Source organism: Aeromonas sp., assembly GCF_050633025.1.
Lineage (GTDB): Bacteria > Pseudomonadota > Gammaproteobacteria > Enterobacterales > Aeromonadaceae > Aeromonas.
In genome coordinates this window covers 1-55,099 of the sequence record NZ_JBODRQ010000008.1, presented here as the reverse complement: position 1 = coordinate 55,099, position 55,099 = coordinate 1, and the positions used below count along the sequence as shown (strand labels likewise).

General features: G+C 57.1%; 55 protein-coding genes, 4 tRNA genes and 1 pseudogene. 42 read left to right on the top strand and 18 right to left on the bottom strand.

Annotated elements, in window-relative coordinates; all coding sequences use genetic code 11:
• On the top strand, positions 1-504 hold a 504-nt coding region (locus ACRAUW_RS02330; RefSeq protein ID WP_431361005.1), incomplete at its 5' end, for a serine aminopeptidase domain-containing protein.
• A gap of 93 nt (positions 505-597) precedes the next feature.
• A complete protein-coding gene (locus ACRAUW_RS02325; protein WP_431361004.1) occupies positions 598-1,410 on the top strand; it encodes a Cof-type HAD-IIB family hydrolase in 813 nt (270 codons plus the stop codon).
• Between the two features lie 34 nt (positions 1,411-1,444).
• On the opposite strand, the gene ACRAUW_RS02320 is transcribed toward ACRAUW_RS02325, so the two are convergent.
• From ACRAUW_RS02320 to ACRAUW_RS02300, 5 genes are all read right to left on the bottom strand, one after another.
• Positions 1,445-1,960, bottom strand: a complete 516-nt coding sequence (locus ACRAUW_RS02320) for a ricin-type beta-trefoil lectin domain protein (protein WP_431361003.1) — start codon at positions 1,958-1,960, stop codon at positions 1,445-1,447.
• A gap of 178 nt (positions 1,961-2,138) precedes the next feature.
• A tRNA-Pro gene (locus tag ACRAUW_RS02315) sits at positions 2,139-2,215 on the bottom strand.
• Between the two features lie 75 nt (positions 2,216-2,290).
• A tRNA-Leu gene (locus ACRAUW_RS02310) sits at positions 2,291-2,376 on the bottom strand.
• A 20-nt stretch (positions 2,377-2,396) separates the two neighbouring features.
• Positions 2,397-2,472: transfer RNA gene (locus tag ACRAUW_RS02305), tRNA-His, on the bottom strand.
• 51 nt (positions 2,473-2,523) lie between these two features.
• A tRNA-Arg gene (locus tag ACRAUW_RS02300) sits at positions 2,524-2,600 on the bottom strand.
• Positions 2,601-2,832: 232 nt separating this feature from the next.
• Between ACRAUW_RS02300 and ACRAUW_RS02295 the strand changes: the two genes are divergently transcribed.
• From ACRAUW_RS02295 to ACRAUW_RS02265, 7 genes and pseudogenes are all read left to right on the top strand, one after another.
• Complete coding sequence (locus ACRAUW_RS02295) at positions 2,833-3,429, top strand: TetR/AcrR family transcriptional regulator (protein WP_431361002.1); 597 nt, start codon at positions 2,833-2,835, stop codon at positions 3,427-3,429.
• A complete protein-coding gene (locus tag ACRAUW_RS02290) occupies positions 3,426-4,559 on the top strand; it encodes an efflux RND transporter periplasmic adaptor subunit (protein WP_005355753.1) in 1,134 nt (377 codons plus the stop codon). Before ACRAUW_RS02295 ends, ACRAUW_RS02290 begins: the two co-directional genes overlap by 4 nt.
• A gap of 15 nt (positions 4,560-4,574) precedes the next feature.
• Positions 4,575-7,655 carry a multidrug efflux RND transporter permease subunit gene (locus ACRAUW_RS02285; RefSeq protein ID WP_431361001.1) on the top strand — a complete coding sequence of 1,027 codons (3,081 nt, stop codon included), beginning with the start codon at positions 4,575-4,577 and terminating at the stop codon, positions 7,653-7,655.
• Positions 7,656-7,772: 117 nt separating this feature from the next.
• The gene (locus ACRAUW_RS02280; protein ID WP_431361000.1) at positions 7,773-9,740 is read left to right on the top strand and encodes an ATP-binding protein; all 1,968 of its coding nucleotides are present in this window, start codon (positions 7,773-7,775) and stop codon (positions 9,738-9,740) included.
• A gap of 76 nt (positions 9,741-9,816) precedes the next feature.
• The gene (gene gorA, locus ACRAUW_RS02275) at positions 9,817-11,166 is read left to right on the top strand and encodes a glutathione-disulfide reductase (protein ID WP_431360999.1); all 1,350 of its coding nucleotides are present in this window, start codon (positions 9,817-9,819) and stop codon (positions 11,164-11,166) included.
• A gap of 202 nt (positions 11,167-11,368) precedes the next feature.
• Positions 11,369-12,571 (top strand): annotated as a pseudogene (locus ACRAUW_RS02270) (ISL3 family transposase).
• Positions 12,568-12,732 carry a hypothetical protein gene (locus tag ACRAUW_RS02265; protein WP_431360998.1) on the top strand — a complete coding sequence of 55 codons (165 nt, stop codon included), beginning with the start codon at positions 12,568-12,570 and terminating at the stop codon, positions 12,730-12,732. Before ACRAUW_RS02270 ends, ACRAUW_RS02265 begins: the two are co-directional and overlap by 4 nt.
• 4 nt (positions 12,733-12,736) lie before the next feature.
• Here ACRAUW_RS02265 and ACRAUW_RS02260 read toward each other — a convergent pair whose 3' ends face one another.
• Entirely contained in the window at positions 12,737-13,864 is a 1,128-nt protein-coding gene (locus ACRAUW_RS02260; RefSeq protein WP_431360997.1) for a multidrug effflux MFS transporter, read from the bottom strand.
• A gap of 92 nt (positions 13,865-13,956) precedes the next feature.
• Between ACRAUW_RS02260 and ACRAUW_RS02255 the strand changes: the two genes are divergently transcribed.
• Positions 13,957-14,727 carry an AraC family transcriptional regulator gene (locus ACRAUW_RS02255; protein WP_431360996.1) on the top strand — a complete coding sequence of 257 codons (771 nt, stop codon included), beginning with the start codon at positions 13,957-13,959 and terminating at the stop codon, positions 14,725-14,727.
• Between the two features lie 132 nt (positions 14,728-14,859).
• Positions 14,860-16,110, top strand: a complete 1,251-nt coding sequence (locus tag ACRAUW_RS02250) for a valine--pyruvate transaminase (protein ID WP_103251832.1) — start codon at positions 14,860-14,862, stop codon at positions 16,108-16,110.
• A gap of 72 nt (positions 16,111-16,182) precedes the next feature.
• Here ACRAUW_RS02250 and ACRAUW_RS02245 read toward each other — a convergent pair whose 3' ends face one another.
• The gene (locus ACRAUW_RS02245) at positions 16,183-16,623 is read right to left on the bottom strand and encodes an Hsp20 family protein (RefSeq protein ID WP_005339297.1); all 441 of its coding nucleotides are present in this window, start codon (positions 16,621-16,623) and stop codon (positions 16,183-16,185) included.
• 92 nt (positions 16,624-16,715) lie between these two features.
• Positions 16,716-17,129 carry an Hsp20 family protein gene (locus tag ACRAUW_RS02240; RefSeq protein ID WP_346197589.1) on the bottom strand — a complete coding sequence of 138 codons (414 nt, stop codon included), beginning with the start codon at positions 17,127-17,129 and terminating at the stop codon, positions 16,716-16,718.
• A gap of 280 nt (positions 17,130-17,409) precedes the next feature.
• Between ACRAUW_RS02240 and ACRAUW_RS02235 the strand changes: the two genes are divergently transcribed.
• Both ACRAUW_RS02235 and ACRAUW_RS02230 read left to right on the top strand, forming a co-directional pair.
• On the top strand, positions 17,410-18,180 hold the full coding sequence (locus ACRAUW_RS02235; protein WP_431360995.1) for an MBL fold metallo-hydrolase: 771 nt from the start codon (positions 17,410-17,412) through the stop codon (positions 18,178-18,180).
• A gap of 91 nt (positions 18,181-18,271) precedes the next feature.
• Complete coding sequence (locus ACRAUW_RS02230) at positions 18,272-19,231, top strand: helix-turn-helix domain-containing protein (protein WP_431360994.1); 960 nt, start codon at positions 18,272-18,274, stop codon at positions 19,229-19,231.
• A gap of 104 nt (positions 19,232-19,335) precedes the next feature.
• Here the strand turns inward: ACRAUW_RS02230 and gyrB are convergent, their stop codons facing one another.
• The 4 genes from gyrB to dnaA form a co-directional block, all read right to left on the bottom strand.
• Entirely contained in the window at positions 19,336-21,747 is a 2,412-nt protein-coding gene (gene gyrB, locus ACRAUW_RS02225; RefSeq protein WP_431360993.1) for a DNA topoisomerase (ATP-hydrolyzing) subunit B, read from the bottom strand.
• Positions 21,744-22,847, bottom strand: a complete 1,104-nt coding sequence (recF, locus tag ACRAUW_RS02220) for a DNA replication/repair protein RecF (protein WP_431360992.1) — start codon at positions 22,845-22,847, stop codon at positions 21,744-21,746. Before recF ends, gyrB begins: the two co-directional genes overlap by 4 nt.
• A gap of 2 nt (positions 22,848-22,849) precedes the next feature.
• Positions 22,850-23,953: a DNA polymerase III subunit beta gene (gene dnaN, locus ACRAUW_RS02215; RefSeq protein ID WP_431360991.1), complete on the bottom strand. Its 1,104-nt coding sequence runs from the start codon at positions 23,951-23,953 to the stop codon at positions 22,850-22,852.
• A gap of 83 nt (positions 23,954-24,036) precedes the next feature.
• A complete protein-coding gene (gene dnaA / locus ACRAUW_RS02210) occupies positions 24,037-25,407 on the bottom strand; it encodes a chromosomal replication initiator protein DnaA (RefSeq protein ID WP_005339307.1) in 1,371 nt (456 codons plus the stop codon).
• 311 nt (positions 25,408-25,718) lie between these two features.
• Here dnaA and ACRAUW_RS02205 point away from each other — a divergent pair, with 311 nt between their 5' ends.
• The 10 genes from ACRAUW_RS02205 (at position 25,719) to ACRAUW_RS02160 (ending at position 33,159) form a co-directional block, all read left to right on the top strand.
• Positions 25,719-26,477, top strand: a complete 759-nt coding sequence (locus ACRAUW_RS02205) for an amino acid ABC transporter substrate-binding protein (RefSeq protein ID WP_431360990.1) — start codon at positions 25,719-25,721, stop codon at positions 26,475-26,477.
• Positions 26,478-27,146, top strand: a complete 669-nt coding sequence (locus tag ACRAUW_RS02200) for an amino acid ABC transporter permease (RefSeq protein ID WP_431360989.1) — start codon at positions 26,478-26,480, stop codon at positions 27,144-27,146.
• 12 nt (positions 27,147-27,158) lie between these two features.
• Positions 27,159-27,893 carry an amino acid ABC transporter ATP-binding protein gene (locus ACRAUW_RS02195; protein ID WP_431360988.1) on the top strand — a complete coding sequence of 245 codons (735 nt, stop codon included), beginning with the start codon at positions 27,159-27,161 and terminating at the stop codon, positions 27,891-27,893.
• A gap of 270 nt (positions 27,894-28,163) precedes the next feature.
• Positions 28,164-28,298: a 50S ribosomal protein L34 gene (gene rpmH, locus ACRAUW_RS02190; protein WP_005307156.1), complete on the top strand. Its 135-nt coding sequence runs from the start codon at positions 28,164-28,166 to the stop codon at positions 28,296-28,298.
• Positions 28,298-28,657 carry a ribonuclease P protein component gene (gene rnpA, locus ACRAUW_RS02185; protein ID WP_005339313.1) on the top strand — a complete coding sequence of 120 codons (360 nt, stop codon included), beginning with the start codon at positions 28,298-28,300 and terminating at the stop codon, positions 28,655-28,657. Before rpmH ends, rnpA begins: the two co-directional genes overlap by 1 nt.
• Positions 28,624-28,872: a membrane protein insertion efficiency factor YidD gene (yidD, locus tag ACRAUW_RS02180; RefSeq protein WP_431360987.1), complete on the top strand. Its 249-nt coding sequence runs from the start codon at positions 28,624-28,626 to the stop codon at positions 28,870-28,872. The genes rnpA and yidD overlap by 34 nt, the downstream gene beginning before the upstream one ends.
• 5 nt (positions 28,873-28,877) lie before the next feature.
• The gene (yidC, locus tag ACRAUW_RS02175; RefSeq protein ID WP_431360986.1) at positions 28,878-30,524 is read left to right on the top strand and encodes a membrane protein insertase YidC; all 1,647 of its coding nucleotides are present in this window, start codon (positions 28,878-28,880) and stop codon (positions 30,522-30,524) included.
• Positions 30,525-30,622: 98 nt separating this feature from the next.
• On the top strand, positions 30,623-31,984 hold the full coding sequence (gene mnmE / locus ACRAUW_RS02170) for a tRNA uridine-5-carboxymethylaminomethyl(34) synthesis GTPase MnmE (RefSeq protein ID WP_431360985.1): 1,362 nt from the start codon (positions 30,623-30,625) through the stop codon (positions 31,982-31,984).
• A gap of 164 nt (positions 31,985-32,148) precedes the next feature.
• Positions 32,149-32,484 (top strand): hypothetical protein, encoded by a 336-nt coding sequence (locus tag ACRAUW_RS02165; protein ID WP_431360984.1) that lies wholly within the window; start codon positions 32,149-32,151, stop codon positions 32,482-32,484.
• Positions 32,485-32,613: 129 nt separating this feature from the next.
• Positions 32,614-33,159 (top strand): site-specific integrase, encoded by a 546-nt coding sequence (locus tag ACRAUW_RS02160; RefSeq protein WP_431361006.1) that lies wholly within the window; start codon positions 32,614-32,616, stop codon positions 33,157-33,159.
• A gap of 158 nt (positions 33,160-33,317) precedes the next feature.
• On the opposite strand, the gene repC is transcribed toward ACRAUW_RS02160, so the two are convergent.
• Both repC and ACRAUW_RS02150 read right to left on the bottom strand, forming a co-directional pair.
• Positions 33,318-34,157, bottom strand: coding sequence for a replication protein C, IncQ-type (gene repC / locus ACRAUW_RS02155; RefSeq protein ID WP_431360983.1), 840 nt, complete (start codon positions 34,155-34,157; stop codon positions 33,318-33,320).
• Positions 34,144-34,542, bottom strand: a complete 399-nt coding sequence (locus ACRAUW_RS02150; RefSeq protein WP_431360982.1) for a hypothetical protein — start codon at positions 34,540-34,542, stop codon at positions 34,144-34,146. The genes repC and ACRAUW_RS02150 overlap by 14 nt, the downstream gene beginning before the upstream one ends.
• Positions 34,543-34,675: 133 nt before the next feature.
• Here ACRAUW_RS02150 and mntA point away from each other — a divergent pair, with 133 nt between their 5' ends.
• Positions 34,676-35,125: a type VII toxin-antitoxin system MntA family adenylyltransferase antitoxin gene (gene mntA, locus ACRAUW_RS02145; RefSeq protein ID WP_408784862.1), complete on the top strand. Its 450-nt coding sequence runs from the start codon at positions 34,676-34,678 to the stop codon at positions 35,123-35,125.
• On the top strand, positions 35,118-35,546 hold the full coding sequence (gene hepT / locus ACRAUW_RS02140) for a type VII toxin-antitoxin system HepT family RNase toxin (protein ID WP_431360981.1): 429 nt from the start codon (positions 35,118-35,120) through the stop codon (positions 35,544-35,546). The genes mntA and hepT overlap by 8 nt, the downstream gene beginning before the upstream one ends.
• 447 nt (positions 35,547-35,993) lie before the next feature.
• Here hepT and ACRAUW_RS02135 read toward each other — a convergent pair whose 3' ends face one another.
• From ACRAUW_RS02135 to ACRAUW_RS02125, 3 genes are read right to left on the bottom strand one after another with little or no spacing between them, the layout of a single operon-like run.
• Positions 35,994-37,025, bottom strand: a complete 1,032-nt coding sequence (locus tag ACRAUW_RS02135) for a DUF2955 domain-containing protein (protein ID WP_431360980.1) — start codon at positions 37,023-37,025, stop codon at positions 35,994-35,996.
• Positions 37,015-38,139 carry an HlyD family secretion protein gene (locus tag ACRAUW_RS02130; RefSeq protein ID WP_431360979.1) on the bottom strand — a complete coding sequence of 375 codons (1,125 nt, stop codon included), beginning with the start codon at positions 38,137-38,139 and terminating at the stop codon, positions 37,015-37,017. Before ACRAUW_RS02130 ends, ACRAUW_RS02135 begins: the two co-directional genes overlap by 11 nt.
• A 39-nt stretch (positions 38,140-38,178) precedes the next feature.
• On the bottom strand, positions 38,179-38,673 hold the full coding sequence (locus ACRAUW_RS02125) for a permease (RefSeq protein ID WP_136501637.1): 495 nt from the start codon (positions 38,671-38,673) through the stop codon (positions 38,179-38,181).
• A 319-nt stretch (positions 38,674-38,992) separates the two neighbouring features.
• On the opposite strand from ACRAUW_RS02125, the gene ACRAUW_RS02120 reads away from it, so the two are divergent.
• From ACRAUW_RS02120 to glmU, 17 genes are all read left to right on the top strand, one after another.
• Positions 38,993-39,247: a helix-turn-helix domain-containing protein gene (locus tag ACRAUW_RS02120; RefSeq protein WP_042047685.1), complete on the top strand. Its 255-nt coding sequence runs from the start codon at positions 38,993-38,995 to the stop codon at positions 39,245-39,247.
• Entirely contained in the window at positions 39,247-39,756 is a 510-nt protein-coding gene (locus ACRAUW_RS02115) for a HipA N-terminal domain-containing protein (protein WP_431360978.1), read from the top strand. The genes ACRAUW_RS02120 and ACRAUW_RS02115 overlap by 1 nt, the downstream gene beginning before the upstream one ends.
• Before the next feature lie 226 nt (positions 39,757-39,982).
• Positions 39,983-40,432: an FMN-binding protein MioC gene (gene mioC, locus ACRAUW_RS02110; protein WP_180343045.1), complete on the top strand. Its 450-nt coding sequence runs from the start codon at positions 39,983-39,985 to the stop codon at positions 40,430-40,432.
• A 508-nt stretch (positions 40,433-40,940) separates the two neighbouring features.
• Complete coding sequence (gene mnmG / locus ACRAUW_RS02105; protein ID WP_005357220.1) at positions 40,941-42,830, top strand: tRNA uridine-5-carboxymethylaminomethyl(34) synthesis enzyme MnmG; 1,890 nt, start codon at positions 40,941-40,943, stop codon at positions 42,828-42,830.
• 8 nt (positions 42,831-42,838) lie between these two features.
• Entirely contained in the window at positions 42,839-43,465 is a 627-nt protein-coding gene (rsmG, locus tag ACRAUW_RS02100) for a 16S rRNA (guanine(527)-N(7))-methyltransferase RsmG (protein ID WP_005339331.1), read from the top strand.
• A gap of 26 nt (positions 43,466-43,491) precedes the next feature.
• The gene (locus tag ACRAUW_RS02095; protein WP_431360977.1) at positions 43,492-44,295 is read left to right on the top strand and encodes a ParA family protein; all 804 of its coding nucleotides are present in this window, start codon (positions 43,492-43,494) and stop codon (positions 44,293-44,295) included.
• On the top strand, positions 44,292-45,200 hold the full coding sequence (locus ACRAUW_RS02090; RefSeq protein ID WP_431360976.1) for a ParB/RepB/Spo0J family partition protein: 909 nt from the start codon (positions 44,292-44,294) through the stop codon (positions 45,198-45,200). Before ACRAUW_RS02095 ends, ACRAUW_RS02090 begins: the two co-directional genes overlap by 4 nt.
• Before the next feature lie 190 nt (positions 45,201-45,390).
• Positions 45,391-45,801, top strand: coding sequence for an ATP synthase subunit I (locus ACRAUW_RS02085; protein ID WP_019445506.1), 411 nt, complete (start codon positions 45,391-45,393; stop codon positions 45,799-45,801).
• Positions 45,802-45,809: 8 nt separating this feature from the next.
• Complete coding sequence (gene atpB, locus ACRAUW_RS02080; protein WP_431360975.1) at positions 45,810-46,592, top strand: F0F1 ATP synthase subunit A; 783 nt, start codon at positions 45,810-45,812, stop codon at positions 46,590-46,592.
• 58 nt (positions 46,593-46,650) lie between these two features.
• Positions 46,651-46,893, top strand: a complete 243-nt coding sequence (gene atpE, locus ACRAUW_RS02075) for a F0F1 ATP synthase subunit C (protein WP_005307205.1) — start codon at positions 46,651-46,653, stop codon at positions 46,891-46,893.
• Positions 46,894-46,947: 54 nt separating this feature from the next.
• Positions 46,948-47,418: a F0F1 ATP synthase subunit B gene (gene atpF / locus ACRAUW_RS02070; RefSeq protein WP_005339336.1), complete on the top strand. Its 471-nt coding sequence runs from the start codon at positions 46,948-46,950 to the stop codon at positions 47,416-47,418.
• 13 nt (positions 47,419-47,431) lie between these two features.
• The gene (atpH, locus tag ACRAUW_RS02065; protein WP_005339341.1) at positions 47,432-47,965 is read left to right on the top strand and encodes a F0F1 ATP synthase subunit delta; all 534 of its coding nucleotides are present in this window, start codon (positions 47,432-47,434) and stop codon (positions 47,963-47,965) included.
• Positions 47,966-47,980: 15 nt separating this feature from the next.
• Positions 47,981-49,522, top strand: coding sequence for a F0F1 ATP synthase subunit alpha (gene atpA / locus ACRAUW_RS02060; protein ID WP_431360974.1), 1,542 nt, complete (start codon positions 47,981-47,983; stop codon positions 49,520-49,522).
• Positions 49,523-49,565: 43 nt separating this feature from the next.
• Entirely contained in the window at positions 49,566-50,432 is an 867-nt protein-coding gene (gene atpG, locus ACRAUW_RS02055; protein ID WP_431360973.1) for a F0F1 ATP synthase subunit gamma, read from the top strand.
• Positions 50,433-50,465: 33 nt separating this feature from the next.
• On the top strand, positions 50,466-51,854 hold the full coding sequence (atpD, locus tag ACRAUW_RS02050; protein WP_005339344.1) for a F0F1 ATP synthase subunit beta: 1,389 nt from the start codon (positions 50,466-50,468) through the stop codon (positions 51,852-51,854).
• A gap of 18 nt (positions 51,855-51,872) precedes the next feature.
• Positions 51,873-52,301: a F0F1 ATP synthase subunit epsilon gene (locus ACRAUW_RS02045; protein WP_005342354.1), complete on the top strand. Its 429-nt coding sequence runs from the start codon at positions 51,873-51,875 to the stop codon at positions 52,299-52,301.
• A 95-nt stretch (positions 52,302-52,396) separates the two neighbouring features.
• Positions 52,397-53,758 carry a bifunctional UDP-N-acetylglucosamine diphosphorylase/glucosamine-1-phosphate N-acetyltransferase GlmU gene (gene glmU / locus ACRAUW_RS02040; RefSeq protein WP_431360972.1) on the top strand — a complete coding sequence of 454 codons (1,362 nt, stop codon included), beginning with the start codon at positions 52,397-52,399 and terminating at the stop codon, positions 53,756-53,758.
• Positions 53,759-53,808: 50 nt separating this feature from the next.
• Here the strand turns inward: glmU and creD are convergent, their stop codons facing one another.
• Positions 53,809-55,098 (bottom strand): cell envelope integrity protein CreD, encoded by a 1,290-nt coding sequence (gene creD, locus ACRAUW_RS02035; RefSeq protein WP_431360971.1) that lies wholly within the window; start codon positions 55,096-55,098, stop codon positions 53,809-53,811.
• Position 55,099: the final 1 nt, after the last annotated feature.

Sequence of the window (55,099 nt, the reverse complement as noted above, 5' to 3'; positions counted from 1 at the left end):
CTCTCCTCCCCCATGCTGGGTATCAATCTGGGCAGTCTGCCCAAGTGGCTGGCCATGGGACTGGCCACTACCATAGGTACGGTCGGCGGCTGGCTTGGCGAACCACCCTATGGGCCGGGTCAGGGCCCGTACGAAAGCCGCGACTTTACCGACAACGGTCTGAGCCATAGCACAGCCCGCTATCAGGCATTTCGCGACCTCTACGAACAGCACCCGCAGATCAAGCTGGGTGGCGCGACCGCCCACTGGATTTATCAGGGGATCACAGGTGCCGATGTCGCCATCGCCGGTGCGGGCGCCATCAAGACCCCGCTGTTGGTGCTGCAGGCTGGCGACGACAAGATTGTGGACAATACCGCCCAGGATCGCTTCTGCTCTCTGGCAAAATGCGAAGGGGGCAAGCCGCTGCGTATCGAGGGGGCCTGGCACGAGCTGTTCATGGAGGCCGATCTCCAGCGCCAGAGCGCACTCAACGCGACCCTGAACTTCTTCACACGCTACTAGCTTCTGGTTATTTTTTGTACCCCTAAATAAATGGGGTCGCGGGAACGGTTGCTGTACACTGCTCCCGCTTTCATTCGTAACCCTGAGGTGATGATGTATAAGATCGTTGTATCCGATCTCGATGGTACCCTACTCAACGGGCAGCACCAGATTTCCCCCCGCACCCGCGATACCCTGCACCACCTGGTGGATCAGGGTGTCAAATTCGTGGTCGCCACCGGCCGTCACCATGTGGATGTACGCAGCATCCGCGACACGCTCGGGCTCGATATCTATCTCATCACCTCCAATGGCGCCGTGGTTCATGACAAGCAGGATCAGCTGATTTTCAACCAGACCCTGCCTGACAGCATGGCAGCGGAGTTGATCGCACTGGAACGCGATCCCTCCATCCACCTCAACCTCTACTACGGCGATGAGTGGCTGGTGGAAGAAGAACTCCCCAGGTTACTGCAGTTCCATAATGAATCCGGTTTCAGATACCGCCTGACCGATTTCGCCAGCCATCCACTGGACAAGGTCAACAAGGTGTTTTACATCGGCGAGCACGAAAAACTTGTGCAGATTGAAGAACAACTGAACCAGCGTTATGGCGATCGGCTTAACGTCACCTTCTCCCTGCCGGACTGCCTCGAAGTGATGCATGCCGGGGTGCACAAGGGCAATGCAGTGCGGGCCGTGCTGGAGCAGAACGGTTTCGATATGTCGGAGGCGATCGCCTTCGGCGATGGCATGAACGACTTCGAGATGCTGACCATGGTGGGACGCGGCATCGTGATGGGCAACGCCCACGACCGCCTGAAAATGGCGCTACCGGAGCATGAACAGACCCTCACCTCCGATGAAGATGGCGTCGCCGTCTATCTGGAAAAGCTGTTCGAGCTGGAGAGCGTCAGCGTAGCCTGATCCTCTTCAGCCCACCATCCGATTCAGCAGAGCCTCACCATGTGAGGCTTTGCTTTTTCAGGGTCTCCAACCAAGGATTGGGCGGCTGCCAGCTGAAGCTCTGGTTCGCCCCACCGTAACATTCGGCCAACCGCAGCGGTGTGCCAGGCCTATGGCGTCGCCCGGCCACATCGAGGCAACGGGAGACCTTGCTGTTGAACAACTTATCCTCCTGCCACTCCCACTGTGCCTCGCCGTCACAGGAAGCCAGCATCAGTTCGTTGTCGCTCTTGGCTTGCAGACAGAGACCCTGCAGGCGCAGCTCACCCAGATCCCACTCGAACAGTTGATCCTCTTGTCCGCTGCAGGACTGTGTCAGCACCTTCTGCCGGGACACCGCAACGCAAAAATCACCGCTGGTCAGCAAGGGAGAGCGGGCTCGCTCCTCCTGTGGCCGTGAAGCTATGGAGCCCATCATCTCATCGGTTGATGGCTGCGTGATGGCACAGCCCCCCAGCAGCAAGGTGGCCAGCATGGCGGGATAGCAAGCAAAGGAAATTTTGTTATTCATGGAAAAACGCCTGAAATGGGCCGATGACATCCGCTTGTCAATGACTCGATATGGCAGCATAACCTAAAGACGGGGGCTCTGCCCGGATAGAGTGTAAACAGACGTAACAGAGAACGTGCACAGACGTGGCAAAGGCCAGAAAGCAAAAAACCCCGCCGAAGCGGGGTTTTTCTAAATGTGGTCGGTGATAAAGGATTCGAACCTTTGACCCTCTGGTCCCAAACCAGATGCGCTACCGGACTGCGCTAATCACCGAGGCTACTTCTTTCAAAATAGTTTACTTCAAAAAAACAAAGACGACCGATGGTCATCCTCGTCATACAGCAAGTATGGTGCGAAGAGAGGGACTCGAACCCTCACACCCGGGGGGCACTAACACCTGAAGCTAGCGCGTCTACCAATTCCGCCACCTTCGCGTACCTGACAAGCTGTAAAATGGGGTGGCTGATGGGGCTCGAACCCACGACAACCGGAATCACAATCCGGGACTCTACCAACTGAGCTACAGCCACCACAGCTGCTTTCGTTCCACAACAACGCCCGTTTAACCGGCGCACTTTGGATGGTGCGCCCGACAGGATTCGAACCTGTGACCTCTGCCTCCGGAGGGCAGCGCTCTATCCAGCTGAGCTACGGGCGCTACGCTGTCGAACGGGGCGCATTATTAATGATGCTTGCCGGTTTGTCTACTTTTTTCTGTCACAGAAATATCGTTCGTTGTTTTTTTCAGCACACCGCGCACTTTTCTTCCACTATTCCCCTGCGGACAGCCCAAAAGGGGCAGATCTCAGTCGCAAATCGCCTTGCTGCCTTGACTTGATTTGATGCCCACCTAGAATGAATGAACGTTCATTCAATCGAAAGTCACACTGATGATTCTGGATAAAAAAGAGAGCATCTTCAACGCGGCCCATGAAGTTCTGGGTGAACGGGGTTTTCATGGTCTGTCGATCGCAGAAGTCGCCAAAAAGGCCAATGTTGCCACCGGTACCATCTATCGCTACTTCGGTGACAAGGATGATCTGATCCGGCAACTGCATCAGCACACTATCTTGCAGTGTGTGCCCATGGTCATGGCCAATGTAGAAATAGATACAGTTTCATTTCAACAATTTCGCCAATTATGGCTCAATATTCACGCCATTTTTGTTAATGAACCCAACGCTATCCGGTGCAAATTACAGTACGAAAGCTCTCCACTAGGGGCAGAACTGGAGACAAATCCTGTTGTTCTGGCCGCCTGGGAGCCTCTGGACCAATTTTTTGAACAGGGCGTTGCTCAAGGACTGTTTATTGATTTACCGATACTGGCACTCCAGGTGTTGAGCCTGGACAGTGTCATGCATCTGGCCCTGCAGTGCAGGGTTCACAACATCATGCTGACCGAATCGCAGTTGGAAACCGCGATCCGGGCCAGCTGGAATGCCATTTTATCCCCCAATCTTTCCACCTCAGGAGCCTGTTCATGAAAAAGTGGATGGCCATTATGTTGCTGATAGCGATTGCCCTGTTTGGCAGCGTCATCGGCTTCAATTTGTTCAAACAGAAGATGATTGCCCAATACATGGCCAACCGGCCGGAACCCGAGTTCCCCGTCACCGCCATGGTGACCAAGGCTCAGGATTGGGTACCGACCATCGAAGCGATCGGTTTCATCGAGCCGAATCAGGGGGTAACCCTCTCCACCGAACTGGCAGGTACCATTGACGCCATCACCTTCGAGTCAGGCAAACCGGTCAAGGCAGACCAGCTGCTGCTGAGCCTGGACTCCACAGTGGAGCGGGCCAATCTGCGCGCCTCCCAGGCCAAGCTGCCGGCTGCAAAAGCCAAGTTCGATCGTTTCCAGAACCTCTACAAGACCAGCTCCATCTCCAAAGAGCAGCTGGATGAGGCGGAAGCGGCCTATCGCTCGCTGGAAGCAGATATCGAGAGTCTGAAGGCGACCATTGCCCGTCGTGAAGTGCGTGCGCCCTTTAGCGGCGTGGTCGGCCTGCGTAATGTGTTCCTCGGTCAGTATCTGCAGCCGGGCACAGATATCGTGCGCCTGGAAGATACCAGCGTGATGCGCTTGCGCTTCACCGTACCCCAGACCGATATCTCCAAAATCAAGCTGGGCCAGACCATCAAGATCAATGTGGATGCCTATCCGCAAACCCAGTTTGACGGTCACATCACCGCCATCGAGCCTGCGGTCAACTTCCAGAGCGGCCTGATCCAGGTACAGGCAGACATTCCGAACAACGACGGTCAGCTGCGTTCCGGTATGTTCGCCCGCGCCAGCATCATTCTGCCGACGGTGAAAGATCAGATTGTGATCCCGCAAACCGCTATCTCCTTCACCCTTTACGGTCAGAACGTCTACGTGCTCAAAGAGGGCGAAGAGACGGACAAAGAGGGTAACAAGGTGAAAGTGCTGCGAGCCAAGCAGGTGGTGGTCAAGGCGGGTGAGCGCCGTGGCAACGATGTGCATGTGCTCTCCGGCATCCAGGCCGGTGACCAGATCGTACTGTCGGGTCAGGTTCGCCTGAGCAACGACACCAAGGTGCATGTGGTCGAAAACGATGCCCTGGCCGTTCCGGCACAAACCCCGATGCTGTAAGCGCGGAGATCTGCGATGCGATTTACTGACATATTTATAAAACGGCCTGTGCTGGCGATCTCGCTCAGCTTCCTGATCGCCTTGCTGGGTTTTCAGGCCATCTTCAAGATGCAGGTACGGGAATACCCCGAGGTGACCAACACGGTGATCACCGTCAGCACTGGCTACTATGGCGCCAGTTCTGATCTGATCCAGGGGTTCATCACCCAGCCGCTGGAACAGGCGGTCGCGCAAGCCGACAACATCGACTTTATGACCTCCTCCAGCCAGCTGGGTAGCTCCACCATCACCGCGTACATGAAGCTCAACACCGACCCCAACGCCGCGCTGTCCGACATCCTGGCGAAGGTGAACTCGGTGCGCTCCCAGTTGCCGAAAGAGGCGGAAGACCCCTCGGTCACCTCCTCCACCGGTTCCACCACGGCTGTGCTCTACCTCGGCTTTACCAGCCCGGAGCTCAACTCCAGCCAGATCACCGACTATCTGGAGCGGGTTATCAAGCCGCAGCTCTTTACTGTCGGCGGGGTCTCCAAGGTTGACCTCTACGGCGGTGTCGAGTTTGCCCTGCGTGTATGGCTGGATCCGGCCAAGATGGCAGCCTTCAACCTGACTGCCAGCGACGTGATGACGGTGCTCAACAGCAACAACTATCAGTCCGCGACAGGTCAGGCGACCGGTTACTTCACCCTGTTCAATGGCAATGCCGAGACCCAGGTCAAAGATGTCGATGAGCTGAAGCGACTGGTGGTGGCTACCCGCGACGGCAAGGTGATCCGTCTGGCGGACATCGCCAAGGTAACCCTCGAGAAGAGCCATGATGTCTATCGAGCCAGCGCCAACGGCCGCGAAGCGGTGGTCATGGCGGTCAACGCCGCCCCGACAGCCAACCCCATCAACATTGCCCACGATGTGCTGGCGTTGTTGCCGAGCCTTGAGCGCAATATGCCGAGCACCATGCGTCTCAACGTGATGTATGACTCTACCGTGGCGATCAACGAGTCCATCCACGAGGTTATCAAGACCATCCTGGAGGCAGCCGCCATCGTTCTGGTGGTCATCACCCTGTTCCTCGGTTCGTTTCGCGCGGTCATCATCCCGATCATCACCATTCCGCTCAGTCTTATCGGCGTAGTGATGATGATGGATATGTTCGGCTTCTCGATAAACCTGATGACCCTGCTGGCCATGGTGCTGGCGATCGGTCTGGTGGTGGATGACGCCATCGTGGTGCTGGAGAACGTGGACCGCCATATCAAGGAGGGGGAAGAGCCGTTCCGGGCAGCCATTATTGGTACTCGCGAAATCGCCGTGCCGGTTATCGCCATGACGGTTACCCTGGCCGCGGTTTATGCCCCTATCGCCCTGATGGGGGGTATCACCGGCTCCCTGTTCAAGGAGTTTGCCCTGACGCTGGCTGGCGCCGTGTTCGTCTCGGGCATCATCGCCCTGACTCTGTCACCGATGATGTGTTCCAAGATGCTCAAGGCCAACGAGCAACCGGGCAAGTTCGAGAGCACAGTCCATCACCTGCTGGAGCGGATGACCGATCGCTACGACAGCATGCTGCACGCCGTGATGAAAAAGCGCCCCGTCATCGTGGTGTTCGCCGTCATCGTCTTCGCCAGCCTGCCGTTGCTGTTCAAGTTCATCCCGAGCGAACTGGCACCGTCAGAAGACAAGGGGGTAATGGCCGTGCTGGGTACCGCACCGTCCAACGCCAACCTGGACTACATCGAAAACACCATGGCGGATGTGAACAAGATCCTGGACGACCAGCCCGAGATCGCCTTCTCCCAGGTTTTCTCCGGGGTGTTCAACGCCAACCAGGCGTTCGGTATCGCCTCCATGGTGCCCTGGAGCCAGCGTGAAGCGAGCCAGAAAGAGGTGCTGGACCGGGTCGCCAATCTGGTGAAAGACATCCCGGGTATGGCCATCACCACCTTCCAGTTCCCGGAACTGCCGGGTGCATCGAGTGGTCTACCTATCCAGTTCGTCATCACCACCCCGAACAGCTTCGAAAGCCTGTTCCTGGTGGCCGGTGAAATTCTGGCAGCGGCGCAGAGTAACGGTCAGTTCGTCTATTCGGATCTCGATCTGAACTACGACTCCGCCACCATGAAGATCCGCATCGACAAGGACAAGGCGGGTGCCTACGGCATCACCATGCAGGATATCGGTATCACCATGGGCACCATGATGGCGGACGGTTACGTCAACCGTATCGACCTAGATGGCCGCTCCTACGAGGTGATCCCGCAGGTCGAGCGCAAATACCGTCTCAATCCGGAGTCCATCAAGGGCTACTACGTGCGGGCCGCAGATGGCAAGTCGATCCCGCTCGGCAGCCTGATCACCATTGAAGTGGTTGGCGAGCCCCGCGCCCTGCCCCACTTCAACCAGCTGAACTCCGCCACCATCGGCGCCGTTCCGGCTCCGGGCGTGGCCATGGGTGATGCGATCAACTGGTTCCAGACCACCGCCGACGAGAAGCTGCCGCAAGGCTATCGTTACGACTTCATGGGTGAAGCCCGTCAGTTCGTCACCGAAGGCAATGCGCTCTATGCCACCTTCGCGCTGGCACTGGCCATCATCTTCCTGGTGCTGGCAATCCAGTTCGAGTCGGTGCGTGACCCGCTGGTCATCATGGTCTCTGTACCGCTCGCCATCAGCGGGGCCTTGATTGCCCTGGCATGGGGTATGGCGACCATGAACATCTACTCCCAGGTGGGCCTCATCACCCTGGTGGGTCTGATTACCAAGCACGGTATCCTGATCTGTGAAGTAGCGAAGGAAGAGCAGCTGCTGCGCGGCATGAACCGGATGGAAGCCGTGATGCAAGCCGCCAAGGTGCGTCTGCGTCCGATCCTGATGACCACTGCCGCCATGATTGCCGGTCTGATCCCGCTGCTCTATGCAGCTGGCGCAGGGGCCGCTCAGCGTTTCAGTATCGGTATCGTCATCGTGGCAGGTCTGGCCATCGGTACCCTGTTCACCCTGTTCGTGCTACCTGTGATCTACACCTATCTGGCTTCCGAGCACAAACCCTTGCCGGTTTTCGATGAAACCATTCCGCCCAAAGCAAACGGCGGACATTAATCATCAATCACATGCGAAGGCCCCGATAAGGGGCCTTTTTCAGCTTCGCAGGAAAGACGACATAAGTGCATGAAGCAGTTAAACTAAACAGCACAACATCCAGACTGCAAGGACGCCATGCCAGGATTCTTCTCCAAGACCGCCAGGGCCATAGGACGCAACGGGCTCTCATATCGTCTACTCTCCTACATTCTGGTGTGCAGTACCGTATTGGCGATGATCATTACGGCGCTGCAACTCGCGTGGGATTACCGCAAGGATGTCGCAGTCATCGAAGACAGCATCGGTCAGATCGAGGCCTCGTTCCTGCAACCCATCGCAGCCAGCTTGTGGAACCTGGATGAAGAGCAGGTCAAAGTGCAAATTGAAGGGATCATGAACCTGCCCAACATGCAGTTCGTGATGGTCAAGGAGATGCTCGGCCACTCCGAAGTACCGCTGCTGACCCAGGGGATCGAGCGGGAAAGCTACGATATCTCCAGCGAATTTAACCTCACCTATCAGGGCGAAGTGGTAGGCAAGCTATTCGTTGCCGCCTCTCTCGAACAGATCTACCAGCGCCTCATCGAAAAATCGGTGCTCATCATGGTCAGCCAGACCATCAAGACGCTGGTGGTCTCATTTTGCATCCTGATCATCATTTACTATCTGGTGGTCAGACACATCAACCGCATCGCCATCTATGCCCAGAAATTCAATCTGGATAGGCTAGATATGACGCTGGAGCTGGAAGGTCGCCCCCTACCACGTAAAAAGCCCGATGAGCTGGATACCCTGGTCGCCACCCTCAACCAGATGCGCACCCGACTGCGCGATGAGCTGCAGGCTCGCCATCAGGCGGCCGAACAGCTGCAACATGAGCGGGACTTCTCCGCAACCCTGATCAACTCCGCCAACATGGTCATCTGCTGCATGGAACCGGACTTGACCATCGCCAGCATCAACCCGGCAGCCATACTGCTGACTGGCTACCATCAGCAGGAGCTGTTGCAACACAACTGGCTGGATATCTTTGTCAGCCCGGCCCAGCGCGGCGAACTGAATAATATTCTGGCAGCGGAAGGCTCACTGGCCGACAAAGAGGTCATAATGCATGACCAGGAAGCCCACGAGCTGGTGCTGCAGTGGACCTTTGTCCCCTTCTACGATGGCCTCAACCTCAAGTACCAGATCGGCTTCGGCTACGACATCACCCAACTGAAAAAGGTCGAGCGGGAGATAATCCAGCTCAACGAGCAGCTGGAAGGCAAGGTGGTGGAGCGAACTCGCAGCCTGAGCGAAGCCAACAACCAGCTCGGCAAGGCGTACGACGACCTGAAACAGGCCCAGCAGACCCTGGTGGAGTCGGAGAAGATGGCCTCCCTCGGCTCGTTGGTGGCCGGGGTGGCACACGAGATCAATACCCCCATCGGCATCAGCGTGACCGCCTCCTCCTACCTGCAGGAGCGGGTCGCCGATTTCAAGTCCCATATCGACTCCAAGCAGCTGTCGCGCTCCTATCTCAACGAGTTCACCGTCAACCTCGACGAGTCGATGCAACTGCTGCAGAGCAACCTGCGCCGCGCCTCGGAGCTGATCGCCAGCTTCAAGCAGGTGGCTGTCGACCAATCATCGGAAGCACGCTACAACTTCAGCCTCGCCGACAACCTCCATCAGGTAGTGGTCTCGCTTGGCCACAAGCTGAAAAAGGCCCAGTGCGAAGTGGATATCCAGTGCGATCCCAAGTTGTCGATCTTCTCCTTCCCCGGCAGCTTTACCCAGATCTACTCAAACCTGATCCTCAACTCCATCAACCACGGGTTCGATAACTGGGACAAACCGAAGAAGATCACTATCAAGGTGGAGCAGCAGGGAGAGGAGCTGTTTATCGACTATTCGGACAACGGTCGTGGCATTCCGCCCGACATCTTGCCACGGATCTTCGATCCCTTCGTCACCTCCAAGCGGGGCCATGGCGGTAGCGGCCTTGGGACCCACATCATCTACAACCTGGTGGTGCAACTGCTGCGCGGTCGCATCCACTGTGCCAGCGAGCCGGGCCAGGGCGCCCAGTTCCATATTCGCCTGCCGACCCAACATAAGTGAGCGCTGGCTCTTGTGAGCCAGCCGCTTTATCCCCATCATGCTGTGATTGCATTCTTAATGAGCGGAGAACCTCGCAATGGCACAGCATTTTGACTATATCGCCATCGGCGGCGGCAGCGGCGGTATTGCGTCTGCCAACCGGGCTGCCATGTACGGTAAGAAAGTTGCCCTGATTGAAGCCAAAGAGTTGGGTGGAACCTGCGTCAACGTAGGCTGCGTCCCGAAGAAAGCCATGTGGTATGCAGGCCAAATCGCCGATGCTCTGAAATATGGCGCCGATTACGGCTTTGACACTACCCTCAACCACTTCAACTGGGCCAAGCTGATCGAGTCCCGCCAGGCCTATATCGGCCGTATCCACCAGTCCTATCAGAATGTGCTGGGCAAGAACCAGATCACCGTCATCAAGGGGTTTGCCCGCTTCATCAGCAGCAACACCATCGAGGTTAATGGCGAGCACTACACGGCCGATCACATCCTGATCGCTACCGGTGGCCGCCCGGAAATTCCGGCGATCCCGGGAGCCGAGCTGGGTATCGACTCCGATGGTTTCTTTGAACTGCAAAGCCAACCCAAGCGGGTTGCAGTAGTTGGCGCTGGCTACATCGCAGTCGAGATCGCTGGGGTAATGCAGGCGCTCGGCTCAGAGACCCATCTGGTGGTGCGCAAGCACGCGCCGCTGCGCAACTTCGACCCCATGATCCACGAAACACTGGTCGAAATCATGGCACAGGAAGGGCCCAAGCTGCACACCCACGCCATTCCCAAAGCCGTGCTCAAGAACGCTGACAACAGCCTGACCCTGCAACTGGAAGATGGTCGCCACCTCACCGTCGACTGCCTGATCTGGGCCATCGGCCGGGTACCGGCTACCGACAAACTCAATCTTGCCGCCACAGGCATCGCGCTGGACGAGAAGGGCTTTATCCCGACCGACAAGTACCAGAACACTTCAGTCGCCAACATCTATGCTGTGGGTGACAACACGGGTCGCATCCAGCTCACCCCGGTGGCCATCGCTGCGGGCCGTCGCCTCTCCGAGCGGCTGTTCAACAACAAGCCGAACGAGCACCTCAACTACGATCTGGTGCCGACCGTGGTGTTCAGCCACCCGCCAGTAGGCACCATAGGCCTGACCGAACCGGAGGCCATCGCCGAATACGGCGAAGATCAGGTGAAGGTCTACCGCAGCCAGTTCACCGCCATGTACTCGGCGCTGACCCAGCATCGCCAGCCCACCCGGATGAAGCTGGTCTGTGTCGGCCCGGAAGAGAAGGTGGTCGGTCTGCACGGCATCGGCTTTGCGATGGACGAGATCCTGCAAGGTTTCGGCGTTGCCATGAAGATGGGGGCCACCAAAGCCGACTTCGACAACTGCGTGGCGATTCATCCCACCAGTGCGGAAGAGTTTGTAACCATGCGCTAAGCTCTGACAAGACTTGCTGATTTATAAGCGATAGCGGCGAAGTAATCACAAACTATCACTGATAGAATCCTGCATCTCAAACCCGGCCAAGGCCGGGTTTTTTCAGGTTATTCGCATTATCGCGGGGAAGAGAGGATTGACAGTCAGGAACTCAGGTAAATTGGCAGTCGCCAAACAACCCCCCTTGAGTCCTACTGTCATCATGCATCCTATCGATCTTGCCGCTTTCTGGCCAGGCTACGCCATCGTAGCCAGCCACCAACACGTCAAAGACACCCTCACGCTGACTCTCGAGCCGCTCACTATCGAGCTGCCGCGCTGTGGTCGCTGTCTTAAACCAAGCCCTCTAATCCATGATCGGCGTATCCGCCATGTACGGGAGCGCGATCTGTTCGAGCAGCATGTCCAACTGCAGGTGCCTGTCCGCCGCGTGGACTGCCTGAACTGTGGCCGCGTATCCGAACACATCGACTGGCTTGAACCCTTATCATGCCTGACCCAGAGGCTGTGTGCATGGGTCGAAACCTTGCTGCAGATGCTGCCGATCAGCCATATCAGTCGACTCACCGGGCTGCACTGGCACACGATCAAGGCCATCGACAAGCGTCGCCTGCAAGCCAGCGTGGGCGACTTCAATCCCGGTGATGTGCGCCGCCTGGTCATGGACAAGTTCGCCCTGCACAAGGGGCATCGCTATGCCACCGTCATCATGGATGCCGAGCGCACTCGCGTACTGTGGGTGGGCAAAGACAACAGCCGTGAGGCCATACGCCCCTTCTTCGAGCAACTCGGCGAGCAGTGCAAGCAGATCGAGGCGGTGGCGATGGATATGAACACGGCCTTCGATCGGGAGGTAAAGCAGCACTGCCCTCAGGCCGAGGTGGTGTACGACCTGTTCCATATCGTGGTCCGTTATGGTCGCGATGTGATAGACCGCATCCGGGTCGATCAGGCCAACGCACTGCGCCATGACAAGCCTGCCCGCAAACTGGTCAAGCAGAGTCGTTGGCTGCTGCTGCGTAACCGGGACAAGCTCAGCGCTGAGCAGGCGGTGCAGTTGCAGGAGCTACTGGCCGCCAATCAACCACTGGCCACGGTTTACGTGCTCAAGGATGCCCTGAAAGAGATCCGGTATGCCTCGAGTGTGCGTGAAGGGTGGCGACGTTGGAGGAGCTGGTTACGGCATGCACAGGAGAGCGGGCTGGCCCCGCTACAGCGCTTTGCCCGAAACCTTAAACGCTACGCCCGAGGTGTCCTCACCAGTGCTCGCTTCCATATGCATACCAGCCTGCTGGAGGGGGTGAACAACCACATCAAGGTGATCAAGCGGATGGCCTAAGGCTTCAGGGGCTCGGACTACTTCTTCCTGAAAATCAAGGCGGCCTTCCCCGGAAAGCCGCGATGAACCTTTTTTCATCCTCCTATCCTTCCAACACCCTCGCTTTTACCCCGATACAGCCGCAGTGCAGGTTCTGGTACGCCTCCGGCAAGCTGGTGCTGCAAACCCAGCAGCCAACCCTCATCGAAACCAAGCCCGGCATCAGCTACCGCTTTATCGGCAACTGATGTTTCACGTGGAACGACGCCCACTGCAAATCAGCGCCAATAGACCGCAGCCACTCAGCAACAGGCCGAGATCCTGCAATCCGGCCGCCACCGCCAATCCCAGACTGAGCAGCAGGTAGTAACCAAGCCCGAACAGGGCGCCTGCACTGCCTGCTACCTCGCGATAAGCCAACAGTGCCTGACTCAGCACGTTGGGGATCGCCAGTCCGAAGGCCACCACCACACCCATCATGGGCAACAGGAACCAGAGGCTGGCCTGACTCGCCCAGACCAGCAGCCCGGCGACCAGCGCCAGAGCGCAAGCCAGTCTGATCAGAGAGGACGGCAGCCACCCCCTCCCCAGCAGATGCTTGTTGAGCAGGCTGCCAAGCAGGGTCGCCAGCGCCAGCAAGATTCCCGAATAACCAAACTCGCTGGTGCTCAATCCCAATCCGGCAAACAGGAACGGCGCCAGACTGTAGTAACCAAACAGCATGGTGTTGAACAGGGCGACCAGCATGGCACTGCGCCAGAGCCCGCCATCTTTCGTCATCCGGCACGCCAGCGGCCCGAGTGCGACTCGCTCAGTAGTGGCCGGACGGGTTTCCGGCAGTTGCCAACAGGTCACCAGTAGCAAGCCTACCGCCAGTATCAGCAAACCACTGAACACCCCGAGATAGCCGAACCCGCTCGCCAGCTGGCCGCCACTGAGCAGCCCCAACACTGGGCTGAGGGAGAGCGCAATGCCCATCACCGAGAAGACCCGCGCCAGATCGCTACCCTGATAGCTATCGCGCAGCATGGTCTGGGTCACCACGGAGCCCACCGCAGCGCCAAAGGCCGAGATAACCCGGGCCAGCAGCAGGGTTTCAAACTGATTAGCCAGCAGCGCCAGCAAGGTGCCGACACCATAGGTGATCAGACCGGCCAGCATGGCGGGACGGCGCCCGACCAGATCGCAGAGCCGTCCCCAGCAGACCACGCCCACCGCAAACGCCAGAAAATAGACCGACAGGGTCTGGGATGCCTGCCCTTCGCTCACCTGAAACTGGGTAGCGATGTGGGTCAGGACCGGGCTGTAGATGGTCTCCACAATTTGGGGAAACATCATCAATCCCACCACCAGCCAGAGCGGTGGCAACTTGTTGTTCATGACAAACCTCCTTCACAAGAGGTCGCCATTCTAGAGAGATGCCGATTGTCTGATTACAATAAGCAGGACTATAAACATCAAAAATCGGACATATGGCCTTTATTCTTCCCGATCACCCTTTTGACCCCGACCAGCTGACGGGCAGCGTGATCGGCATTGCCTCCGCCCTCGGCTGGCACGACTCGGGCCTGCATCAGCATCAGCGCCACCAGCTGCTGTTCGCCCAATCCGGCTGCATGACCATGGAGCTGGAAGGCCGGGTCTGCCTGCTGCCGCCCACCCGCGCCGCCTGGCTGCCTGCAGGCACTGCCCACCGGGTATTGATGCGTGGTGTGGTGGCCTATCGCTCACTCTACTTCCAGCCGCACCCCGAGTTACCCGGCACGGTGGAGGTGCTGGCGGTCAATCCGCTGCTGCACGAACTGATCGAACGGATGGCGCTCTGGCCGTGGGACAAACCGCAAGAGCAGCAGCAACGGACGGTAGCGCTGTTTATGGAAGAGTTGGGGCAGGCGCCGCGGGAGTCGTGGCAGTTACCGCTGCCGACCGATCCCAGACTGGGCGACTGGCTACAGCAGTTGAAGCGGGGGGATGCCCTGCCCGATCGGCTCAACCGGCTGGCCGAACAGGTAGGTGCCAGTGACAAGACCATTGGCCGCATCTTTATGCGGGAGACCGGCATGAGCTATCAGGCCTGGCGTCAGCAGTGGCGGCTGTTGCGCGCCATGGAGCTGCTAGCAGTAAGCGAGTCCATCAGCCGGATTGCCGCTACGCTGGAGTTCTCCAGCGACAGCGCCTTCATCAGCTTCTTCAAACAACAAACCGGTCAAACTCCGCTACGTTACCAGCGGGGAGATACCTGATAAAACACAGCCAATCCTGATGAACCCCTCTGCCATGTTCCACGTGGAACGTCACATCTTTTTGATCGACACCCGCTTTTAAACTGAGCTATGGTGCTACATCTTCGTAACTGACTCTGGATCTGTCACCGAATGGAATTTTCCTTGTTCGGCGAGAAGTTCACTCGCCACGCCGGTATTACCCAACTCATGGATGACCTCAATCAGGGGCTGACCAATCCGGACGCCATCATGCTGGGTGGCGGCAATCCGGCCCCTATCCCCGCCATGCTGGAGCGCTTTCAGGCCGAGGCCAAGAGCCTGCTCGACAACGGCGAGCTGGTCAAAGCGATGGCCAACTACGACGGCCCACAGGGCAAAGACAGGTTCACCAAAGCGTTGGCAGCCCTGCTCAGCAAGGAGCTGGGATGGGATATCTCGGCCCGCAATATCGCCCTGACCAACGGCAGCCAGAATGCCTTCTTCTACCTGTTCAACCTGCTGGCCGGTGAATTTGCCGATGGCCGCAAGAAAAAGGTGCTGTTCCCGCTCGCCCCCGAATACATCGGCTATGCCGACTCGGCGCTGGCCGACGACTACTTCGTGGCCTACAAGCCCACCATCGAGAAGCTGCCCGATGGCCAGTTCAAATACCACGTGGATTTCGAGAGCCTGCAGGTAGGTGACGATATCGGGGTGATCTGCGTCTCCCGCCCGACCAACCCCACCGGCAATGTGCTGACCGATGAAGAGATCGAACACCTCGACCAGATTGCCCGCGACAAGGGCATTCCGCTGCTGATCGACAACGCCTACGGCGTCCCCTTCCCGGGCATCATCTTCAGCGAAGCCAAGCCGTTCTGGAACGCCAATACCATCCTCTGCATGAGCCTCTCCAAGCTCGGCCTGCCGGGCACCCGCTGCGGCATCGTCATCGCCGACGAGAAGATCATTCAGGCCATCACCAACCTGAGCGGCATCATCAATCTGGCGCCGGGCAGTCTGGGGCCCGCCATCACCATCCCGATGATCGAGAGCGGCGAGATCATCGCCCTCAGCGAACAGGTGGTGAAGCCCTTCTATCAGCAGAAGGCGGAGCTGGCGGTGCAGCTGCTGCGCGAAGCGATCCCCGACCCGCGCTTCCATATTCACAAACCGGAAGGGGCCCTCTTCCTCTGGCTCTGGTTTGAAGGCTTGCCGATCCACTGTCAGGAGCTGTACGAGCGACTGAAGGCGAAGAACCTGCTGATCGTGCCGGGTCACTACTTCTTCCCCGGCATTGATGACCCCGAGTGGCGCCACAGCCAGGAGTGCATCCGCCTCAACTACTCCCAGAGCGAGGAGCTGGTGCGTCGCGGCATCGCCATTCTGGCCGACGAGATCAACGCCCTCTACGCTGGTTAATCCAATCCAGCGATACAAAAACAGAAAGGCCTGCAGATGCAGGCCTTTATTGTTTATCGCGATCCGGTTTGCTTAGCCGGGCAGCGCCAGCTGCTCGGGTTTGCCGATGGGGATGGCGCGGGGCTTGAGCGCCTCCGGCAGTTCGCGCGCCAGATCGATGGTCAGCAGACCATGCTCCAGCTTGGCCCCCTGCACTTCCACGTGCTGGCTCAGCTTGAAGGCGAGTTCGAAGTCGCGCTCGGCAATCCCCTGATGGAGGAACTGACGCTCACCGGCCGCAGCCCCTTTGCGCCCCTTCACCTTGAGGGTGCCGTTTTCGGTCTCCAGCTCCAGCTCTTCGCGCTCGAAGCCAGCCACGGCGACCGTGATGCGATAGCCATCCTGATCGCGCTTTTCAATGTTGTACGGGGGGTAAGCGGCGGTCTTCTGCTCGAACAGACCTTCCAGCTCACGGGCCATCCGCTCGAAGCCGACGGCGTTGGAATAGAGATGAGAAAAATCGAGGTTACGCATAATCCTATCCTTCTAATAAGCAACAGGTTCAACTCTCCACAGGCCCGTCATCGGCACCCGGGAAATTTTAAAATTTCAGTGAATTCAGGCTATCAGCCGTTGATCTCTATCTTGCGCGGCTTCATCGCCTCGGGCACTTCACGCACCAGCTCGATGTGCAGCAAGCCGTTTTTCAGGTCGGCCCCTTTCACCCGCACATAGTCGGCCAGCTGGAAGCGGCGCTCGAAACCACGTTCGGCGATCCCCTGATAGAGATAGTTGCGCCCGGTGTCGGCCTGCTTGTTGCCCTTCACCATCAGCAGATTTTCCTGGAAGCTCAGCTCCAGCTCTTCCTGGGTAAAGCCAGCCACCGCCATGCTGATGCGGTAGTCGTTGTCACCCAGTTGCTCGATGTTGTAGGGGGGATAACCGGCATTGCCATTGCTGGCCGCAGATTCGATGAGATTGGCCAGACGATCGAAACCGATGGCAGAACGATAGAGCGGAGAAAAGTCGATAGAACGCATAGTATTACCCTCTTATGAGCGATAACGGATTGTTTGCCCTCCTGATGGACGGGCGCCTGGTCGAAACCTCTGTCGAGCGTTCCGGCCTTGTTACCTATATAGGGGCTCACTTTTTCCTTTCAAGGGGATTTTTTCAAATTTTTTAAATGGCCGCACCGACCTGTAGAACATCAACCTGTTGGCCCGATAGTGATGATAATCGACCCGTGGGCCACTGATGGCAACTCGCTCCGTCTCCCATAATTGGTTGCATATCCACCAGCCAACATGGAGCCATCCCATGAAGATTACCCAGGTTCGCAACGCCACCTTGCTGCTCGACTATGCCGGCACCCGCTTTCTGATCGACCCCATGCTATCCGCCAAAGGTGCCTTCCCCGGCTTTGAGGGCACCGCCAACAGCCAGCTGCGCAATCCGCTGGTCGAGCTGCCGCTACCGATCGATGAGCTGGTCGATGTGGATGCCGTTATCGTCACCCACGACCATCCCGACCACTGGGATGATGCCGCCAGAGCCCGAATCCCCAAGCATCTGCCGCTCTTGGTGCAACATCAGAAAGATGCCGATGCCATTCGTGCCAGTGGCTTTGAGGATGTGCGCCTGCTGAGCGACCAGCCCGAGTTTGCCGGCATTCGCCTGCAGCAGACCGGTGGCCAGCACGGCAACGACCAGTTGATGGCGGTACTGGGCGAGCGCATGGGAGAAGTGTGCGGCGTGGTCTTCTCCCACCCCGATGAACAGTGCCTCTATCTGGCCGGTGATACCATCTGGCATCCCACGGTCGAGCAAGCCCTGCAACAGCATCAACCCGAGGTCATCATCCTCAACTGCGGCGATGCACAGGTGCCCGGACTCGGTTCCATCATCATGGGCAAGGAGGATGTCGCCGCCGTTTATCAGGCCGCACCGCAAGCCACGCTGATCGCCAGCCATATGGAGGCGGTCAACCACGCCGTGCTGTCACGCCAGGAGCTGCGCGACTATCTGGCGGAACGGGGCATGTCGGATCGGGTACGGGTGCCGCAAGATGGCGAGGCGATATCGCTATGATCCACAAGAGGGCCATGTCAGACATGGCCCTTCGGCTTTCACTGCCAGACGCTTATGATGAGTGGTCTGCGCACAGAGAGGAGCCAACATAATGCCCACCCCGATCGTTGCCGTGGTGACCTTCGATCACTTCAGCCCTTTTCACTGCGCCGTTCCCTGCCTCATCTTCGGCGATATCCTGCCGGGCCAGCCACTGTTCGAGCTCAAGATCTGCTGCGGTGATGGCAACCGCCACGCACACTCGGCGCAAGGCTTCACCATTCAGGCGCCTCATGGGCTGGAGGTGCTGGCCGAGGCGGAGATCATCGTCATCCCCTTCTGGCACGACCCGGCAGCACGGCCACCCGCAGCGCTGCTCGATGCCCTGATTGCCGCCAGAGCCAGAGGTGCCCGACTGGTCGGACTCTGCCTCGGCACCTATGTGCTCGCCTACGCCGGACTGCTTAATGGTCGCAAGGCATCGACCCACTGGGAGTACGAACAGGATTTCTGCCGCCGCTTCCCCTGCGTGCAGCTCGATACCAATGCCCTCTATGTGGATGACGAAGGGCTGGTCACCTCGGCAGGCACCGCCGCCGGACTGGACTGCTGCCTCTATCTGGTACGCCAGTACCACGGCTCGGCCATCGCCAACAAGGTGGCGCGGCGGCTGGTGATCCCACCCCACCGGGAAGGGGGTCAGGCCCAGTTTATCGAGCAGCCGGTGCCCGCCTCCACTCGCGATGTCCGGATGAACCAGTTGCTCGATCACCTGCGTGCCCATCTGGCTGACCCCCATACCCTGGATTCTCTGGCAGATCTCACCCTGATGAGTCGACGCACCTTTACCCGCCGTTTTCATCAGGCAACCGGCCTCTCGGTGGGTGAATGGCTGCTGGCGGAACGGCTCAGGCGCAGTCAGGAGCTGCTGGAGGTAAGCGGCCATTCCATCGATCGCATTGCCGAGCTGGTCGGCTTCAAGAGTGCCACCTCCCTGCGCAATCACTTCCGCTCTCGCTTTGCCATCTCCCCCAGCGAGTGGCGACGATCTTTTCGCAGCCACAACCCCTGATACACAGACTCGATGTTTCACGTGGAACGTGCAACTTCTTCCGCCCAAAAACAAAAAGCCGCTCACAGGGAGCGGCTTTTTTTATATCGAGCTGACAGCGTCGATTAGACGTCGAGGTTGGCTACGCGCAGGGCGTTGGTCTCGATAAAGTCACGACGGGGCTCAACGGCATCACCCATCAGGGTGGAGAAGAGCTGGTCGGCACCGACAGCGTCGTCGATGGTGACGCGCAGCATGCGGCGGGCTTCCGGATCCATGGTGGTTTCCCACAGCTGGTCCGGGTTCATCTCACCCAGCCCTTTATAGCGCTGGATGTAGATGCCGCGTTTGCCTTCGCCCATCAGCCACTCGACCGCTTCGACGAAGCTGGAGACCGGCTTCACCTTCTCGCCACGCTTGATGAAACCACCTTCCTCGATCAGGTTGGCGATCTCCTTGCCCAGCGAGACCAGCTGACGGTACTCGGAGGATTGCAGGAAGTCGTAGCTGATCGGATATTCGCGGTCGACACCGTGCTGACGCACCACGGCATGCGGCACGAACAGGCGGCGCTCTTCATCGCGGCGAACCTGGATCTGGTACTGGATACCGTGGTTGCTCTCGTTGAGCACGGCTTCCATACCCTGACACCAGGCCAGCAGATCGCTCTCGCTGTTCAGCAGCGCTTCGTTCAGCTCAGGCTGATAGATCAGCTGGGTCAGCACGGCTTCCGGCGCACGACGAGACATGCGGGTGATCAGGTGAGTCACCGAGCGGTGCTGGTTGACCAGACGCTCCAGCGCCTCGCCACCGATGGCCGGGGCAGACTCGTTAACGTGCAGGGTGGCACCATCCAGCGCCATGGTGGTCTGGTACTGCAGCAGCGCGTCTTCGTCTTTCAGATATTGCTCCTGCTTGCCCTTCTTCACCTTGTAGAGCGGTGGCTGGGCGATGTAGACGTAGCCACGTTCGATGATTTCCGGCATCTGACGATAGAAGAAGGTCAGCAGCAGGGTTCGGATGTGTGCACCATCGACGTCCGCATCGGTCATGATGATGATGTTGTGATAACGCAGCTTGTCCGGGTTGTACTCGTCGCGACCGATACCGCAACCCAGTGCGGTGATCAGGGTGCCCACCTCTTGCGAGGAGATCATCTTGTCGAAACGGGCCTTCTCCACGTTCAGGATTTTACCCTTGAGCGGCAGGATGGCCTGGTTCTTACGGTTGCGACCCTGCTTGGCTGAACCGCCAGCAGAGTCCCCTTCCACTATGTAGAGTTCGGAGAGAGCCGGGTCTTTTTCCTGACAGTCAGCCAGCTTGCCGGGTAGACCGGCGATATCCAGCGCGCCTTTGCGGCGAGTCAGTTCGCGAGCTTTGCGGGCCGCTTCACGGGCACGGGCCGCATCGATGATCTTGTTGACCACGATCTTGGCATCGCCCGGGTTTTCCAGCAGGAAGTCGGCCAGCTTCTCACCCATCGCCTGTTCAACGGCGGTCTTCACTTCGGAAGAGACCAGCTTGTCTTTGGTCTGGGAGGAGAATTTGGGATCCGGCACCTTGACGGAGATAACGGCAATCAGACCTTCACGCACGTCGTCGCCACTGGCGGCAGACTTGGCCTTCTTGCTGTAGTCCTCTTTGTCCATATAGGAGTTCAGAGTACGGGTCAGCGCAGTACGGAAACCAACGAGGTGAGTACCACCATCCCGCTGCGGGATGTTGTTGGTGAAGCAGTAGACCCCTTCCTGATAGGCGTCGTTCCACTGCATCGCCACTTCAACGCCGATGCCATCCTGCTCGGTGGTGAAATGGAACACCTTCGGGTGGATCGGGGTCTTGTTCTGGTTCAGGTATTCAACGAATGCCTTGATGCCACCCTCGTAGCAGAAATGCGCCTCGCGGCCATCACGCTCGTCTTGCAGACGGATGGAGACACCGGAGTTGAGGAAGGAGAGCTCGCGCAGGCGCTTAGCCAGGATCTCGTAGTGGAACAGGGTATCGCTGAAGATGGTCGGGCTCGGCCAGAAGCGCACTTCAGTACCGGTGCCGGTGCTGTCACCGATCTGCTTGAGCGGCGCCTGCGGCTCACCCAGATGATAGGTCTGCTCGTAGACGTGGCCGTTACGACGAATGGTCAGCAACAGCTTGTCAGAGAGGGCGTTAACGACGGAGACACCCACGCCGTGCAGGCCGCCGGATACCTTGTAGGAGTTATCATCGAACTTACCGCCTGCGTGCAGCACGGTCATGATGACCTCTGCGGCGGAGCGGCCCTCCTCCTCGTGCATGTCTACCGGGATACCCCGGCCATTGTCACGCACAGAGACAGAACCGTCGGAATGGATCTTGACCAGAATATCGGAGCAGTAGCCAGCGAGCGCCTCGTCAATGGAGTTATCGACGACCTCGAACACCATGTGGTGCAGACCCGAGCCATCATCCGTATCGCCGATATACATCCCCGGGCGCTTGCGGACCGCATCCAGGCCCTTCAGCACCTTGATATTCGAGGAGTCGTAAGTATTTTCACTCATAGCTTACTCTCTGCCTTCTCTAACGTTTCGGAGATTTTACCCTGTTCCACGCGGAACAACTTGCAGTCATTCGCATCCATCATGTCTGCGAGCTGACCGGTGTCGATGGCGGTAATAAACACCTGGGACGCACACTGCTTCAGCCTTGCGGCCAGCAAGCGGCGCTTGTCGACATCCAGTTCAGAGGCAAAATCGTCAATTAAAAAAATACAGCCACGGCTGCTATGTTGATTCAAATAGAGCCCTTGGGCCAGTCGCATGGCGCAGACCAGCAACTTCAGCTGACCCCGGGACAAAATATCCTGAGCGGGCACCCCGTTCGCCTTGAGGCGCACATCGGCTTTTTGTGGACCGACACCGGTATAGCCCAGCGCCCGATCCCGCTCAAACCCCGCCTCCAGCAGATCGCCGAGGGGAGTATCTTTCTCCCAGCCCCGGTAAAAGCCGAGACTGATATCGAATTCCGGCAGAAAATCCGCCGTCATCTCCTTGATCAGGGGCGTAATGGCCTGACAATAACTGGCGCGAAACTCGGCCAGCTCACCACCCAGCCGCACCAACTCCTGATCCCAGAACGCCAGCTGGCGGTATTGGGTACTCTGGCGCAACAGCGCATTGCGCTGTTTCAGCAGCCGCCGCACTCGCCCCCAGAGGGCAAAGAAGGTCGGCTCCTGATGGAAAACGCCCCAATCGAGCCAGGCGCGGCGAGCCTGAGGCCCGCCCGTCAGCAAGTTGAAACCATCGGGATGGATCAACTGCACCGGCAACAACTCCGCCAAATCGGCCAGCCGCTGGGCCTGCGCCCCGGCAATCTTGAGCTGGGTCTCGCCACTCTTGTCTTTGGCAAGACCGATCGGTACCTGACGCCCCTCCAGTTCACACTGGGCAAACAGGGTAAAGGCCCTCTCCCCCTGGCGGATGACCCGCCCGGTCAAATGAGTGCGAAAGGAGCGCCCCAGACCAAGGTAGTGAATGGCTTCCAGCACGCTGGTCTTGCCGCTGCCATTGCACCCGACCAGAATGTTGAGGCCGGGCGACAGCTTGAGACTGGCTTGCTGGATATTGCGAAAGTCGCTGAGCTGGAGTTTGACCAGGGACACGACTAGATCCGCATCGGCATCACCACATACTGAGCATCCTGATGTTCAAAATCCTCAATAATGGCACTGCTGATGGAATCGCTCAGGCTAATCCGAATTTGGTCACATTTTAACGTATTCAGCACGTCGAGCACATAAGAGACGTTGAAGCCGATCTCCATCTCGCCAGCGGCATATTGTACGTCAAGCAGCTCTTCGGCTTCTTCCTGTTCCGGGTTGTTGGCGGTGATGCGCAGCAGGTTTTCCTGCAGATTGAGACGCACCCCACGGAATTTCTCGTTGGAGAGGATGGCGGCGCGGGCAAACGCCTGACGCAGATCCTCACGGCCGGCGATCAGGGCCTTGTCGCTGTTGCGCGGAATGACGCGGCGCCAATCCGGGAAGCGGCCATCCACCAGCTTGGAGGTGAAGATGAAGCCGTCCAGCGCAGCGCGCAGGTTGCTGCGACCGATCTGCAGCCGCACCGGCTTGTCTTCCGCTTCCAGCAGACGCACCAGCTCCAGTACCCCTTTACGCGGCAGGATAACCTGATGATCGGGTAGCGATTCCCCTACTACCTCGCGGCGGCAGGTGGCCAGACGGTGACCGTCGGTCGCCACGGTGCGCAGACCGTGACCTTCGCTCTCGAACAGCATGCCGTTCAGGTAATAACGCACGTCCTGGCTGGCCATGGAGAACTGGGTCGCATCGATCAGCTTCTTCAGCTCCAGCTGGCTGATATCGAACTCGAGCACGGATTCCCAATCCTCGATGTTCGGATACTCGGTCGCCGGCAGGGTCGAGAGGTTAAAGCGGGAGCGACCGGAGCGGATGATCAGGCGCTCGCCTTCGGTATTGAGACGGATCTCGGCGCCTTCCGGCAGACCACGGCAGATATCCAGCAGCTTGCGCGCCGGTACTGTGGTGCGGCCATCTTCACTGGCCCCGTTCAGATAGACCAAACCTCTCATCTCTACTTCGAGATCGGTACCGGTCAGTGACAGCAGACCGTTGCTGACATCAAGCAGCACGTTGCCGAGGATCGGCAGGGTCGGTCGGCCGCCGAGGGCGCCGGACACCAGTTGCAGAGGACGTAACAGGGCCTCACGGCTAATTTCGAGCTGCATCTGTGCTCTCCGTTGTGATTAGGAGGAAAAGATTCGGATCAGGTTGGAATATTCGCGCTGCATCTGTCCACTCAATTCCGTTATCAGGAAGAAAGGGTACGGATCAGGTTGGAATAGTCCTCCTTGATGTCGTGACTCTCCTCCTTCAGCTGCTCGATCTTGCGGCAGGCATGAAGAACGGTAGTGTGGTCACGGCCACCAAAGGCATCACCTATCTCCGGCAAACTGTGGTTGGTCAGCTCCTTGGCCAACGCCATCGCCAACTGGCGCGGACGGGCAACGGAGCGGGAACGACGCTTGGAGAGCAGATCCGCCAGCTTGATCTTGTAGTACTCCGCCACCGTCTTCTGGATATTGTCGATGGTGACCAGCTTCTCCTGCAGCGCCAACAGGTCGCGCAGCGCTTCGCGCACGAAATCGATGTTGATGGCACGGCCGGTGAAGTTGGCGTTGGCGATCACCCGGTTGAGGGCGCCTTCCAGTTCACGGACGTTGGATCGCAGACGTTTGGCGATGAAGAAGGCCACTTCGTCCGGCAGATGGATCTGGTTCTCGTCTGCCTTGCGCATCAGGATCGCGACGCGGGTCTCCAGCTCCGGCGGTTCGATCGCCACGGTCAGGCCCCAGCCGAAGCGGGACTTGAGGCGATCCTCGACACCGTTGATCTCCTTCGGATAGCGATCCGAGGTCAGGATGATCTGCTGGTTACCTTCCAGCAAGGCATTGAAGGTATGGAAGAACTCCTCCTGGGAGCGCTCCTTGTTGGCGAAGAACTGGATGTCATCGATGAGCAGGGCATCGACGCTGCGGTAGTAACGCTTGAACTCTTCAATGGCGTTGTTTTGCAGCGCTTTCACCATGTCCTGAACAAACCGCTCGGAGTGCATATAGATGACTTTGGCATCTTTTTTACTCTCCTTGATGGCATTACCAACGGCGTGCAGCAGGTGGGTTTTACCCAGGCCGGTGCCGCCATAGAGGAACAGCGGGTTGTAAGCACCACCCGGATTGTCCGCTACCTGGCGGGCAGCCGCACGCGCCAACTGGTTGGACTTACCCTCGACGAAATTCTCGAAGGTATAGTTCACGTTGGTGTTGCTCTTGTGGTTCGGCTCGGGCTTGGCTTCAGCCTTGCTTTCCCAGCTCTTCTGCAAGTTATTCACAGGCGCGGCACCCTGTACCGGCGCTCGGGCGACAGCAACAGGATGGGGACGATTGCCTATATCAAAACGCAGGGCGGGGCCATCGACCCCGCAGAGTTCGTTGATGATGCCATTCACCCGGATGAGATACTTGTCTCGTACCCAGTCCAGAACAAAGCGATTCGGTGCATACAGGGTCAGAGTATTGTCACTCAACTCCGCTTGAAGCGGCCGGATCCACATGCTGAATTCTGCCGAGGGCAACTCATCTTGCAGCCGGTTAAGGCACTGCTGCCATAGCGAAGCAGTCACTCTAAACTCCTGTCTATTGATTAACTAAAGACCGGCTATTCTACGTTTTTAGCCGCCGGATCTCCAGCCATCGCCCGGCGGATCCAGCAAATAAGATCCTTGACTTTCAAGGATCCAGCGCCTTTGGATCGGATTTCATCCCCAAAGTTACCCACAGCTTGATCCACCATCCGGATTAGTCGATCCCGTGCTTCTCTTCTGTTATTTCATATAACCAAATGTCATTTATTTTTTAAATTTTATTCCAATAACATCAGGGCCAAACCAGTTATTACAACTACAAATACAAGACATTTAGAGAGAGAAACCCCATGAAAACATCCATCAAACTGATTTCCGGCGCAGCCATCCTGCTCGCCACCCTGTCCGGTCAGGCCATCGCCCAGGAGACCATCAAGGTCGGCATGTCTGGCAAATATTTCCCGTTCACCTTCGTCAAGCAGGACAAGCTGCAAGGCTTTGAAGTGGATATGTGGACCCAGATCGGCGAGCGCACCGGCTACAAGGTCGAATTCGTGACAGCCAGCTTCTCCGGCCTGTTCGGCATGCTGGAAACCGGCCGCATCGATACCATCTCCAACCAGATCACCATCACCGACGAGCGCAAGGCGAAGTACGACTTCTCCCAGCCCTACGTCTATGACGGCGCCCAGATCGTGGTCCGCAAGGGCAACAGCACCATCCACGGCATCAAGGATCTGGAAGGCAAGAGTGTTGCCGTGAACCTGGGATCCAACTTTGAAGAGCTGCTGCGCAAGAGCGACCCGAACAAGAAGATCGATATACGCACCTATGACTCCGCCTTCGAGCAGGATGTCGCCCTGGGTCGCATCGACGCCTTCGTGATGGACCGCGTCTCCACCGCCCAGCTGATCAAGGAGTCCAAGCTGCCGCTGCAACAGGTTGGCGAACCATTCGAAACCATCGAGAATGCCCTGCCCTTCCTGAAGACCCCGGAGAAACAGGCGCTGCTGAAGAAGGTCGACGAGGCCCTGACCGCCATGCGCAAGGATGGCTCCCTGCGTCAGATCTCCGAGAAATGGTTCGCGTCCGACATCACCGACAAATAAATGATGGAATTTGACCTCGAATACACGCTGGGGCTGTTTCCCATCCTGCTCAAATACCTGGGCACCACGATGGAAATGGCCCTGTGGGGATTCGTGCTGGCACTCGTACTGTCGCTGGCCCTGGCGATAGTACGGGTGTTTCGCGTCCCCGCGATCCACTGGCTGGCAATGCTCTATATCTCGTTCTTTCGGGGTACACCGCTACTCGTTCAGCTGTTCCTGCTCTACTACGGATTGCCGCAGCTGTTCCCGATCTTCGTGGGGATGGATGCCTTTACCGCCGCCATCATCGGTCTGACCCTGCACTTCGCCGCCTATATGGCCGAGTCGATCCGCGCAGCCATCCTCGGCATTCACAAAAGCCAGATGGAAGCGGCGCTCAGTATTGGCATGAGCCGTTATCAGGCAATGCAGCGGATCATCCTGCCGCAGGCGGCCCGTATCGCCACCCCGTCGCTGATGAACTACTTCATCGACATGATCAAGAGCACCTCGCTGGCGTTCACCCTGGGAGTGGCCGAGATCATGGGCAAGGCGCAGATGGAAGCCTCCTCCTCCTTCAAGTTCTTCGAGAGCTTTATGGCGGTGGCGCTGATCTACTGGGTGGTGGTGATCTTCTTTACCCGCTTGCAGCATCTGCTGGAAATTCGTCTCAACCGTGCCTATTAAAGGAGGGCTCTCATGATCAAGCTAACCGGCCTCTCCAAGGCATATCACGGCAATCAGGTGCTCAACAGCATCGATCTGGAGGTCAAAAAGGGGGAAATTGTCGTCATCATCGGCCCCTCCGGCACCGGCAAGTCGACTCTGTTGCGCTGCCTGAACCTGCTGGAGACCCCGGATGCAGGTTCGCTTGCCATCGACGATCTGCAGCTCAATCTGGCAAATGCCAGCGAGCAGCAGGCGATCGAGCTGCGCAAGCGGGCCTCCTTCGTGTTCCAGAACTACGCCCTTTTTGCCAACAAAACAGCGCTCGACAACATCGCCGAAGGGCTGATCACCGTCTGGAAGCAGCCAAAAGCGGAGGCCCGCGCCACAGCGCTCGGCATCCTCAAGGACATTGGTCTTGCCGACAAGCAGGATGCCTATCCAGCCTCCCTCTCCGGCGGCCAGCAGCAACGGGTCGGCATTGGCCGCGCCATGGCGGCCCACTCCAAGGTGATCCTGTTTGACGAGCCCACCTCGGCCCTCGATCCCGAGTGGGTCGACGAGGTTTTGGGACTGATGAAAGAGTTGGCCCGCCAGCACCAGACCATGGTGGTGGTGACTCATGAGATTGAATTTGCTCGTGATGTTGCCGATCGGGTGATCTTCATGGAAGGGGGGCGGATCGTCGAGCAGGGCCCGCCGGATCAGATATTGGTCGATCCCAAGGATCCCCGTACCCGGGAGTTCTTGCGGAAAGTCCTTAAATAGCTCTCTCTTTGGCGGCCTGGCCGCCTTTTTTATTGAGGGATCCCTTGTTTAACCCCGGGTTGCCAGTATAATCCGGAGCCCTTGATCCTCTGGATCCTCACGCTCGGCAGCGGCCTTTTCAAGACCATGGCAGGACGAGAGGGAACGGCGGATTGACTAAAAGCCGAACTCTGTTTAGAATTCGGCCTCTTTTGCTAGTCGTCACACGCTATAGCTGGCGCGTCGGCTAAGTGTGACAATCAAAACTGTACAGAAATACGGAATCGAATCATGAAACGTACTTTTCAACCGTCCAACCTGAAGCGCAAGCGCTCTCACGGTTTCCGCGCCCGCATGGCAACTGCCAACGGTCGTAAAGTTCTGGCCGCTCGTCGTGCCAAGGGTCGTGCCCGCCTGGTAGTCTAATGCCTACCCAGCACACCTTCTCTCGGGAGTTACGTCTGTTAACTCCCGAACACTTCAAACGCGTTTTCGCCGAGCCTGTCCGGGCTGCTTCCCCGCAAATTACGCTTCTCGCCTGCCCCAATTCACTCGAACACTCTCGTCTTGGTCTCGCTGTGCCCAAAAAAGCACTCAAGCGTGCCGTCTGGCGTAACCGTGTCAAACGGGTGGTCCGGGAAAGTTTCCGCCTCAAACAACATCAGCTACCCGCTATCGACATCGTGGTGATCGCCAAGGCCGGTGTGAAAGAGATGGATAACGAGGAACTGTTCAAGTTACTGGAAAAGCTATGGCGCACTCTGTCACGCCGTTGCAATGGATAGCTATCAAACTGATACGACTGTATCAGCTAATCATTAGCCCTCTGCTGGGGCCGCGCTGCCGTTTTACTCCAACTTGTTCCCAATTTGCGATAGAAGCCATCCGACTTCACGGTTTCATAAAAGGCGTTTGGTTAGCTAGCAAACGTCTATTAAAATGCCATCCCTTATCCGAGGGTGGTTATGACCCGGTTCCGCAACCAAAGCGAAGAAACTGAAGACTATGGAATCACAACGCAATCTACTCCTGATCGGTTTGCTGTGCGTGAGCTTTCTGCTCTGGCTACAGTGGGAGTCCGACAAGGCTCCAAAGCCGGCCCCGACTACCGTGGCCCAAACCGAACATTTCGTACCTGAAGCCGGTCAGACCGGTGATATTCCTCAGGTTTCCGAGCAAGCCAACGCGACTGCCGCACGCAAGCTGATCACCGTCTCCTCCGACGTGCTCAAGCTAACCCTGGATACCCAGGGTGGTGACGTTGTATCTGCCGAACTGCTGTCTCACAAACGGGAAGAGGGCAAGGACCAACCGTTCGTGCTGCTGACCAGCCAGCCAGAGCACCTCTATATCGCCCAGAGTGGTCTGGTGGGTCGCAACGGTCCGGACAGTCAGGCCGAAGGTCGTCCTACCTATGAAGCCACCCAGACCAGCTATCAGCTGGCCGATGGTCAGGATCAAGTCGTCGTTCCGATGACCTGGACCGACAGCAAGGGTGTGGTCTTCACCAAGGAGTTCGTCCTCAAGCGTGGTGACTATGCCGTTGGCGTTGATTACAAGATCGACAACAAATCTGCCGAGCCGGTTCAGGTGCAGTTCTATGGTCAGCTGAAGCAGACCGTAGCCACACCGAAGGATCAGGAAGGTCATGCCATGGTAGCCAGCGCTTACCGTGGTGGTGCCTTCTCCAGCGAAGATACCCGCTACAAGAAGTACACCTTCGACGAGATGAAGGATGCCGACCTGAACAAGACCACCAAGGGTGGTTGGGTCGCCATGCTGCAACACTACTTCGTCTCTGCCTGGGCACCGAATGCCGACGATACCAACAGCTTCTACAGCCGCGTGATCCCAGGCAAAGGCCAGGCCATCATCGGTTACAAGGCGCCGCTGGTTGACGTGGCTGCCGGCCAACAGGCTGAAGTGACCAGCAAACTGTGGGTCGGTCCCAAGCTGCAAGACCAGATGGCCAAGGTGGCTAACCACCTCGACCTGACCGTCGACTACGGCTGGCTGTGGTTCATCGCCCAACCGCTGCACTGGCTGCTGACCGTGTTCCACGGTTTCGTCCAGAACTGGGGTCTGGCCATCATCATGCTGACCCTGCTGGTGCGCGGCATCATGTTCCCGCTGACCAAGGCCCAGTACACCTCCATGGCCAAGATGCGCATGCTGCAACCCAAGATTGCGGCCCTGCGCGAGCGCTTCGGCGACGACCGCCAGAAGATGTCTCAGGGCATGATGGAGCTATACAAGAAGGAGAAGGTCAACCCGCTGGGTGGCTGTCTGCCGATCCTGGTTCAGATGCCGATCTTCATCGCCCTCTACTGGGCACTGATGGAGTCTGTTGAACTGCGTCACGCGCCGTTTGCCCTGTGGATCACTGACCTGTCAGTGAAGGACCCCTTCTTCGTGCTGCCAATCCTCATGGGTGCCTCCATGTGGTATCTGCAGAAGATGAGCCCGACCACCGTAACCGACCCGATGCAGCAGAAAGTGATGCAGTTCATGCCGATCATCTTCACTTTCATGTTCCTCTGGTTCCCGGCTGGCCTGACTCTCTACTGGCTGGTGAGCAACGTCATCTCCATCATCCAGCAGACCATCATCTATCGTCAGCTGGAGAAGAAAGGACTGCATTCACGCAGCTAATCTTCCCGTGATGACAAAAGAGGCGGCCTTCGGGCCGCCTTTTTTATTACAATGTCCCCACTACGTTTTCCTATCAGCGAACAAACGAGCCAAGCAAGATGACAACAGATACGATCGTGGCCCAGGCCACCGCGCCAGGCCGTGGTGGCGTCGGCATAGTCCGGGTCTCCGGCCCCGCAGCCGAACAGGTCGCCGGGATAGTGCTCGGCAAGCTCCCGCGGGTGCGCTACGCCGAATATCTGCCGTTCAAGGATGAGCAAGGCCAGGTACTGGATCAGGGCATCGCCCTGCTGTTCAAAGCGCCCAACAGCTTCACCGGCGAGGATGTGCTGGAGCTGCAGGGCCACGGCGGCCCCGTCATCATGGACATGCTGATCCGCCGCATTCTGAAAATCGATGGCATCCGCCCTGCCCGCCCCGGCGAGTTCAGCGAGCGCGCCTTCATCAACGACAAGCTGGATCTGGCCCAGGCCGAAGCTATCGCTGACCTTATCGAAGCCTCCAGCGAACAGGCCGCCCGCAGCGCCATGCACTCCCTGCAGGGGCAGTTCTCCAATAAAATCCAGCAACTGGTGGAGAGCCTGATCCGGCTGCGCATCTATGTGGAAGCTGCCATCGACTTCCCGGATGAAGAGATCGATTTTCTCTCCGACGGCAAGGTGGCGGGCGACCTTTACACCATCATGTCCGAGCTGGACGACGTGCGCGGGGAAGCCAAACAGGGCGCCCTGCTGCGGGAAGGGATGAAGGTGGTGATTGCCGGTCGTCCCAACGCTGGCAAATCGAGCCTGCTCAACGCCCTGGCTGGGCGCGAGTCAGCCATCGTCACCGAGATCGCCGGTACCACCCGCGACGTACTGCGCGAGCACATCCATCTCGATGGCATGCCGCTGCACATCATCGACACTGCCGGCCTACGCGACACTCAGGACAAGGTGGAGCTGATCGGTATCGAGCGTGCCTGGGCCGAAATTGAACAGGCCGATCGGGTTCTGTTTATGGTGGATGGCACCACCACAGACGCGGTCGACCCGCGGGAGATCTGGCCGGAATTTGTTGATCGGTTGCCAAAAAATATCGGCCTCACCGTCATTCGCAACAAGGCTGACCTGACCGGCGAGGAGCTGGCACCAAGCCAGGAGCAGGGCCACGCCGTCTACCGCATCTCCGCCAAGACCGAGCTGGGGCTGCCCGCCCTGCGCGAGCACCTGAAAGCCTGCATGGGCTTCCAGGGCAACACCGAAGGGGGCTTTATGGCCCGCCGCCGCCATCTGGATGCGCTGGAGCGCGCCGCCGAGCGCCTGCTGGTGGCCAAGGAGCAGCTGGATGTGTTCGTAGCTGGCGAGCTGGTGGCCGAAGAGCTGCGCATGGCGCAGGAGTCCCTTTCCGAGATCACCGGCGAATTCAGCTCCGACGATCTGCTGGGCCGCATCTTCTCCAGCTTCTGCATCGGCAAGTAATGTGGTGAAAAATCAGCAATAAAAAGTAGCCAGTGAGAACATAAGACATTGTAAATGTTGGACTTTGTTTTTTACTGGCTATTCTTGCCTGATCTTGTTTCGTGAGAATTTACCCCGAGAGTACCCCGAAGTAACCTCTCGGGGTACTTTCGGGGGACACACTTATGAAGATCAGCATCGAATTCCGCGAACCGGACGCCGAAGGCAAGCGCGATCTGCGCTTAACCTACTACGCCGGCTCCTACCTTGACCCAACCACGGGCATCCGCCAGCACAAACGCAGCAGAGAGCCCCTGGATCTCTTCCTGTATGACAAGCCGCGTACCCCAGCACAGCGGCTCCACAACAAAGAAACCCAGCGAGCAGCCGAAGCCATCCGCGCCAAGCGACTCTTCGAGTACGAGACTGGTAAACACCATCTGGATTTCTCGAACGCCAACAAGGCCAGCTTCTTCGAGTACTTCCAAGAGGTTACAGACCAAAAAGCGGCACACCACTGAGCCGCAACACCCAGAGTGCCTATTTCAACAAGTTAAGGGCAGCCCTGAACCAGGCAGAGCAGGCAGAGCAGGCAGAGCAGGCAGAGCAGGCACGTCTTACCGGATAATCCGGTAAGACGTGTCAAAGCGATCCAGGGGGAGAAGAACAAACGGGTTTACCTGACCGAAGACGAGGTACGAGCGCTAGCCCAGGCCGAGTGCCGCTACGACGTTCTTAAGCGCGCCTTTCTGTTCCCTTGTTGCACTGGCTTACGCTGGTCCGACATTCACAAGTTGACCTGGGCCGAGCTGGAGCCCTTCTATGGCCATTACCGTATCGTCTTCACCCAGAAAAAGACCAGCGGCCTGCAATACCTGGATTTGAATGACATGGCGATGCAGCTTATGGGGCGCCCAGACAAGGCAACAGAGCTGATCTTCAAGGGCCTCAAGTACTCGGTTTGGCACAACATGGAGCTCACCCGGTGGGCGTTGCAGGCGGGTATAACCAAGAAGGTCACCTTCCACAGCGCGCGTCATACCTTCGCCATCATCCAGCTTAACCGCGGCGTCGATATCTATACCCTCTCCCGCTTGCTGGGACACAGTGAGCTGAGAACCACCGAGATCTACGCCGACATTCTTGAATCGCGGCGCAGAGATGCCATGCTCGATTTCCCCAATGTCTTGGGGTGATAGAAGCACCCTCGACGAGATCATGGCCAGGAAGAGCCAACAAATAGGCCAGCGCAACCATGCGCTGGCCTAGATTATATTAGATAACATATATCGGATTCCAGGATCGCCCTGCAGCCCAAGCAGTAACTGGGTTTCACTGAATTTGCTTGTGACCGTTATCGTGATAGTGCAGGCCGGCCGATGGTAAACCGCCCCTTGGCATGTTCGCAGATAGACCAGCCCAAAGCAGTCAGCTCATCCAATGCCTTGCGAACTCGTGATTGCCGCTTGCGATGGGTGGCCGTGCTGACCTCATCGGGAAAGGCATAAGCGACCAAGGTGTCTAACTGCACTGCCCTTTTCTGACCACAATCCACCCAGGCACATAGCCGCTGATGCAACAACCGAGCGATGCTGCCATTCAAGTGCCGAACTTCTGTCATGTCGATACGAACATGGCGACCATTACCCATAATGGCGTAGGTCAGCAAGGGATTAAGCGCCACAAAAAGCCCATCAGTCTGAGTGTCACTGACATAGTTCGCCAATAAGCGAAATCCGCTACGCTGGCCAGCCACCTTTGCGATCACCGACACCTTCCATAACCGCTCGATACAGCAACGTACAGTATTGGTATCCCGAGGATTGGCGTATCCAATCTCCTTGGCCAGTTTGCGCAGGCTGCTTCTGACCACCAATACCCTTTGTTGGTTGGCATCCCAACGAAGATCCAGAAGATCTCGCAATATCGTCCCAGTTTCGCTCACTGCAACTGGCTCAATCTCGTTACTTTGTGACTCAAGTCCAGCCATGGCAACCAACCCCTGAAGCACACGGAGGTCATCTGCACCCAACGGCTCAGGCCCGGAGAACTCGATCTGATTGCCACCACCGAAACGGTAAATCACCTCCAGCTTGTCTCGGCGGCGTTGGCCATGCGAGATCGCCCTAAACAACCCGGGAGCAAGGCAGTGCATATGGTCGTGCCGGGCATGAGTCAATTCAAAGCAAGGCACGTTTGCCTCCAGCCCAGCGTATTTCGTCCAAACCAGCGGGGTACAGCACGCCACCTTCCCTCCGCTCCAGCCAGCGCTCCGGTAGTGGCGGTCCATAATTGCTTTTGCTTACCCCAAACCGCACGTAAAGCAGGCTCTTCTCTACCGATACGCCCAGCTTCTGCGCCTCTTTCTTGGTCATAGTGGCGAGATAGGCCTGCCAGCGAGCGTTGTCCACCAGTACCGACGAACCACGGCTTGCCTGCTGCAGATCGCCAGCTTCTTGGAATGCCGCAGATTTACTGGTGTGGTGTACAAACAGTACAGCGCATCCCAGCCCCATGGCCAGCCGTTCCAACTGACCCAGTACCTGCGTCACGGCACAGGCTGCGTTCTCGTCAGTCATCTTTTCGACTCACCGAACAAACCAGCAGCCAAGCGCAGCGCGGCAGGCTACTGGAAGTTACGTACAAAAGCCCAACCATGTGGCACCATACTAACCAGAACTCTGTCTCAAACGACCAAATGGCCGTACCAATATGAAACCCGACAGCGATGTTATTCACCAGCTGATTACCCTCGCCAACAGCAACCCCCAGGTGCAGGTGCTTTGGCTTTACGGCTCCCGTGCCAAGGGGACTGCTGGTCCTGCCAGCGACTGGGATCTGGCGGTGGCCTTTGATCCAATCAAACAGAGTGGACCACTGGGTACTGCACTGGAAAACCGCTTGCGCCCTGAACTGCTCGCGCTGGAGTGGCAACGTGCCCTGGGATTGGCAGAGGGGAAACTTTCGGTCGTCGATATCAATCAGGCCCCGATTCCGTTGGCTTTTGCGGTAGTAGATGCAAATCGTCCTCTCTATAGCCGTGATGAGGGGCGGCGTTTGCAAGAGGAGGCGCGGATAATGTCGCAGATGGAACTTGGTTATCCCCGTCGCCAAGCCTATATCAGCAAACATCATTCTGAGGAGTGGAGTAAAGATGAGTGATAACGCCTATATAGGAGCTTTACGTATCAGCCTGTCGCGCTATAAGGCCGAGTTGTCAGAGATACGGGCTATTCTGGCGCTGCGGGCGCTTTCCAATCTGGAGTACCGCGCAGCTGAGCGAACTCTACAAGTGTCTATCGAAGCGTGTATTGGCGTGGCAAAGCACTGGGCTAAAGCATTGGCAAGTCATACCCCACAGGATGCCTATCAGGCATTCGAAATACTGGCCCAGCGTGGTGAGCTATTCCCCGACACCTTAATCGGCTGGCGCAAGATCATTGGCCTTCGCAATGCGCTGGTGCACGACTATCTGAATATTGACCCCGAGATCATCCGTAGCGTCATTGCTCAAGGCTATAGCGACCAGCTGTTCACGTTTGCAGAGCAAGGTCTCGACTGGTTGGCTGCCCATATTGATTGAAACTTCGACGTCATCTTTCTGTTTGCCTGTTGTAGCACGTTATCAAGCGGCATCAACCCAGCCATTCGATCTGCTCAGTTACATTGGCCAGGATAGCGTAGGGGCATTACAGCTGGTTACCGAAGGGCACGACGTTCCAGATGTCAGGCGAATCGACTACAAAGCACTTTCCGATGACGAGCTCGAGCAGATCCTGACCAGCTACAAATCAGGAATCCCTTTGGGGATGGTTAACCATAAACCGGGGCTATCATCATGGCCTGGATAGTGTTTCTTAAATAATAAGAAAAATTACATCATGCCTATGATTTTTATAGCCATTTACAGTCATACAATCAGATCCATCACATCGAGTGATCGATTAACCCTCGCTTGCCAATAAAAAGAGCCCCTGATTTCTCAAGGGCTCTTTTTTATGACGACGGCAGAAGTGATAGAAGCAGCTTCTTAGTCGGGGTGGTGGTCGGCTCGCTGCATTGCAGCCTCGGCAGGCGATCTGGGCTGCATGATGATCAGTGCCATTACCCCCAGGATCACCGCCAGCATCACCGAGCCAAAGCGGATCATGCCATCGCTCAGCGCATCGATGCTGGTCGAGGTGATCGAGTAGAACACCAGCACGACATAGCTTGAATAGAGCAGCTGGATCGAGTTGTAGCTGGCCTTTTTCTCGACCGCATGGATCCCCATCAGCAGAGCGCACACCAGGGTGATCCCCAGCTGGCCAATCAGGTTGGTTTGAAACACGCACATGATCAGGGGCGGCACCGAGTAGAGCACGCTGGCATAGGTGGTCAGCAACCGCCGGATACCGTAGTCGTGCCCCAGCGCCGGATTGGGATCCTTGATAATCAGCGCGACCACGATGGCAATGATGGTGCTCTGCTCCAGATCGAGGGTGATGCCGACACAGAGAGTGGTCAGCACCAGTACTGCCTTGAACAGGGTGTGCCAATCCTGATGAGACGTCTTGCCTGCACTGTTGGCTGCAGCAGCGGTATCCGTTAGCGGCTCACCACCCGGGAAGATGAAATAGGCCAGATACGCGGTAAACCCTGCCACGAAGATGTTCTTCAACAGCGCCAGCGGTATCTGGTCGACCGAAATCCCCTTCTGTTTGACAAACACCGCAATCATGGCCGTCGCCACGATGAGCAGGATCGCTATCAGGTCCTGCGCGTTTTTACGGGTGCGCTCCATGCACCAGTAGAATACGCCCAGCAGCGCGAGGTAATAGACATGGGGGTAATCCAGCAACAAGGTTGCCAGCCATGCCTGTATCCAGGAGGTCAGATACAAGACCCCGGCCATCAGAAACACCATGATGAGCGGTGGCGGATTATGGGTGGTGGTGAGAAATACCGCGCACATGGCCGGGGCCAACAGCGGTAAATCCGTACCAAAGACAAATTGCCAAAACAGCAGTAGCACCGGAAACAGCGCTACCCGCAGCAAGGCATTGGCTGGACTATGAAACATAGCTTATGTAGCTCCATGCCCATATCCAGATATCTGCCAGCCGCTCACCCAGATAGGACTCTCCCGGGTAGAAGGCGACGACAGCACGACCACCGAAACGCGGGTTCACACCGGGCGGAAGGTCATCAAACTGGATATTGACCGGGAAGCGCTGGGCACTCGGCTGGGAGGTGGGGGAGTCCAGCAACCCGGTGCCGGCATTGGCCTGCAAGCTACCATTGCCACTGCTGCCAAAGCCGATGGAAGTGATCTTGCCGGTGAAGACCTGACCCGGATAAGCATCAAATACCACCTTGACGGCATCATCCCGCTTCAAATAGGCCAGCGAGTTCTCCCGCACCATGGCGGTCAGCCAGAGCTTATCGGTATTGATGAAGGTCAACAGCGGCTGGCCGGCGCTGGCATAGTTGCCTTTGGCTAGCGCCAGATTGGTGATGACGCCATTGGCGGGTGCCTTCAGCTCGGTGTGTTCGAGATTGAGGCGGGCCTGGGCACGCTTGTTGAGCACGGCCTGAATCTCGGGGTTCTCTTCACCGCGCGGACCAATCTCAAAACGGGCCTTTTCCAGCGCAGAAACGGTTTGTGCCAGATTGGCCTCGGCGGTTTGCAGCTGGGTCAGGCTGTCATCCATGGCTGCACGGCTGATGGTGCCCTTTTTCAGCAGGGCCCGGTAACGCTCAACCTGCAATCTGGCGTTATTGGCCGCAGCGCGGGCGGAAGCCTCATTGGCTTTCGCAACCTTGATGGAGGCCGAATCAGCCTGGTAAGACTGAGCCGCCTGCTGCAACGCGAGCTCGGTTGCCTTCTCCTCCAGTATGAAGGGGGCCTTCTCGATAGAGACCAGCAGCTGCCCCTTCGTGACCTCATCGTTGTTGGCAGCATGGATGCTGTCCACCGGGCCGGATACCTGCGGAGCAAGACGGATCACCTCGCCATTGACTCTTCCCATATCGGTCATGGGGGTCACCCGATCGGCCCACAGGCTGTAAATCCAGAGAATAAAAACCGCCAGGAAAATACCATAAGTCAGCGAACGGGCCTGCTTGGTCTTGTCCTGTGCGGCAGCCACGGTAGCGGCCGTTTTCTCGGTTGCCGCGCTCTTCGGATCACTCATGAGGGTTATTCCTTTTCTGAAATAAATGGGGAGACAGAATCAATCCAGAAGGCTGACTTTCTTGAAGATCAGATTCTGCTTGGTGCGATATTCAATAAACAGGGTGATAACAAACGCAAATCCACCGACCAGGATGGCGGCCCAGAAGCTGGAGACGGCCATCTCACCCATGTATTTGGTCCAGATCACCGCCAGCGCAACAAACCAGCCGAACAGGGCAGCACACTGGGTAATCGCTATAGGCAGCATGGTGCGCAAAAACGAGGGATTGAAGCTGCTTTGCAGCGCAGGTCGAGCCTTGTGCAGATGGTTGACGAACAGCTTGGCGGTGATCAGCGACAGTATGATCCCCAGACCAAAGGTCAGGGATACCGCCTCGCCCCACACCGACGTCTGCTCATGGGCAATGGCATTGACCGACAAGGGTACAGAATCGACCCCCTTGAAATGCCAGTGTGCAATCAAGCCGTTGATCACACCGTTAATCAAGCCTGCGACGATCGAATCCTGCAACCGGATATCGGGTCTGGACATAAATAAACTTCCTCATCACTGAATATAAAAATGGCTACAAATGCGAAGAGCCGGCTAGAACTATCATCTCACAGCCGCTCGAACTGACTGTTGATAATACTCGTTTCTTTCGGATCCTGTTATGTCAGTACACAGCCTACATTAACTCGGATGGCTCAAGTTTCTCCCCTGCTAACCTCCTGCTTACCCGCTATATAGGATAAATCTTTAATACTGCCTATAGCGTGTAAACAACATTTACCCGCCACAACAGGTAAAACTTGATGTACCTGCCATAGCGTGTAAATTGGAAGAAGGCACGCTACCAGGTTGTCGAATCATGAAAGTAACCAGCGCCAAGCAGCTGAGCGCCTGTATCAAGGATGCCAGGCTTTCTCAAAAGCTCTCTCAAGGCAAAGTGGCCGAGAAAGTGGGGATTAGGCAAGACACAGTCTCCAGCTTCGAACTCAATCCTGAGTCCACCAAGCTGGAGACCCTGTTCAAGATCCTCGCGGCACTCGAATTGTCACTGGACATCAAACCCCGCAATGAGTCATCCGATAGTCCGGCATCGGGTTGGAAGGAGGAGTGGTAATGGCCAATCTGGCTGTCTACATGAACGGCTATCGGGTAGGCACATTCACCAAAACTACCAGCGGCACCCATCAGTTTCAGTACCATGAGTCCTGGCTGGCACAACCAGGCAGCCGTCCGATCTCACTCTCCATGCCATTGCGCCATCAGCCCTACCGGAGCGATGAAGCCTATAACTTCTGCGACAACCTGCTGCCAGATAATACAGAGGTGAGGAACAGGGTTGTTGCACGCTATCAAGCGGCATCAACCCAACCCTTCGATCTGCTCAGTTGCATTGGCCAGGATAGCGTAGGGGCATTACAGCTGGTTACCGAAGGGCACCCAGCAATTGCCAGCAGGCTTCCCCGATGCCATCAGCAGCACCATTCTAGAGGGCCTAAAAGCCCGCTCAGCCAGGCTGCTAAAGGGCCAGGCCAATCCGGGCTTTCGATAGCAACCGGGCAACTCATATCACCACAAGAAAAAATCCAGAACGTGGCTATAACAACTTTATTGTTACTCATATGAGAAACAACACACGACCTGACCAGCCCATGATCTCACACAAGGGATATCATTCGATACAGAGATATCAGCAAAGGAGAGCCCCGAAACAGAGAGGAGCTCAGCGGGATGGATCCGGCGGCATTATCTGACTGGATCCATTATCCCCAAGCTTTATCCATATTTATCCACACCCTTTGGCGGTAGAATCCGGCTTTCCGTTTCTTTGTCTGAAATCAGGATCCATACCATGGCCAAACTCAATCTCGTCGTCGGCTCCATGCTGGGCGCCGCCGAATATGTCGCAGACCACGTCGCCAACCTGCTGGAACAGGCTGGCCACCAGACCCGGATCCACAACCCGGCCAAGCTGGCAGAGGTGCAGGATGATGCGGGATCCATCCTGCTGGTGGTCACTTCCACCCATGGTGCCGGGGATGTGCCCGACAACCTGCAACCCTTCGCCAAGGATCTTGCCGAGCAGCATCCGGATCTTAATTCATTGAAATATGGCGTGATCGCCCTTGGCGACAGCAGTTATGACACCTTTTGCCAGGGTGGCAAGACGCTGGATCGACTGTTGGCCGAGTGCGGTGCCAGCCGGATCGGCGAGCGGCTCGACATTGATGTGACCCAACACGAAATCCCCGAAGATGCCGCAGAAGTGTGGATCCGCGACTGGATGACGATGATCGCCTGATCAGCGTGCGGGAGATCCTGAAAAAAAGCTTGATCTCCCCACTTATCCCCAGATCGACTATCCACCATGTTATTAACAGATTGATCCGGGGGAGTTGTTCTACAAGGTTACCCACAACGCCCAGGGGTAATGTGCATAACTACAGTGTAAAGCTCTGCAAAACCTATAGTTATCCATGTATTAGATCCGGACCGACAGTTCTCTGTGCATAAAAGTCCTGGTTATCCCCTCGTTCACCGGGCCAGGATCCAAGCTTTTCCACAAGCTAGGATCGTCCTTAAATTAATGATCTTTATGATCAAAAAGTGCTTATCAACAGAAAGGACGGATCCTAATAAGAGATCCAGTAAAAGATCGATCTAAAGATCCTTAAGATCTAATTAGTGGATCCTCCCTTCATACTGAACTTTAAGTAGACGTTCCCCTCAGGACGCGAAACAGATAGAATGTTCCGCCCTTTAGCCCAGGCAAATAAAGATCTTCAGGCGTGCAGATCAAGGTGATCCCAATGCAATACCATGAACAATTTGATGTGATCGTCGTCGGTGGCGGTCATGCCGGAACCGAAGCAGCAACAGCGGCAGCCCGTATGGGCATGAACACCCTGTTGTTGACCCACAATATCGATACGCTGGGACACATGTCCTGTAATCCGGCGATCGGCGGGATCGGCAAGGGACACCTGGTCAGGGAAGTTGACGCACTCGGCGGGATCATGGCGCGTGCCATCGATCTTGGCGGGATCCAGTTCCGCACCCTCAACTCCTCCAAGGGCCCGGCAGTGCGAGCCACTCGTGCCCAGGCGGATCGCCTGCTCTACAAGGCCGTCGTTCGCCAGATGCTGGAGAACTACCCGAACCTGAAGATCTTCCAGCAGGCCTGTGACGATCTGATCATGGATGGGGATCGTGTTGCCGGTGTAGTCACCCAGAGCGGGATCCGCATCAGCGGCAAGACTGTGGTGCTGACGGTTGGAACCTTCCTGAACGGGTTGATCCACATCGGGATGGAAAACTACAAGGGCGGCCGTGCCGGGGATCCTCCCTCGATCGCCCTGGCTCAGCGCCTGCGTGAACTGCCGCTGCGCATCGATCGTCTCAAGACGGGCACCCCGCCGCGCATCGATGCCCGCAGCGTCGATTTCTCCGTAATGCAGGAACAGCACGGCGACGATCCGCGCCCCGTCTTCTCGTTTATCGGCAATGCCAGCCAGCATCCCCGTCAGGTGCCCTGCTACGTCACCCACACCAACGAGCGTACCCATGAGGTGATCCGCAATAACCTGGATCGCAGCCCCATGTATGCTGGGGTGATCGAGGGGATCGGCCCGCGCTACTGCCCGTCGATCGAAGACAAGATCACCCGTTTCGCCGACAAGACGGCGCACCAGATCTTCGTCGAGCCGGAAGGCCTGACCACCCACGAACTCTATCCGAACGGGATATCCACCAGCTTGCCGTTTGACGTGCAGGTGCAGATTGTTCGCTCCGTGCGTGGCTTCGAGAATGCCCACATCACCCGCCCGGGTTATGCCATCGAGTACGATTTCTTCGATCCGCGGGATCTCAAGGCCAACATGGAGAGCAAGTGCATTCCAAACCTGTTCTTCGCTGGCCAGATCAACGGCACGACCGGTTACGAAGAGGCGGCGGCACAAGGCCTGATGGCCGGTCTGAACGCGGCCTTGCGTGCGCAGGACAAGGATCCCTGGAACCCGCGTCGGGATCAGGCCTACATGGGCGTGATGATGGATGATCTCTCCACCCTGGGGACCCGCGAGCCTTACCGCATGTTCACCAGCCGCGCCGAATATCGCCTGCTGCTGAGGGAAGACAACGCCGATATCCGCCTGACCGCCATCGGTCGTGAGCTGGGTTTGGTGGATGACGAGCGCTGGAGCAAATTCAACGCCAAGATGGAACAGGTCGAGCTGGAGCGTCAGCGCATGCGTTCAACCTGGATCCACCCGCAACATCCGTCACTGGAAGCGGTCAACGCCTTGGTCAACACCCCGCTGACCCGCGAACAGAGTCTGGAAGAGCTGCTGCGTCGCCCCGAGGTGACCTATGATGCGCTGATGGCCATCGAAGGTGTCGGCCCTTCCGTGACTGATCCTGCCGCGGCCGAACAGGTTGAGATCCAGATCAAGTACGCCGGTTACATCGAGCGTCAGCACGATGAAGTGGAAAAGCAGCTGCGCAACGAGAACACCCTGCTGCCGCTGGATCTGGACTATCGCGAGGTGAACGGCCTCTCCAACGAGGTGAAAGCCAAGCTGAACGATGCCAAGCCGCAGACCATTGGTCAGGCTTCCCGTATATCCGGTATCACCCCGGCGGCCATCTCCATCCTGCTGGTTCACCTGAAAAAACACGGCCTGCTGCGTAAAACCGCCTGAGGAATCCCATGCTGGAAAGATTGAACGGCCTGCTCAAGCAGGCCGAAATTGTTATCACCGATACCCAAAAGAGCCAACTGGTGCAGTTGGTCGAGTTGCTGCACAAGTGGAACAAGGCTTACAATCTCACCTCGGTGCGAGATCCGGACGCCATGCTGGTCAAGCATATCCTCGATAGCCTGGTGGTAAGCCCCCACTTGCACGGTGAGCGCTTCATCGACGTGGGGACTGGTCCCGGCTTGCCTGGACTGCCGCTGGCCATCATCAACCCGGACAAGCAGTTCGTCCTGCTCGACAGTCTGGGCAAGCGGATCAACTTCATCCGCCAGGTGATCCAGGAGCTGGGGCTGACCAATGTGACGCCGGTCAAATCCCGGGTTGAAGAGTATCAACCCGAGGTGGGGTTTGATGGTGTATTGAGTCGGGCATTTGCCTCGCTGGAGGACATGCTGAGCTGGTGTCACCACCTGCCGTCAGAACAGGGCTGCTTCCTGGCGCTCAAGGGACAATATCCCGAGCAGGAGCTGGCTCAGTTGCCTGCCAATATCCGTCTGGTAGCCTGTCATGAGTTGCGGGTGCCGGAGCTGGAAGGCGAACGTCATCTGCTGGAATTCAAACATATCCAGCCCGAATAGGGTCGCAGTTTCATTTAGGGGATCGTGTGGGAAAAGTCATCGCCATAGCCAACCAGAAGGGTGGAGTGGGTAAAACCACCACCTGTGTGAATCTGGCCGCCTCCCTGGCTGCCACCCGGCGCAAGGTGCTGGTGATCGATCTGGATCCGCAGGGCAATGCCACCATGGGCAGCGGTGTCGACAAGTATGACGTCGAGCGCACCGCCTATGAGCTGCTGATCGAGGATGCCCCCATCAGCGAAGTGATCATCCCCGAAACCACCGGGGGCTATCACCTGATCGCCGCCAACGCCGACGTGACCGCGGCCGAAATCCGTCTGATGGAATTTTTCGCCCGCGAAATCCGCCTGCGCAATGCGCTGGCCTCGGTGCGGGACAAATACGACTACGTCTTCATCGACTGCCCGCCCTCTCTCAACATGCTGACCGTGAACGCCATGGCCGCCGCCGACTCCGTGCTGGTGCCCATGCAGTGCGAATATTACGCGCTGGAGGGGCTTACCGCTCTGGTCGACACCATCAGCAAGCTGGCCGCCGTGGTCAATCCGGAGCTCAAGATCGAAGGGGTGCTGCGCACCATGTTCGATCACCGCAACCGGCTGGCCAATGATGTGTCCGATCAGCTAAAACAGCACTTTGGCGACAAAGTCTACCGCACCATCATTCCCCGCAACGTTAGACTGGCTGAGGCCCCGAGTTTCGGTGCCCCGGCCATGCACTATGACAAATCATCGGTGGGCGCCAAGGCCTACCTGGCACTGGCTGGCGAGATCCTGCGCCGTCAGGAGCAGGAACGTCAGGCGACCATCGCAGACCGAGAGAGCATATGACTCCGAAAAAACGTGGACTGGGCAAGGGGCTGGATGCCCTGCTCAGTACCAGCACGGCTGCCCGCCAGAAACAGGTGATGAGCGATCAACGTACTGAAGAGGCCATGCTTCCAGCCCATCAGACCGAGCTGCGCAAGCTGCCGGTGGAGTGGTTGCAGTCCGGCAAGTACCAGCCCCGCAAGGACATGTCCCAGGATGCACTGGAAGAGCTTGCCAACTCCATCCGCGCCCAGGGGGTGATCCAGCCCATCGTGGTACGCCCTCTCGGCGAACAATCCTTCGAAATCATCGCCGGTGAACGGCGCTGGCGCGCGTCCCAGCTGGCACGGCTCGAGGTGGTGCCCTGCATCGTCAAGGATGTACCCGACGAGGCTGCCGTCGCCATCGCGCTGATTGAGAATATTCAGCGGGAAGACCTCAATGCCATCGAAGAGGCGGTCGCTCTACAAAGACTGCTGACCGAATTCGAACTCACCCACCAGCAGGTGGCCGAGGCGGTGGGCAAGTCCCGCACCACGGTGACAAATCTGTTGCGTCTCAACCAGCTCAACGACGATGTGAAGCGTTTCGTCGAGCATGGTGACCTCGACATGGGTCATGCCCGTGCCCTGCTGGCCCTGAGCGGCCAGGCCCAGTCTGAACTGGCCAAGCTGGTTGCCCAGAAAGGGCTGACCGTGCGCGATACCGAGAAGCTGGTGCAAAAAGCGCTCGAACCGGCAAAAGCCAGGGTCGAACCGGCCCGTGATCCGCAGATCGGCTACCTGGAGCGCCAACTGGCAGAAAAAATTGGCAATCAGGTGCAACTTCAGCCTGGCAAGCGGGATAGCGGGAAGTTAGTAATAAGTTACGAGAATTTGTCCGATTTGGACCGTATATTGGGCTATTTTGGCGTGTCGGAATCGTGATTTTTACGCTTTTTGTAGTAATAAAACATCCATTCCTTTTGATATGACCATAACCCTGATTTGCCGCGGAAAGCCGCAAAAATTAAGGATTTTTGTCATATTGCAATAGCTGCCCTCAAGGGTATAATTTGACCGGCTTTAAGAGCTGTCAACATGGGGTCTTCGGATCCCGATTTTTTACAGTTCTGTAATGTTCAGGGGTAGGTTGGTGAAGCAGAAAATAGCCTTGGAAGGTTTGACACTGGCCTTGGTTATGCTCGTTTGTCAGCTCATCCTGATCCTGGCGATGAGTGCCGTCTGGTTTTACCTGACTGGTGCCAGCGCCGGTTATTCCGCCCTCTACGGAGGGGGGATGTACTGGGTTCCTCAAGCCTTGTTTACTGTCTGGGTGCTGCGCCGCAAGGTGACAACCGAGAGTGTGGGCCTGGTTTTGCGGGACTTTTATGGTGGGGCAGGGATTAAGCTCATTTCTACAACAGGTCTATTCGCCCTGATGTTTGGTGCGGGAGTCGAGGTCGTTACCGTCTCGTTTTTCGCCACTTATATCCTCGCCCTCGTTGTACAGTGGATGGTTTCATTCACGCTTAACAACCACTATTAGGAAAACTCATGTCTGCAACCGGAGAAGTCCTGACTCCTCAGGGATATATCTCCCACCACCTGACCCACCTTCAAGTCGGGTCCGGGTTCTGGACGGTCAATATCGACTCAATGATATTTTCCGTCGTGCTAGGCGCCCTGTTTATCCTGCTGTTCCGCAAAGTAGCCGTTAACGCTACCAGCGGGGTGCCGGGTAAGCTGCAGTGCTTTGTGGAGATGCTGGTCGAGTTTGTGAATGGTAACGTCAAAGACATCTTTCACGGTCGCAACAAGGTCATCGCACCTTTGGGGCTGACAGTGTTTGTGTGGATCTTCCTGATGAACTTCATGGATCTGATCCCCGTTGACTTTATCCCTCACGCTGCACAATTGATGGGTATTCCCTATCTGCGTGTGGTTCCCTCTGCTGACGTTAACATCACCATGTCCATGGCTTTGGGCGTGTTCTTCTTGATCCTGTATTACAGCATCAAGGTCAAGGGTATCGGCGGGTTTGTGAAGGAGCTGACGCTTCAGCCTTTCAACCACCCGGCGGCCATCCCGGTTAACCTCATCCTGGAAACTGTTACGCTGATTTCCAAACCTGTTTCTCTGGGTCTTCGACTGTTCGGCAACATGTATGCTGGCGAACTGATCTTTATCCTGATTGCGGGTTTGTTACCCTGGTGGTCACAGTGGATCCTGTCCGTGCCTTGGGCAATTTTCCACATCCTGATCATCACTTTGCAGGCATTCATTTTCATGGTTCTGACCATCGTCTATCTGTCGATGGCGCAGGAAGACCATGGTTGATGCAACTCAAATAATCCTTTTTATACAATCAATTACATCTAAATAACTGGAGATCCTCATGGAAAACTTGAACATGGACCTGCTGTACATCGCTGCTGCAATGATGATGGGTCTGGCTGCTATCGGCGCTTCCATCGGTATCGGTATCCTGGGTGGCAAGTTCCTGGAAGGTGCTGCTCGTCAACCGGATCTGATCCCTGTTCTGCGTACCCAGTTCTTCATCGTAATGGGTCTGGTGGATGCGATCCCGATGATCGCCGTTGGTCTGGGTCTGTACGTGATGTTTGCGGTTGCTGGCTAAGTCGTTACGACTCTCCAGGCATAACCCATTAACTAACTTAAGAGGACATCGGCTGTGAATATCAATGCCACCCTCCTCGGCCAAGCAATTGCTTTTTTCTTCTTCGTAGTGTTTTGCATGAAGTACGTATGGCCGCCGCTGATTGCTGCCATAGAAGCCCGTCAGAAAGCTATTGCTGACGGTCTCTCTTCTGCCGAACGTGCCAAGAAAGATCTGGATTTGGCCAAGGCCAACGCCACCGATCAGCTGAAAGAAGCCAAGCTGCAGGCTGCTGAAATCATTGAACAGGCTAACAAACGTAAAGCCCAGATCATTGATGAAGCTGCCGCTGGTGCCCAGTCTGAGCGGGAAAAAATCCTGGCTCAGGGCCGTGCCGAGATCGAAGCTGAACGTCATCGTGCCAAAGAAGAACTGCGTAAGCAGGTTGCTGCTCTTGCCATTGCTGGTGCAGAGAAGATCCTGGCGCGTCAAATCGACCAGGCTGCCAACAGCGACATCGTCGACAAACTGGTAGCAGAACTGTAACGGGAACGGGGCTATGTCTGAACTGACTACAATCGCTCGCCCCTACGCCAAGGCTGCTTTCGAGTTTGCCGTTGAGCACAAGGCGGTTGACCAGTGGCTGGGTATGCTCGGTTTCGCTGCGCAAGTAGTGGAAAACGAGACCATGCACAACCTGGTAAACGGCTCTGTGGCCGCCGAAGAGCTGGCAACGCTGTTTGTCGGTGTCTGCGGTGAGCAACTCGACGTGCATGGCCAGAACCTGATCCGGGTGATGGCCGAGAATGGTCGCTTGGGTGTGCTGCCGGCGGTCGTTGCTGAATTTGTAGCGTTCAAAGCTGAACTGGATAAAGAGGTTCAGGCTGACGTGATTTCGGCGATCGAACTGACCGACCAGCAGAAAGCCAATATTCAGGCTTCTCTGGAACAACGTCTCGCGCGCAAAGTGAAGCTGAATTGCAGCATCGATGCGTCCTTGATGGCCGGGGTGCTCATCAAGGCCGGTGATCTGGTAATCGACGGCACAGTCCGCGGTAAGCTGGATCGCATGGCTGACGCGCTGCAATCTTGATTGGGGTATTAGAGCATGCAACTGAATTCCACTGAAATCGCCGAGCTGATCAAGCAGCGCATTGCGCAGTTTGATGTAAAGAGCGAAGCGCGTAACGAAGGTACCATCGTCTCTGTGAGCGACGGTATCATTCGTATTCACGGCCTGGCTGATGCCATGCAAGGTGAGATGATCGAGCTGCCGGGCAACCGCTACGCTCTGGCATTGAACCTGGAGCGTGACTCCGTCGGTGCGGTGATTATGGGTTCCTATGACGGTCTGTCAGAAGGAATGAAAGTAAAAGGTACTGGCCGTATTCTGGAAGTGCCGGTAGGTCGTGGTCTGTTGGGCCGGGTGTTGAACACCCTGGGTCAGCCGATCGACGGTAAAGGTCCGATCGACAACGACGGCTTCTCGCCGATCGAAGTGATCGCACCGGGCGTTATCGAGCGTAAGTCTGTTGACCAGCCGGTCCAGACCGGTCTGAAAGCCATCGATGCCATGATCCCAATCGGTCGTGGCCAGCGTGAGCTGATCATCGGTGACCGTCAGGTTGGTAAGACCGCCATCGCGATCGACACCATCATCAACCAGAAAGATTCCGGCATTAAGTGTGTCTACGTTGCGATTGGCCAGAAGGCCTCCACCATCGCCAACGTGGTGCGCAAGCTGGAAGAGCACGGTGCCCTGGCCAACACCATCGTGGTGGTTGCCTCTGCCTCCGAAGCGGCTGCCCTGCAGTACTTGGCTCCGTATGCAGGTTGCTCCATGGGTGAGTACTTCCGTGACCGCGGTGAAGATGCCCTGATCATCTATGATGACCTGTCCAAACAGGCCGTAGCTTATCGCCAGATCTCCCTGCTGCTGCGCCGTCCGCCAGGACGTGAAGCTTACCCGGGTGACGTTTTCTATCTGCACTCACGTCTGCTGGAGCGTGCTGCTCGCGTTAACGCCGAGTACGTAGAGAAGTTCACCAATGGTGCCGTGAAAGGCCAGACCGGTTCTTTGACCGCGCTGCCGATCATCGAAACCCAGGCGGGTGACGTATCGGCGTTCGTTCCGACCAACGTGATCTCCATCACCGATGGTCAGATCTTCCTGACTTCACAGCTGTTCAACTCCGGTATTCGTCCGGCGGTTGACCCGGGTATCTCCGTATCCCGTGTGGGTGGTGCTGCTCAGACCAAGATCGTCAAGAAGCTGTCCGGTGGTATCCGTACCGCGCTGGCCCAGTACCGCGAACTGGCGGCATTCGCCCAGTTCTCTTCCGATCTGGACGAGGCGACTCGCAAGCAGCTGGATCACGGTGTGAAAGTGACCGAGCTGATGAAGCAGAAGCAGTACTCTCCGCTGAGCGTGGCTCACCAGTCTCTGGTGCTGTTCGCCGCTGAGAAAGGCTATCTCTCCGATGTCGAGCTGAACAAAATCGTCGACTTCGAAGCCGCTCTGCTCTCTTACGCCAATACCCAGCATGCCGAGCTGATGGCTGAAATCAATGCCAAAGCCGACTACAACGACGCTGTCGTTGGCAAGCTGACTGCGTTGCTGGATGACTTCAAGGCAACCCAGACCTGGTAAGCGTGTGTGGCAGCGCGAGCTGCCACCTGATGGAGAGTAAGAGATGGCCGGCGCAAAAGAGATACGTAACAAGATCGGGAGTGTGAAAAACACTCAGAAGATCACCGGCGCTATGGAAATGGTGGCAGCAAGCAAAATGCGCCGTGCGCAGGAACGCATGTCTGCCAGCCGTCCGTACGCTGAAACCATGCGCAAGGTGATCGGCCATATCGCTCAGGGGAACTTGGAATACAAGCACCCCTACCTCATCGAACGTGAGGTCAAGCGAGTGGGTTACATCGTCGTCTCCACCGACCGTGGCCTGTGTGGTGGTCTGAACATCAACCTGTTCAAGGCTGCCCTCAATGATATGAAGCAATGGAGCGAGAAAGGTGCCAAGGTTGACCTGGCACTGATCGGTAACAAGGCCTCCAACTTCTTTGAACGGCACGGCGCCAAGGTTAAAGCTCACGTCGCAGGACTGGGCGATAGTCCGAGCGTCAATGACCTGATTGGTTCAGTCAAGGTCATGCTGAAGGCTTACGACAACGGTGAGATTGACAAGCTGTATCTGGTGTACAACAAGTTCGTCAACACCATGGTGCAGCAACCACGGGTCGATCAACTGCTGCCTTTGCCCGTAACTGAAGACAGCAAGCTCGCCAAGAAACACCACTGGGATTACCTCTATGAGCCGGATCCCAAGAAGCTGCTGGATACCCTGCTGGTTCGCTACGTCGAATCTCAGGTTTACCAGGGTGTAGTGGAAAACTTGGCAAGTGAACAGGCAGCCCGAATGGTTGCCATGCAAGCCGCGACTGACAACGCCGGTAACCTGATTAACGATCTGCAACTGGTATACAACAAGGCCCGTCAGGCCAGTATTACCCAGGAGCTGACAGAGATCGTATCCGGTGCTGCTGCGGTGTAAGGCAAGGGTTATCAAAGGTTTAGAGGATTTGACATGAGTAACGGTTTCATCGTCCAAATCATCGGCGCTGTGGTGGACATCGAGTTCCCGCAGAATGCCGTGCCCCAGGTGTACGATGCACTGAAGGTCGTTAGCGAAGGTCAAGGCCAGGGTCTGGTGCTGGAAGTTCAGCAACAGATCGGTGGCGGCGTCGTTCGTTGCATTACCATGGGCTCCTCCGACGGTCTGCGTCGTGGGTTGGAAGTAGTGAATAGCGGTAAATCCATCCAGGTTCCGGTCGGTACTGCGACTCTGGGTCGGATCATGAACGTACTGGGCGAGCCAATCGACGAAAAAGGTCCGATCGGTGAAGAAGAGTGCTGGTCTATCCACCGCGCTGCCCCCAGCTACGAAGATCAGTCCAACAGCAACGATCTGCTGGAAACAGGCATCAAGGTTATCGACCTGGTATGCCCGTTCGCCAAGGGTGGTAAGGTTGGTCTGTTCGGTGGTGCCGGTGTAGGCAAAACCGTAAACATGATGGAGCTGATCCGTAACATCGCGATCGAGCACAGTGGTTACTCTGTGTTCGCCGGTGTAGGTGAGCGTACCCGTGAGGGTAACGACTTCTACCACGAGATGATGGAGTCCAACGTACTGGACAAAGTATCTCTGGTTTACGGTCAGATGAACGAGCCGCCCGGAAACCGTCTGCGCGTTGCGCTGACCGGCCTGACCATGGCCGAGAAGTTCCGTGACGAAGGTCGTGACGTGCTGTTCTTTGTGGACAACATCTACCGTTACACGCTCGCGGGCACCGAGGTATCCGCACTGCTGGGCCGTATGCCTTCCGCAGTAGGTTACCAGCCGACCCTGGCCGAGGAGATGGGTGTTCTGCAAGAACGTATCACCTCCACCAAGACCGGTTCCATCACCTCCGTACAGGCCGTTTACGTGCCTGCGGATGACTTGACTGACCCGTCTCCGGCGACCACCTTCGCCCACCTGGATGCGACTGTCGTACTGTCCCGTCAAATCGCGGCACTGGGTATCTACCCGGCCGTTGACCCGCTGGACTCTACCTCTCGTCAGCTGGATCCGCTGGTCGTTGGCAAAGAGCACTACGAGACCGCTCGTGGCGTTCAGACCGTACTGCAGCGCTACAAAGAGCTGAAGGACATCATCGCCATCCTGGGTATGGATGAACTGTCAGAAGAAGACAAACTGACCGTAGCCCGTGCCCGTAAGATCGAGCGTTTCCTGTCCCAGCCGTTCTTCGTAGCAGAAGTGTTTACCGGTTCTCCGGGTAAATACGTGCCGCTGAAAGAGACCATCCGTGGTTTCCAGGGCATCCTGAAAGGCGAGTATGACGATCTGCCCGAGCAGGCGTTCTACATGGTTGGCGGTATCGACGAAGTCGTCGAGAAATCCAAGAAACTGTAAGCCTCGACAGGAGGGCCCATGGCAGAGATGATCTCCTTTCACCTGGATGTGGTGAGCGCCGAAGGAAAACTGTTTTCCGGTCGCGTGCAAACTGCTCAGGTATCAGGCTCCGAAGGTGAGTTGGGTCTCCGCCACGGTCATGCTCCGTTGCTGACTGCCATCAAGCCGGGCCTGGTCCGCTTGGTGAAGCAGAACGGAACTGAAGAGGTGCTGTACATCTCCGGCGGTATGCTGGAAGTACAACCTGAATCCGTGACCGTGCTGGCGGACACTGCGATTCGTGCTGACGATTTGGATGAGGCGAAAGCCCAGGAAGCCAAGCGCGCAGCCGAAGAGCGGATCCACAGCTCCCATGGTGATATCGACTACGCCCAGGCCGCCACCGAGCTGGCCAAGGCGATGGCTCAACTGCGAGTCATCGATATCGTCAAAAAGAATTACCGCTAATAACGGTGATGTAAAAAGCGACCTTCGGGTCGCTTTTTTTTTACCCGTTCGATAGACTCCGCCGAGAATTTCCACACAAGTTCAAGGTCGAAGTCATGTCTCTCAACGTCGTGATCCTGGCGGCGGGTAAAGGTACCCGCATGCGTTCCGTTCTGCCCAAGGTACTGCACCCGGTAGCCAACAAACCCATGGTTTCCCATGTGATCGATACTGCCCGTCAGGTCGGTGCCGAGCAGCTGCATCTGGTTTATGGCCACGGTGCCGAGCTGCTGAAAGAGCGGATTGTCGCCGCCGACGTGAACTGGGTGCTGCAGGCGCAGCAATTGGGGACCGGTCACGCCGTCGCCCAGGCCATCCCGTTCTGGCAGGATGAAGACGACGTGTTGGTGCTCTACGGTGACACCCCGCTGATCCAGCCAGAGACCCTGCAGCGACTGCTGGCAGCCAAGGCAAGCGATGGCATGGCGCTGCTGACCGTGGTGCTGGACAACCCCACTGGCTATGGCCGCATCGTCCGTGAAAACGGTCAGGTGGTCGGTATCGTTGAGCAGAAAGATGCTAACACCGAGCAGCTGACCATCCGCGAAGTTAACACCGGCGTACTAGTGGCCAACGGTGGTCAGCTGCGCAGCTGGCTGTCGCGTCTGGACAACAAGAATGCCCAGGGGGAGTTCTATCTGACCGACGTGATCGCCATGGCGCACGGCGATGGTTGCCCGATCGCAGCGGTCCATCCGGAGCGTGCCGCCGAGGTGGAAGGGGCCAACAACCGGGTCCAGCTGGCTGCCCTTGAACGCAGCTACCAGCAGATGCAGGCCGAGAAGCTGATGATCGCCGGTGCCACCCTGATCGACCCGGCCCGCTTCGATCTGCGCGGAACCCTCGAGATCGGTGAAGAGGTGGTGATCGACGTCAACGTCATCATCGAAGGCAAGGTTACCCTCGGTAACCACGTCCGTATCGGTGCTGGCTGCGTGTTGAAGGATTGCGTCATTGGCGATCATACAGAAGTGAAGCCCTACTCCATCGTTGAAGGGGCTCAGGTGGCGGATCAGTGCTCGGTCGGCCCGTTTGCCCGCCTGCGTCCGGGGGCTGTGCTGGAACAAGATGCCCACGTTGGCAACTTCGTCGAGATGAAGAAGGCCCGTCTTGGGGTTGGCTCCAAGTGCGGTCATCTGACCTATCTGGGGGATGCCGAGGTGGGTGCCAAGGTGAATATCGGTGCCGGTACCATCACCTGCAACTACGACGGGGTCAACAAGTTCCAGACCATCATCGAGGATGATGTGTTTGTCGGTTCCGATACCCAGCTGGTGGCGCCAGTGCGTATCGGCAAGGGGGCTACCTTGGGGGCGGGTTCCACCATCACCAAGGATGTAGCCGAGAACGAGCTGGTGATCACCCGGGTACCCCAGCGTCACATCAAGAACTGGGCTCGCCCGGTCAAGAAGAAGTGATGCCCGATCAATAAAATAGAACCGGCGCCTGATGGCGCCGGTTTTTTTGTTTATGACTTATGGCTGGCGTCACTGCTCGGTGGTTGGGGAGCTGCCCATGTGGTGACGGGGGCGCTGTAGTCCATTACCTGATACCAGTCGAGCTTGCGGGTCAGCAGCATGATCAGCGCCAGGGTGGCGAACAGCAGCAGGGCGCCGAGCAGCAGGGCAATCTCTTCGGCCTGCAGCAGGCTGTAGAGGATGGCATAGACCAGCCCGAGCAGCGCGGCGAAGCCGATCCCCTGCTTCGGGCCGCCCAGCACATGGCTGAGGTAGAAGCCGTTGAGCAGCACGCTGGCCAGCGCGGCCACCAGATAGGCCCAGCCAAAGCCGAGGTGCTCGGTCAGGGCCAGCAGTACCAGATAGAAGATGGCCAGCCCCATGCCCACCAGCGCGTACTGGATCGGGTGAACCCGCAGCCCCTTGAGCAGCTCGAACATGAAGAAGCTGATAAAGGTGAGGCCGATGAAGAGCAGGGCATACTTGGCTGCCCGTTCGTTGAGTTGATAGTGATCCACCGGCTGCACCAGACTGACGCTGAAGCTGGGCAGATGTTTGGAGGCGCTTTGGATCATGTCAGGGAACTGATTCTCCATATCTGTGGCAAACCAACTTGTCTGCCAGTCAGCATTGAAACCTTGCTCTTTTACTGTACGGGTGGTTGGCAGGAAATCGCCCAGGAAGTTGGGGTGGGGCCAGTTACCGGACAAGGTTAGTTTGCTGTCACGACCGACCGGAATCAGGGTGAATTTTTCCATACCCTGTAGGGAAATCTTTATATCGAACCCCCCTCCTTGCTGTTGTTTGGTGGTTAGCGGGACATGCACGCCGGATCGGTTGCCAAGCCGTGCACCGGGGGTGACAGTCAGTAGCTCGTTGGCGAAGGTGATGGTTGGTATCTGAATGATGCCTCGAGCGTCGGAGACGATTAGGCTGAGATAGGGTTGGCCGGGTATGCTGTCACGTGGTGGCTGCCAATCAGGGATCGCTGGTAATTGGCCGGTTAGAGTTACGTTAGCCTGATACAGCTGGGCTTGGTAGATCCCCAGTTTGCGTGGTGTTACCTCCATATTCGCTGTGGCCGTTAACTGTTCTGGCAAGAGGTAGCGGTACCGTGTCTCTACCTCTCTCCGAGTTTCCTTACCATTGGTCAGAATCAGCTCTCTTGTATACGGGAGGACAATTACGGGGCCTATTAGGCGCTGCGGTCCGCTCGTACTGGCCATTATCTGTTTGATGGCTTGTGCGCGGTAAGCCTGACGCTCCCGGTTGAGCTCCATGATGGATTGCACCGGTACCATC

Excerpts from the sequence above, each read along its gene's own strand:
- ACRAUW_RS02325 (WP_431361004.1), top strand. The coding sequence starts at position 598 with ATGTATAAGATCGTTGTATCCGATCTCGATGGTACCCTACTCAACGGG.
- ACRAUW_RS02320 (WP_431361003.1), bottom strand. The coding sequence starts at position 1,960 with ATGAATAACAAAATTTCCTTTGCTTGCTATCCCGCCATGCTGGCCACC.
- ACRAUW_RS02295 (WP_431361002.1), top strand. The coding sequence starts at position 2,833 with ATGATTCTGGATAAAAAAGAGAGCATCTTCAACGCGGCCCATGAAGTT.
- ACRAUW_RS02290 (WP_005355753.1), top strand. The coding sequence starts at position 3,426 with ATGAAAAAGTGGATGGCCATTATGTTGCTGATAGCGATTGCCCTGTTT.
- ACRAUW_RS02285 (WP_431361001.1), top strand. The coding sequence starts at position 4,575 with ATGCGATTTACTGACATATTTATAAAACGGCCTGTGCTGGCGATCTCG.
- ACRAUW_RS02280 (WP_431361000.1), top strand. The coding sequence starts at position 7,773 with ATGCCAGGATTCTTCTCCAAGACCGCCAGGGCCATAGGACGCAACGGG.
- gorA (WP_431360999.1), top strand. The coding sequence starts at position 9,817 with ATGGCACAGCATTTTGACTATATCGCCATCGGCGGCGGCAGCGGCGGT.
- ACRAUW_RS02265 (WP_431360998.1), top strand. The coding sequence starts at position 12,568 with ATGAACCTTTTTTCATCCTCCTATCCTTCCAACACCCTCGCTTTTACC.
- ACRAUW_RS02260 (WP_431360997.1), bottom strand. The coding sequence starts at position 13,864 with ATGAACAACAAGTTGCCACCGCTCTGGCTGGTGGTGGGATTGATGATG.
- ACRAUW_RS02255 (WP_431360996.1), top strand. The coding sequence starts at position 13,957 with ATGGCCTTTATTCTTCCCGATCACCCTTTTGACCCCGACCAGCTGACG.
- ACRAUW_RS02250 (WP_103251832.1), top strand. The coding sequence starts at position 14,860 with ATGGAATTTTCCTTGTTCGGCGAGAAGTTCACTCGCCACGCCGGTATT.
- ACRAUW_RS02245 (WP_005339297.1), bottom strand. The coding sequence starts at position 16,623 with ATGCGTAACCTCGATTTTTCTCATCTCTATTCCAACGCCGTCGGCTTC.
- ACRAUW_RS02240 (WP_346197589.1), bottom strand. The coding sequence starts at position 17,129 with ATGCGTTCTATCGACTTTTCTCCGCTCTATCGTTCTGCCATCGGTTTC.
- ACRAUW_RS02235 (WP_431360995.1), top strand. The coding sequence starts at position 17,410 with ATGAAGATTACCCAGGTTCGCAACGCCACCTTGCTGCTCGACTATGCC.
- ACRAUW_RS02230 (WP_431360994.1), top strand. The coding sequence starts at position 18,272 with ATGCCCACCCCGATCGTTGCCGTGGTGACCTTCGATCACTTCAGCCCT.
- gyrB (WP_431360993.1), bottom strand. The coding sequence starts at position 21,747 with ATGAGTGAAAATACTTACGACTCCTCGAATATCAAGGTGCTGAAGGGC.
- dnaN (WP_431360991.1), bottom strand. The coding sequence starts at position 23,953 with ATGCAGCTCGAAATTAGCCGTGAGGCCCTGTTACGTCCTCTGCAACTG.
- ACRAUW_RS02205 (WP_431360990.1), top strand. The coding sequence starts at position 25,719 with ATGAAAACATCCATCAAACTGATTTCCGGCGCAGCCATCCTGCTCGCC.
- ACRAUW_RS02200 (WP_431360989.1), top strand. The coding sequence starts at position 26,478 with ATGATGGAATTTGACCTCGAATACACGCTGGGGCTGTTTCCCATCCTG.
- ACRAUW_RS02195 (WP_431360988.1), top strand. The coding sequence starts at position 27,159 with ATGATCAAGCTAACCGGCCTCTCCAAGGCATATCACGGCAATCAGGTG.
- rpmH (WP_005307156.1), top strand. The coding sequence starts at position 28,164 with ATGAAACGTACTTTTCAACCGTCCAACCTGAAGCGCAAGCGCTCTCAC.
- rnpA (WP_005339313.1), top strand. The coding sequence starts at position 28,298 with ATGCCTACCCAGCACACCTTCTCTCGGGAGTTACGTCTGTTAACTCCC.
- yidD (WP_431360987.1), top strand. The coding sequence starts at position 28,624 with ATGGCGCACTCTGTCACGCCGTTGCAATGGATAGCTATCAAACTGATA.
- yidC (WP_431360986.1), top strand. The coding sequence starts at position 28,878 with ATGGAATCACAACGCAATCTACTCCTGATCGGTTTGCTGTGCGTGAGC.
- mnmE (WP_431360985.1), top strand. The coding sequence starts at position 30,623 with ATGACAACAGATACGATCGTGGCCCAGGCCACCGCGCCAGGCCGTGGT.
- ACRAUW_RS02165 (WP_431360984.1), top strand. The coding sequence starts at position 32,149 with ATGAAGATCAGCATCGAATTCCGCGAACCGGACGCCGAAGGCAAGCGC.
- ACRAUW_RS02150 (WP_431360982.1), bottom strand. The coding sequence starts at position 34,542 with ATGACTGACGAGAACGCAGCCTGTGCCGTGACGCAGGTACTGGGTCAG.
- mntA (WP_408784862.1), top strand. The coding sequence starts at position 34,676 with ATGAAACCCGACAGCGATGTTATTCACCAGCTGATTACCCTCGCCAAC.
- hepT (WP_431360981.1), top strand. The coding sequence starts at position 35,118 with ATGAGTGATAACGCCTATATAGGAGCTTTACGTATCAGCCTGTCGCGC.
- ACRAUW_RS02135 (WP_431360980.1), bottom strand. The coding sequence starts at position 37,025 with ATGTTTCATAGTCCAGCCAATGCCTTGCTGCGGGTAGCGCTGTTTCCG.
- ACRAUW_RS02130 (WP_431360979.1), bottom strand. The coding sequence starts at position 38,139 with ATGAGTGATCCGAAGAGCGCGGCAACCGAGAAAACGGCCGCTACCGTG.
- ACRAUW_RS02125 (WP_136501637.1), bottom strand. The coding sequence starts at position 38,673 with ATGTCCAGACCCGATATCCGGTTGCAGGATTCGATCGTCGCAGGCTTG.
- ACRAUW_RS02120 (WP_042047685.1), top strand. The coding sequence starts at position 38,993 with ATGAAAGTAACCAGCGCCAAGCAGCTGAGCGCCTGTATCAAGGATGCC.
- ACRAUW_RS02115 (WP_431360978.1), top strand. The coding sequence starts at position 39,247 with ATGGCCAATCTGGCTGTCTACATGAACGGCTATCGGGTAGGCACATTC.
- mioC (WP_180343045.1), top strand. The coding sequence starts at position 39,983 with ATGGCCAAACTCAATCTCGTCGTCGGCTCCATGCTGGGCGCCGCCGAA.
- mnmG (WP_005357220.1), top strand. The coding sequence starts at position 40,941 with ATGCAATACCATGAACAATTTGATGTGATCGTCGTCGGTGGCGGTCAT.
- rsmG (WP_005339331.1), top strand. The coding sequence starts at position 42,839 with ATGCTGGAAAGATTGAACGGCCTGCTCAAGCAGGCCGAAATTGTTATC.
- ACRAUW_RS02090 (WP_431360976.1), top strand. The coding sequence starts at position 44,292 with ATGACTCCGAAAAAACGTGGACTGGGCAAGGGGCTGGATGCCCTGCTC.
- ACRAUW_RS02085 (WP_019445506.1), top strand. The coding sequence starts at position 45,391 with ATGTTCAGGGGTAGGTTGGTGAAGCAGAAAATAGCCTTGGAAGGTTTG.
- atpB (WP_431360975.1), top strand. The coding sequence starts at position 45,810 with ATGTCTGCAACCGGAGAAGTCCTGACTCCTCAGGGATATATCTCCCAC.
- atpE (WP_005307205.1), top strand. The coding sequence starts at position 46,651 with ATGGAAAACTTGAACATGGACCTGCTGTACATCGCTGCTGCAATGATG.
- atpH (WP_005339341.1), top strand. The coding sequence starts at position 47,432 with ATGTCTGAACTGACTACAATCGCTCGCCCCTACGCCAAGGCTGCTTTC.
- atpA (WP_431360974.1), top strand. The coding sequence starts at position 47,981 with ATGCAACTGAATTCCACTGAAATCGCCGAGCTGATCAAGCAGCGCATT.
- atpG (WP_431360973.1), top strand. The coding sequence starts at position 49,566 with ATGGCCGGCGCAAAAGAGATACGTAACAAGATCGGGAGTGTGAAAAAC.
- atpD (WP_005339344.1), top strand. The coding sequence starts at position 50,466 with ATGAGTAACGGTTTCATCGTCCAAATCATCGGCGCTGTGGTGGACATC.
- ACRAUW_RS02045 (WP_005342354.1), top strand. The coding sequence starts at position 51,873 with ATGGCAGAGATGATCTCCTTTCACCTGGATGTGGTGAGCGCCGAAGGA.
- glmU (WP_431360972.1), top strand. The coding sequence starts at position 52,397 with ATGTCTCTCAACGTCGTGATCCTGGCGGCGGGTAAAGGTACCCGCATG.
- creD (WP_431360971.1), bottom strand. The coding sequence starts at position 55,098 with ATGGTACCGGTGCAATCCATCATGGAGCTCAACCGGGAGCGTCAGGCT.